A 45,691-nucleotide genomic window follows, 5' to 3' on the forward strand; every position below is an offset into this window, starting at 1 on the left:
ACATCCCGATCCATTTTTCCTCGTTCCAGCATTGCTCTCACCACCTATTCCTATTTTACCGCGCTCAAACGAAAAAGCCCAGCTTTTGCTGGACTTTTTCGACAGACTGAGAGGACGCGAAGTACAATCGCGTCCTCCTTTTCCAATTCACAACATTTCGCTTTGAAAGAATTGTTTGACATTGCACTTTTGTTGCGGTATGGTAAGGGTACAAAGAAGAAAGTGAGTGATCCAAATGAAACGAATCTTTGTATCACTATTTTGTATCGCAGCAATGGCTTGCACAGCAACCGCCGTAGACGGTGTTATTGTTGTTCCGACCCGTGACAAAGGTCAGGCGGTATACGTTAACGACGCCCGCGTCTATCCTACGGGCTACAATATTGCGGACAACAATTATTTCAAACTGCGCGATATTGGTACGCTTGTAGGCTTCGGCGTGGAGTGGAACGGCGAGACGCAGACTGTTGAGATCAGTACGGAGCGCACCACCCCCAGCACCGAGGGTATCTCGGACATGGCGGCAAGTGGCGCGGTGGCTAAGGTCAGTGACCAGCGCATCACGGTGGATGGCGTACAGGTCAACATGACCGCCTACCAGATCGACGGCAACAACTATGTGAAGCTGCGCGATATTGGCAAGCAGGTGAACTTTGGTGTGGGCTATGACAATGCGACGGCAAGCGTCCGCATCGACACGGATGTGCCGTACACGGAAAGCACAACGTCTGCCAGCGGCAGCGCCATCACGAAGTGGAACAAAACCATGGCAGAGTTTAATCAGGCCATGATTAAATGCAACTGGGATAAGAGCAAATACCTCACGACCGCCAAGCAGTATGCGCCAGTCATCACGGGCAAAGCGAACGGCACGGTAGAGGACGTTATCGCTGCACTGGATGCCATGAAAGGCGCGCCGGTGGACGCGGTTTCGTTCGACGATAACCCGGTAAACATGTTCTGGGCGAACGAGCTGCGCAAGGCGCTGGGTGAAGATATATCCGATACCGGAAATGCTGAGAACAATGGCTCTGGTGAAACGGTAGACACCAATACGCTGGAAGCGTATGCGCAGGAAGTCATTCGCTTAACAAATGAGGAGCGTGCAAAGGCTGGACTGCCTGCATTGAAAGTAAATGATAAGCTTATGCAGGCTGCGGCTATCCGTGCGGAAGAAATAACGGAAAAGTTTTCGCATACCAGACCAAACGGTGATGGAATGTCTACTGTATTTTATGAGGTAGGACTTGATCCGTACAAGCTGAGACCGGGTGAAAATTGTGCAAAAGGATCTAAGACTCCAGACGCAGTGGTAACCGGTTGGATGAATTCTGAGGGACATCGCAATGCTATTCTAAATGCCGAAAATACGGATATTGGTGTAGGAGTCTTTGAATTTAACGGAGTGATGTATTGGGTTCAGAGTTTCGGTGGAAATTGGTAAACTAAATTTGATATAAAGGACTGTCTTATTTCGACAGTCCTTTTCTTTACGTTAATCATGAAACACTGTAATAATTATCAACGTGCGCCGCCTTCTTCCTTGAAGGCGGCTTTTTTATTCCAACATTAAGGAGGAGCAAAGTGATAAAGGACATTTTGAAACGGTCAACCGCAGGCTTGTTGTCCGCTCTCACTCTGCTTACGACCGCGCCGCTTTCCGGCGCGGTGGACGGCGGGATTATGCCGCTGGCAGAGGAAGATAACGAGGCGTCCAGCATAGAGATCAATGTGGGTGAAGTATACAACATTGCGGATAAGGGCGTGCAAAAGGCTTGGTTCCAGCAAAACGACGCGCCGCGTAACGTCTGGCCGATGTACACCACAGGATCAGACGGCACGGAAATTCGCGCCTACTGCGCGGATCACAGTAAGGGCAACCCCGGCACATCGGGAATGCCATACACGGTGACCAGCCGTGTATCGGATATGCATGTGTATGGCGTCGCGGTACGCAGTGACGCCCGCATGACGCTCAATCAGTTTATTTCCTTCGCTGGTTCGCCTATCACAGCAGAGAACTTTACGGCAGATATGTATTTCAGTGCATCGCAGGCCGCGATCTGGTGTGCGCTGGGCGATGCGCAGATTGCTGCAAACAGCAGCTATGGCGTAAGCTATGGCAGCTCCACGTCGCTCGGTTATCGCGCTGCTGGTAAGACATTGAGTGCCAGCTCCACGTCGGAAGCGCTGACGTTGTTTGCCGCTATTAAAATGCTGGAGTATGGTAATGAGTTCTACAACGTATGGGGGCCAAACGGTAAAGGGCATGCTCCGTGGATTGGCGCAACCATCAACTACACGCCCGGTAATACGGAATATACCCCCGCTGCACAAAAAACCGGCACGATTGACGTAGGCGGCAGTATCGTGTCCGGCGGTACGTTTGCGGAAAAGGAGATAGACGGCCAGCAGTACATGGTACTGCCCATGGCGGCAGCAAGCGCGACCTTTGTGCGCGGCGATGGGGAGTATGGGCAGATTTTTGTCCGTGCGGACAATGTGCCGTCCGGCGCGTTCCTCATGGACAGCGAGGGCAACAAGAGCTATGATGACGGCGGCTCGCAGCGGCTTACGCTGGCCCATGTGGATAAGAACAATGACCTGTACAAAAACGGAAATGATATGGCCTATGGCGAAACATTCCTGTTCTGCATCCCCAAGGCCACAGCGGAGCAAATGGATGAAGCCAGAACGCCGGTGGAGACCCAATTCTTCGCCAGCATGAATGTAGACCGTTATAACGTGTACGCAGCCAGCACAACCAGTTCGGGTGTACAGCCGGTTATCATGGTGGAGCCTGCTGTTCAGAAGGTGAGTGCAAGTGTTGGTTTCAATACGGAAATATTTATAGAGTACACGCTGCTGAAAGTTATGAAAACTGATGAAAATGGCGCACCGTTGGCAGGCTGCACATTCCAGATCAGTTATCAGCAAGACGGTACTCCTAAAACACAGGAGCAGACAACAGATGGCAACGGTGAAGCAAAATTTATGGATTTGCCTCTCAACACCGATGTCACCATCAAGGAAACCGCAGCACCGGAGGGCTACACCCTGCTGCCGGACAAGGTTGTGAACACCGGCTCCACAGGCGGCAAAACGGTTGAAGTGAAATTGTCCAACAGCGATGACCACGTTTTCAAGGTGCATAAAGTCAGTTCGGCGGACGGCCGCAACCTGATGGGGGCAAAATTCGAGGTTAAGGGCATTGACAACGATTTTGTCAACACCTACACCACGGACGCGCTGGGCGAGTTCACGATCCAAGGCCGCGACCTGCCTATCGGCTCTTTTGAAGTGTATGAAATCGCAGCGCCGGAGGGCTACGCCACGGATGGTGCCGACATTCAGACTTTTAGCTGGGATAATACCCGTGACGTGACGCTCACTTTCAAGAATGCGCCGCTGCCCGGTATTCAGATCTACAAGTACGACAAGGACAGCAAGGAGCCGCTGGCGGGCGCGACCTTTGAGATCCGCCGCGACGGTCAGGTGCTGCAGACGATCAAAACCGACGTCAACGGCTATGCCAAGGTCTACAATCTTCCCAAGGGCTTCTATCAGGTGGTTGAGGTAGAACCGCCGCAGGGCTACTTAAAGGACGAAGTAGAGCATGAGGTTTACATTGACCCGTCCGCAGACCCCACGCAGATCATCCGCGAAGTCAACGTCCCGAACACGAAGAAACTGTCCATCCGCATCATCAAGCAGGACAAGGATACCAAAGTCCCCCTGCAGGGCTGGAAGTTCGATGTGTACTACAATGACGCCAAGCTCACTTCTGTTACCACAGACGAGAACGGCGAAGCCATGATCGAAAACCTGCAGCCCGGTACATACCGCGTTGTTGAGGTAGACGGTGATAAAGAACACTACAATCTGGATGCCCCGGAGCAGACTGTAGAGCTGATTAAGGATCAGGCTGAAATCCCAACCCTGATTTTCCAGAATACTGTCAAAAAACATTTTGGCATTTTCAAGATCGACGAAGAAACGCATGAGCCGATCCAAGGCGTCACCTTCGAGATCTGGAAAGATGGTAAGCTGCTGGGCAACTACACCACGGATGAAAATGGCCGCATCTGGCTTCCGTATGCAGAGCCGGGTACTTATCAGGCCAAGGAGGTCGTAACTGATCCGCGGTACATCATCAATGAAACGACGTTTACGATTGAGAATAACAGTGAATACCCGACGTTCTTCACGATTCCCAATACCCGCAAAAAGGACATTATCGTAAAGAAGATTGACCTTGATACCGGCAAACCGATGCAGGGTGTTGTATTTGAGGGCTTCAAGGACGGCAAGAGCATCGGCATGTTCACGACCGGCCCGGACGGCACGTTCACCATCGACTACGCGGAACCCGGCACATACAAATTTGTGGAACGGCATACGTTGGCTGGATATGAACTGAGTACAGTCGTGCTGGAGGGCGAACACACGACAGACCGCGATCTGGTGCTGACGCTGGACAACGTCGAGCAGAAATCTTTCATTGTAAAAAAGATCGACAGCGAGACGAAAGAGCCGATGGCAGGCGTACAGTTCAAAATCTGGCGGGATGGCGTACTGCTGGGCGATTACACCACGGATGAAAATGGCCGCATTGAGATTAAAAATGCGCCCGCAGGCACTTACAAGGTGCAGGAAGTCAATACTTTGAAAGAATACATCCTGAACGATGAAGTGCTGGAGATCGAGCATACGACGGTCAAGGACACCGAGCTTACCGTGGAGAACACCAAAAAGCCCGGTCTGCTCATTCAGAAGATTGACGCAGAGACACGCAAGCCGCTGAAAGATGCGGTATTCAAGCTGACCAAGGCAAATGGTGATGTGGTCAAGGAGGATATTATCACCGGCGAGGACGGTGCTGCGTTCGTTGAAGGGCTGGAAGCTGGAGACTACATTGTAACGGAAATCACCGCTCCGGGCGGCTACCTGATCGACGATACACCGCACCCTGTTTCGCTGGAGGAGGGTGAAACCTATACCCTGACGCTGGAGAACACCAAAAAGCCCGGTCTGCTGATCAAAAAGATCGACAGCCAGACAAAGAAGCCGCTGCAGGGTGCTGTATTCAAGATCACGCGCGGAGACGGCTCGGTTGTACGCGAGAGCGTCACGACTGATGCAGACGGTATAATCCATCTGCCGGAGTTGGATACTGGCACATTTATAATCACGGAGGTATCAGCCCCGGATGGGTACGCAATCGACGAGACACCCAAGACCGTGGAAATCCGTGCAGGACAGACCTATGAAGTCACGTTCACCAATACGAAAAAGGGCGGCTTCACCATTAAGAAGATTGACGAAGATACCCGTCAGCCGCTGAAAAATGCGGTATTCAAGATCACTAAGTCTAATGGTGAGTTCGTTAAGGAAGCCGAAACTGATGCGAATGGTGTTATCACGCTGGACGGTTTACCGGAAGGCAGCTATATCGTGACCGAGATCAAAGCACCGGACGGCTACATTTTGCAGGACATGCCCAAGACCATTGAGGTCAAAGCGGGCGGCAACTACGAAATGACGTTCACCAATAAGCGTGCTTACGGCCTGCAGATCCGCAAGGTAATCAAGGGCACAAACCAGCCGCTGGACGGCTGCACGTTCATAGTGGAAAAGGCAAACGGTGAGATGGTCGGCTCCTACACCACGGATTTCTCCGGCCTTGCCACCGTGACCGGTCTGGAGGACGGCGTCTATGTTGTGACCGAGGTCTCCTGCCCGGAAGGATACCGCCTTGACCCGGAACCGCAGAATGTGATTGTCAAGGCCGGCGAGCTCGCGACTGTGACCTTTGAGAACGAAAAACTTGCCGGCGTGCGTATCAAGAAAATCGACGCGGTAACCGGTGAGGGCATTTACGGCGTGCGTTTTCTCATCAAGGACGAGCACAACAATCTGCTTGGCGAGTATAGTACCGATCAGGACGGCTACATCGAACTGGACGATCTGCTGACCGACGGCAAGAGTGAGATCAAGATTAAAGTCGAGGAGATCGCTGCTGCCGAGGGTTATGTGCTGGACGATACCGTGCGGACGCTGCGAATCCGACGCGGTGAGACGACCGAGCTTGTCGTGGAAAACACCCCGATCCTTGGTCAGATTCAGGTGGTCAAAAAGTCCGCACAGGATAACCCGGTGACAAACCAACCGAAGGACAGCCTGCTCGAGGGCGCGGTGTTTGAGATCACCAATGCCGATACCGGCCGTGTGGTGGACACCATGACGTCGGATTCCCGCGGCATTGCCGCATCGAACCCGATCCCGCTGGGCCGCTACTATGTGCAGGAGGTACAGGCGCCGCGGTTCTATCAGATCAACAGCGAGAAGGTCGAGGTCAAGCTCAAAGTAGAGGGCGACGTGGTACAGATCGAAATGTACAACGACCCGGCAAACATCAATACCAGCATTGAAAAGACCGGCAACTACACGGTAGATGCCGGTTCGAATATGCGGTATGATTTCACGAACATCGCAAACAACTCGAATGTGCCGCTGGACAACTTCTTCTGGCATGACCGCATTCCCACCGACGCCGTCCGTGCAGGCACGCTCACAACCGGCACCTACAATGCCCGTGTCTGGTACAAGATCACCTATAAAACCAACGTGAATGATTACCGGACGCTAGCAGACAACCTGCTTTCGACCAACCGATATTCCTTCAAGATCGACAGCGGCTCACTCAAACTGGCGTCCGGCGAATATGTGACCGACATTCGCTTTGAGTTCGGCACCGTGCCGGCTGGCTTCAAGATGACCGAGAAGGCAACGCTGCTGGTCTATGTGCCGGCATATATGTCGGGCGGCTACAACATCATCAACCGCGCGGATTGCGGCGGCTCGTATCAGGGCGAGTGGGACAACTCCACCAGCACATGGGTGACCAAGATTTACCGTGCGCCCACCTACACCAAGCCGACGCTGCCGCAGACTGGATTCTAATAGAAAGGATTCTTGAGATATGCTGAACAGGAAAAAGATCCGGTGGATCATTACCCCTGTGCTCGCCGCGCTGCTTTTCAGTGCGGCGGGCGCTACACAGGAAAGCGAACAAGTACTGCTCGAAGGCGACCAAATCCGTTTTGAACCAATCAGCACCGAGATGGTTGAGATCAATGGCGTGCCGACACTCACCAAGACGTTCGAGCTGTCGCCGGAGGTCGATCCCGCCTTGCTGCGCGAGGAACCGTTTTCACATGACGGCTACTGGTACCGCTATCAGCGTATGGATAAATCCGATCAGGAGACAACGGACACACTGCCGGTGGAGGAAACGGTCACGGTAGACGCACCATCCAGTGAGCTTGCGGATGTGATCGATCAGTTCCCGGCGACACGGGCGTATAGCAAAGACGGTTACACCGGCGAGCTTCTGCTTGATGTGCAGAGCATCAAGGTGGAAGCAACCGGGTACAGCACGGTCACGGACAGCCACCCGCATACGGTTACCAAAACCTATCAGCTGGCCTACAATGACCGCAGTCTTGTGCCGAAAAGTGTGCAATCGGACGGACTGACCTTGCCGCTGACGGGTCTGAGCTGGTCTGAGACCGCCAACGTGGAGGATTCGGACGTTCCTGCTTCGTGGACAGCCACGGCGACGTACAGCAAGACGACATATACAAATCGACAGGTGGCAGACGGCTATCAGGCAACAGCGGTATATAAGGGCGAGGCCGCTAAAACCGGTATTGGCAGTGTGATCTATACTGTGACGTATACGGGCAGTAAGATTCCGGTGCTGCCGGGGCTGAACCCGGACATTACGGTATCCCAGCTCGCAATCGCGATGGGCCTTGCCGTTTTGCTTATTCTGCTAATGATTTGGCGGTATATCCGCTGGCACATTGCCCGTGTTTACGTCTATAACGAAGAGCGCCGCATCCACGACGTGGTGAGCCGACAGTATGTGCGGGTACGAACGCCCAAGCTGCGGCTGTCCGCGCTGCAGGGGCATGAGGAAACCGAATACACGGTTATCCTGCGTCGGCGTCTCGCCAAACGGCTGGTTGGCCGGGACATCGCCATCGAGACCGGCGGCGAAGGCCAGCACCATGTGGTGGAGTCGTTTGTGGGCAGTGATTACGCATTTCAGGTGCAGATATGACAAAAGCCGCCCAAAGGCGGCTTAAATTGACGGAAAACATCTTGTATGATATAATTTGTGTGGACAATTTTATTGTCCGGGCGCTGCAAAACAGCGGTTGGCCACTCCTTGCGAAAGGAGTGATGCTTTATGAAGAAGTTCGTAAGAATTTTGATATGGGCAATTTTGTTGCTACATATTTTCCTCATAAAAGTGCGCTAACCGCTCGGCTGGCACCAAGCGGTTAGCTTATCCATTAAGTTAGCCTAAAGGTCAACCGCTATGCAGCGCCCTTCTTTATCATTATTATAACATACCCCCCGTCTTTGTCAAGAGAACCGCTTCGTGTGGTTTATCCCCCAAAGACGGGGGATTCTTTTACAAAAAGGAGATGAACACGATGAAAAACACCTATAAACGCGCCATCAGCGGCGCATTGGCCTGCTGTCTGCTGGCACTCAGCCCGCCGCTGGCCTCGGCGCTCGAGTATCACTATGATGCAAACCTCTATGACAACTACTTTTACACCCCGACGTCCAGTAACCACGCGCTCGATCTGGACAGTAAGGACGATTCGGGCGGCAGCACGATCGTCGTGCCGTCGGACAGCATGGACACTGATGCAGACCAGACCACACCGCGCACCGGCTCGCCCATCATTCCGGTCGGGTCGTACATCGACCCATGGGGCAGCGCGGTGGAAAAGCAAATCGCAACGGATGAAGCTCTGAACGGTCTGGAAGGGTTGTCATTCAATCGGCTGGAGGGCATGAGCGGTGGCTACACCGAGCAGCGCCAGCTTGTCACCACAAACGGACATTTCGGTGCGGTGTCCATCGGCAATCGCGGTATCTTTGCATATGTCTATCCCGGCGCAACCTATGAAAGCATGCAGAAAGGCGCCGGCCATGTGGACGGGACAAGCGTCTGGAACGGCAATGTTGCATTGTGTGGCCATAACCGCGGTTCGTGGCCGTATTTTGCAAACCTCAAGTATGTGCAGGTCGGCGATGTGGTCACCTACAAGACCTCGCTTGGCACGCGCACTTACCGGGTGACATTTGCCGGCCGCATCCTTGCGACAGATACCGATGTGCTGAACCCCACTGCCGGCAACCAGATCACCATGCTCACCTGTATTGCGAACGAACCGGCCTATCGGTTCTGCGTGATCGGACAGGAAATGCGTTAGGAGGTATGCTAGAATGAAAATCCGCGACTTGATCGCCGTCTGTCTTGCAGGGGCGCTGCTTCTGCCGGCAGGCTGCGCGGACGATAATCCTAAAATGGAGGTGCCCGACACGGACACGACAGCATTTGTACAGATGAAACAGACAAATTTGGAGGAATGGAACGATGCCCAGACAGAAGAGGTACTGGAAGTGCCGCTGGTACGGCGTGACGTGGAACTCGCGTCAGGTGGTTCGGCCGCCTTGTATGCACTTGATACGGGCGAGGAGCCGACTGCCGGCACGGATCAGCTCACATCGGTCAGCACGGAGCTGGTGCTGAACAGCTCGGCAGTGCAGCTGGGCGAATACGGCACGGTACGAGAACTGGCAGAAAGTGAGTTATACCACTGGGCGGATGCGAGTGAATTTGACCGCATCCAGTACACCCAACCGATGCAGCTGAGCGAAAAACGATTCGTCGTGCATCTGCTGCTGGATAATGATGCGGTCGGTATGGAGCAGCTCGTCTGCTACACCGATCTGGGCAATGGCGTTGCCCGGGTTGACCGCCTGTGGCGCGCGCTGGTGGATGTGCGGACGGACGAGGGCTCGGAAGTCTTCGATCAGACTGCTGCGGCCCTGATTGCAAGCGAAACCGAATAAACGGCAAAGGCCGGTATGATTTCCTGTCATACCGGCCTATTTTTGTGAACAGAGAGGAGAGAAGACATGACGACAAAGAAATTGCGCTTTCCCATTTTGTTGCTGGTTTTATGGCTGATGGCGGCCGCGCTGTTGCCGCAGTCATACGCGGCGGGTGGCACGCACCGCGTTGAAGTACAGAGCGGAACGGGTTATACGTCCAGTGAAGTAGGTATCAACGTGTGGGAAACCGGCGTGGCAAAAGACGTGTCCTTTGAACCGCTGGACGGCTACCGCATCACGGCCCTGAACGCCTCTTATAGCGATGCATCAGCCAGTGCAGCAATCAAGGCAGAGGAACTGCCGACGCAGCTTACCGTGGGCGGCATTGTGCTGCCGCTGAAATATGTGGGACGCACTGCTACAGTGACTGTGCCGGGCAACTGCACCGGTGATCTTACGCTGTCCGCAACTGCCGAAGCAGCTTCCTGCAAGGTTGCCGTGACCGCGGACAGCGGCATTGACGTCAGCGGCGGCGGGACATACGGCATCGGCAAGGCAGTTACGATTACCGCAGCGCCATCCGGGGACGCTGCAATCACCCGCGTGCAGGTAACGCGCACCGATGCCGGTCTGGCAAACACGGCTGATCTGGCGGAGGGGGCTGTTTCGGTCGGGGATAAAACTTACCCATTTGCTGTGACGGACGGTAAGGTCACGATGACGCTGACCGTGGAAGAAAGCCTCGGCATCCACTTTTTCAGCAACGGCAAGCCGGGCGAGCAGCCGCTGGTCGTCCGCGTCAGCGGCGATAAGGGCGTCGATCCGGCCGGCAGCCGTGTCGAGGTCCGGCATGGGAACGATGTGAACATCATCGCAGATGCCGAGCGCGGCTATGAGATCACCGAGATCCGGCTGGAGAACGGCGCCCAGTCCGCAACCGGCTATGTTTCCGAAGAACGCATCTGGCTCGCCGGAAAGGTTTACCGCATCAGCCGGCAGGATGACCGCGTGACGCTGCGTCTGACTGATATGCAAACCGATATGCAGGTGTACTTTGTTTCCGAGCTGGACGAGGATCATATCCCAATGACCACCTCGGAAGGTACGGGCGTGGACATTGACAAGGATTGCGGCAGCACGGTTGCCAAAGGCACGGATGTGCGCTTTACCATTTCGGCAGAGACAAGCTACCGCCTTAGCCGCATCACGCTCTCCGTGGACGGCATCAGCCGCACGGTGGATGCGGACGAGGACGAGATCACTGTGGATGGCATAGACTACAAGCTGCAGCAAAGCGGTGCCGATGTCATCCTGTATGTGGATGATGTTTATGCCCCGGTCAAGGTATCCGCCACTGCCTCCAAGCTGACGACCTACGATCATTCTGTCACCATCGGTAAGACACAGAACTGTACCGTATCGGCCTCCCGTACGGGTGTGGACAATGGCGGCTCAGCAACGTATACCGTCACGCCGCAGGACGGCTACCAGCTCAGCACGGTGACGCTGCGCGTGGGCAGCCAGCAGGCGACCGCCGCTGTGGATTCCAAAACAATCAAGGTAGGAAGTAAGACTTATTCCATGTCGCTATCCGATAGCGGTATCCTCAAGGTTACGGTGAGCGGCATTCGGGATGATGTAGAGCTGAGTGCCTATGCTGCATGGGCGGGCAGCGATAAGCTGTATCTGCTGAGCGGCATTACCGCGCCGTATTTCGAGGGCATGGGTAACAATCGCTTTTGCCCGGAAAACACCCTGACCCGCGCGGAAGCGGCTGTGATGCTGTCCCGTTTGACCAACTATTCCGACCTTACGGTGTATCCCAGCTGCGGCGCGGCGGATGTGCCAACCGGCAGCTGGTACACCAATGCGGTCAACGCGTTTTACGATGCAGGAATTGAAACGGCTTCGTACTTCCGGCCGAATGCGGCGATTTCCCGCGCGGAACTGTCCGTCTGGCTGTACCGCCTGAGCGGTTCGCCGTATGTTGCGGCCGGCACGATTGCTTTCCCCGATGTGGGCACTGCCGGGCAAACGCATGATGCGGTGGCATACGGTCAACTGCATGGTTGGATCAAAGGTTATCCGGACGGCACATTTCGCCCGAACTACTCCATCACCCGTGCAGAGGCGGCAAAACTCATCAACCGCGTGACCGGCCGCTCGCTGCGTGTGCAGGCCATCGTTACCCAATTTACAGATGTGCCTACTTCGCATTGGGCGTATCAAGAGATTGTCAGCGCGGCAAACCAAGTGATGTAAATGAAAAAGACGGGGAGCGCAAGCTCCCCGCCGCCTTATTGACAGACGTTTATCAGTTTTTGTGCGCGTTCTATAATTTCACGGCACCAATTGGATTGCGCAGAATCGTTGTGTCTAGCAGCACGGTTGTAAATACGCTGCGCGGCTTGCTTAAGCGATTCGGAACGCTCACCGGCAGAAAACCGTTGTTCCACATTTTCCAAATCAATGATGATCCCGGCCAGATTCTTGCCGTTATCCCATTCCATTTTCTCACATCCTATAACTCATTTAACTCATTGTACGGCAACAGTATAGCAGGATAGATATCAAAAGTCAAAACGCAAGGAGTGATTATTCTTGAACGAAAGTAAACTGCAAACGGCGCGCGCCTATCAGGACTGGATGTCACGCGCCTTTCTTTTTTACCGGATCGCACTGGTGCTGCTGATCCTTGGGGCGGTCATTATCCCGCAGGCATTCGCCGTAGAGGATATGTGGACAGCCGCAAACCGTATTATCAAAGACGTTTATTCTAAGCTGGCCGCAATTTCTACTGTCCTTGCCGGCCTGATGAGTGCGATTGCGGTCATTGGTGCCAAAATGAGCGGTGCGCAGCCAAAGGCCGACCAGGCATGGGATTGGCTCAAACGCATTTGGCTCGCATGGGTCATTATCAACGGCATCGGCGCGTTTATCGCTTATGTTCGTCCGCTGTTCGACGGTCTGGCAACGCTGGAATAAGGGTCAGCGCAGCAACTTCGGGTAGTCGGTCCGTCCGTCTACGACACGATAAACATATACGGTTGTTCCGATCACCTTATAAACGCATATATAATTGCCACAAATGATTTTACGATATTCCCGTTGCGCCAGAAACGTATCCGGATGCAACGCACCCATATAGGGCTGCGAGGCAAGCAGAGCAATGGTATCCAATAGCTTATCCGTGATTTTCTCTGCGGATTGCGGGCCGACAAGGAGAAGATGCAGATCGGAGATCCGGTCAATGTCCTGCCATGCCGGCGTCAGAATTTCTAAACGATAGGCATCAGGCATTGTCGTACTTCTCCTTCAGCTTGCGGCGGATTTCGTCTACAGAATAGGTGGGATCGCCATTGATGCGGGAGAACTCTGCCTCCAGTATCGCCGCACGGTGCTGCAATATCTGTTCCCGGTTTTCAAAAGCGTCTACGCTCATCAGGACGATGTCGCCTTCTCCATTTTTGGTGATATAAATCGGCTCTTGGCTCTCATGCGCAAGTGTGGAGATCGTATTGTAATCGTTGCGAAGGACGGTAGATGATTTGATTTTCATGTCACTCACCTCCATGAATTCTACTATTATTCTAACATTATATTGCTATAAATACAATGACAAAGTATTTTAGCCAGCATCGTATTTTTCACAATACGGTGCTTTTATTATGCCATTTTTCGAAAGGAGCTGCCTAAAATTCTTGAAAAACTGATAAAAGCCCTGTTTGAGTGGCTGGCGTCACTCTGGTATGAGATGGTGGAATACCTGCTGGAGCATCTAATGGACTTGTTCCACACAGACCTTACCTATTTCGCAGAACGTGTACCGGTGGTTAAAGACATCGGCACTATCTTTTTCGCGGTAGGCTGGGCGCTGCTGATCGGCAATCTGGTCTTTCAGGCAATGCGTTCCATGGCGTCTGGCGTCGGCATTGAGGCTGAGGAACCGGGACGCCTGTTTCTGCGCACCGCGATGTTCTCCTTTTTGCTTGTGGTCAGCCGGCAGATCTGTGAGATCGGCTTGGGGTTCTCCTCAACCATTATGGATATGCTCCAAATCCCCAATGCCATCACCTTTGACCCGTTTGGCGAAGATACCTTTGATATGCTGCCCAATGCGGGCTGGATCGTGGTTATTTTGGTCAATGTGATCATTCAATGGCAGACAATCAAATTGTTTTTTGAGGTTGCAGAGCGTTATGTCATCCTCTGTGTGCTGACCTACTGTGCGCCGCTGGCATTTGCCATGGGCGGCTCAAAATCCACCGGAGAGATTTTTCGCGGTTGGCTGCGGATGTTTGGGTCCATGTGTGCACTGATAGTCTTCAATCTGATGTTTGTCAAGCTGCTCATCAGCGCAATGTCCAATGCACCGAACGGCACGGCCATTATTCCGTGGATGATGTTAATCGTCGGCATTGTCCGCACGGCAAAAAAGATGGACGGCATTATTTTACGCATTGGCTTGAACCCGGCGCTGACCGGCGATCCGCTGGGTACGCGTTTCCCAGGAATGCTTACCGCAATGACGCTGCGCAGTATTGCGCAAATGGTCACACGCACCGCAGCGCAAGGTATGCCGTCCGCCGGGCATGGCAGCCCTGCGCCACCGACATCGGGGTCTTTCATGCAGCACAGTGGCAAGCAGGGCAGTCAATCCACCAGCACAGTTGGAGCATCTGCACAGGGCGGCGCTGCCGCAGGCGCAGCAGGCGTTGCCGGAGCGGCCATTCATGTTGCCGGTTCGGGTGCAAGGGCGATGAACGACTTGGCTTCGTTCCGAAACCGGCACGGGGCGGGTGATCCGGCTTCGATCCGGCAGGTCAGTCAGGCCATTTCAGTTGACGCAGACGATTGGGAGGACGGCAGCTCAGTCAGCAGCATCCGCAGTCAGAACCAGAGTGTATCCGAAGCAAATGCAGTAAGCCGGATGATGGTTTCACCTGTGTCTCCAGCGCTTCCGCCGCTGCCCGCGGATTTCGGACGGATGAGTACACCGCAGACGGAAATCGGCACCCATGCGCCGGTCATGCCGATGCATCGAGCGGATACCGCACCCGGACTGTCCGTCACACCGGTACAGCCTGCCGCTGCCATGCCACACATACCCGAACAGGTATTCCCAAGCAACACGGAAACCTCTGGCGCACCGCAGCAACCTGTTTCAGGGACGCCCAGCGCGCACCCGCCCGTACAGCCGACCACGTCGCGCCCAGCGCGCGTGACACCAGTAAGTCCCGTATCCCCGCCGCATGTACAGACACTTTTGCACAGCGAAAGCAATTTGTCCGAGATGCGCACAGGATATACGGAGCAGAATGCGCCGGAACGCCCGCCGGTGTCTCCGACAGAATCGGCAGGACATTCGTCCAGCGTTGTTCCAACAGCCGCCGTAGCAGCTGCCACCGCCGTGCAGGGACATACTGCGTCCGCCGTCCAGCCCAACCGGACTACGCCGGCTGCTTCATCTGGTTTGACCGTATCGCCGCCGAGCCGCGCCATGCCTCCTATGCCGCATGTACAACAGGCAACGCAGCAAGCAGGGCAAATACCAAGTGCAGATGTTGGTTCTCTCCGTGTGACGCCGGTTGCGCCGGCGGCATCGACATCTGGACAATCGATACCGCGCACAGCGGTACGGCCAGCGCCGCAAACAACGGTGCAGCCGCCGTCGCCCGCAATGAGGACGCAAGCACCAACCGCTCCGGCGGTATCACCTGCATCATCCGATGGAGGCAGCCGGCCAGCGGGTTCCCCGGTTGCGCCCGCGCCGGATCGTCGTCCCGCCGTATCTCCGTCGCGGCGTGAGCATAGCGAAATACAGCAGACTACCACGGTACAAAGCAATGTGCCGCCCAGTATCCGTACGCCGGATATGGTCGGACGGCCGCAGATTGCGGACAAGACGCGCAGGCTGCGCCGCAGCGCACAGCCGCTGAATAACAAGGTGACCCCGCAGGAAGGAGGAAAACATCATAAACGAAGAAAAAAGAAGTAACGCTGGCCGTGTTGCCGCCGCCGCGGCGAATATCGCAAAAGGCGCGCTGTCCGGCGGTCCGTATGGCGCCGCCGCAGCCGCTGTGGCAGAGGCCGCGCCCAGCCTGCTGAAAGGGGCAGGCATCGCGCTGCTTATCTGTCTCGGCCTGCCGCTGCTCATGCTGCTGTCCATACCGTGCAATCTGTTCGGTTCCCCCAGCGCGTCCTCTGCGGATATTCAGGAGATGACGGCGCAGGCGGAGCAGCTCACAGTCACATGTAAAGACCAGCGGACGCTCGAAGACAAGGCAATCAACCTGTTTATTAATCTGTTGCCGGAAAACCTTGGTTTTATCTCGATCGAGAAAAACCTCGGCAATACCAATGACTATTGGATGGTCGCTATCACCTCGGTTTACAGCGAGCAGGATGTCATGCTGATTGATGAGGACAAGATCGTGCAAACCATGCAGGCTAAGCTGAAATATGAATTAAAGGCTAAATATGACAGCGAGGGAAATTTTGAAGGATATGTTCTGGTGATTTCGGACATGACCCCGACTGAGCTGATGGATAAGCTCGGCTTTGACGAAATGCAGCGCATGTGGGCGGAAGTGATCCAAAGCACCATCGCAGATGCGGAGTACAGTGCGCCGAGCGGTTCGTCGGACAATACCGCAGGCATGGACTTTTCGGACATTGTGTTCACCGGCCGTGGCAACTCCAAGGACGTTGTGTATTTCAGCCAGTACGATTCTCGCTGGGGCAGCCTGATGTACGGCAAAACCAATACAATTGCAGGCGCAGGATGCGGCCCGACCTCGCTTGCAATCTGCGTGTCCACGCTGACGAGCAAAACTGTTCTACCACCGGAGATCTGCGACTGGTCCGTCAAAACCGGCCACCGCTGCGAGGGCAGCGGCAGCTACCATAGTCTGATTCCGGACGGCGCGGCGCATTACGGCGTACCGTGCCGCGGCATCGGCCAAAACAAAACCGAGCTGGTCAAGGCGCTGCAGGAGGGCAAGCTGGTCATCGCAATCATGTCTGCCGGACACTTCACCCGCGGCGGGCATTTTATTGTGCTGCGCGGCATCACGGACAGCGGCAAGATTCTGGTCGCAGACTGTGCAAGTTATGAACGCAGTCAGAAAGAGTGGGATCTGAGCATCTTTCTGGCCGAGTGCAACAAAGGCGCGGCGGCCGGCGGCCCGTTCTGGGTGCTGGGATAAGAGAATAGGAGGGATATGTCATGGAAGTGTACACAGACGGATATGTCTGTCAGTTCCGTATCTTACGCCGCAAATACGGCATTACATTGCGGGAGTTAGCGCAATATGCCGGGATCAGCTCGCAGTACATCAGTTCGGTTGAGTTGTGCCAGACAACAGGTTCTGCTACGTCGCACAAGCGGATTGAGAAAGCAATGAAAGCCATCTTAGAAAGCAGACAGACTGATGCAGAGAAGAATCTCAGCGAATTTTGCAGTCAGCGCAAACATCTATTCGACAAAGTGCAGGAAAGTGAGGTAACGATTCGTGGGCAATGAAGACATCTATTTTATCCCGGTCAATTTTACTGACGCAGGTCGTGTGCTTGGTCTGTTTGAGCTGCGCAACTGCCTTGAAGCTGCCGTTTTGGCATTACCGACATTCGGGCTGTGCAGCCTGATTGCACACTACACGCCGTTTTCCGTCACGATAAAGCTGATTCTGTCGCTGTGTCTGCTTGTGCCGGTCTGCGGCTTCGGCCTGATCGGCATCCGGGACGAATCCTTATCCCGTTTTTTATGTACCTATGTGCGTTGGCGCAGATGCCGGCGCATCGCCATCAATAAAGGAGGCTCGATCAAACGTGGACATCAAAAAAATCATCTTCGGGGATCAAGTGGGCGCGACCGAGGCCATCGCGCCCGCAAATGACGACCTACAGGGCAGCCTGCCCATTGCGGATATCAAATACGGCGTTGTGCGAACGCGGGACGGCGGGTATGCGGCGTTGTTTGAAGTGCTGCCGACAAACTATTTTCTGCAAAGCACCGCAGAGCGAATCCGCATCATCAGCAACCTTGCCGCATGGTTGCGCATCGCGCCGGACAACTTGCAGATCCTCTGCCTTTCCCAGCCGGTAGACGTCGAACAGTACACAAGACGCATGGAGGGATTCCTGCAATCGGAGGGGGATGCTTTGTGCCGTACCTGCATTGAAGACAACATCAACGAGGTCAACCAGCTGGTGCGGTACGGGGCATTCACAACACGGTTTTATATCGCCTATCGGTATGAACCCTCTATGGTGTCTGGTGATGTAAGCTATGCCAAAATCGCCGCTGCGCTGCGGCAGGTCATGGATTCGTCTGTAGGTTACTTTGCCCGCTGCGGATTAAACGTGGTAAACCCGGGCTATATCGACAATCATCTGGTCGAGACCGTGTTTCGCATGCTGTGCAAGCGCACCTCGGAGCATATCCGTTTGCCTTTGTACTTCCGGGATATGCTGCAGGAATGCTATGGCGTGCCACAGCAGCCGGAACCGGACCCCGAAGGAGGGGAAGAACTCACGACACAAGCCACAAAGCAGGATGCACTACCCGAAGCAAAGGAACGGCAAAATATCGGCAGGCGCAGAAAACAGCAGAAAACCACCGAACAATTCGAGGCGACCGGCGTGATGGACCTGATCTGTCCAGCTGCGGTGGATTTTACTCACAAAGATTACATCGAGATGGACGGCGTCTGCCACGCCTACCTGTACATCGCGGGATATGGCTATAAAAGTCTGGTACGGGGCGGCTGGATGGCGGCGCTGGTCGGCATGGGGGACGGCATTTCAGTCTCAATGACGCTGCAGCGCCGCTCACGTGAAAAAATACTGCCCAAGGTTGCAAACTCCACCATTTGGAGCCGCAGCCGCATCCGCGATGTGGACAACACCCGTGCGGACTTTGAACAGATAGACAGCGCAATCACCGCAGGCATATATATCAAGGATCAGATGAACCGCGCGGGCGAGGATTACTACGATATGTACACTCTGATCGAGGTTACAGCGGATGATCCGGAACTGCTCGAAACCCGCATTTCCGATGTGGAGCGGCATTGCACCTCGCTGGAGCTGATCGTCAAACGGTGCGATTATCTGGAGGAACAGGCGCTTCACTCGTTCTTGCCCGTGGTATCCATGGCTCCCGAGATCGAACGCAAGGCACGGCGCAATGCGCTGTTGTCCGGTGTAGCCAGTGCATTTCCGTTCTATTCCATGGAATTGTGTGAGCAACGCGGTATTTTGATCGGGCAGGATATGCAACGGAAATCTATTTGTATGCTGGATATCTTTGATAGCGACCGTTACAACAACGCCAACATGATCGTGCTTGGCACGTCCGGCGCGGGCAAAACATTCCTGCTGCAGCTGATTGCCATGCGGTATCGGCAGCAAGGTAAGCAGGTCTGCCTGATCGCGCCCTATAAAGGCTATGAATACCGCGCGGCCTGCGAGGCGATCGGTGGGCTGTACATCAAGCTTGCACCGTCCTCGACGGATTGCATCAACTTTATGGAGAGCCGTGAGGAGAGCCTGCGTGCCCGGCAGCAAGAGGAAAGCGAACAGGAGCGCAACCGCTCGCTGCTCGCGGACAAAATCAGCCAGCTGCACATCTATTTTTCGCTGCTGCGCCGCAATCTGACCGAGGAGGATATGGAGCGGTTGGATGTGGCGCTCACCCAGCTTTACCGTCGCTTCGGCATTAACCGGAACAACAACAGCTTGCTGGACAAGGATGGCAGCTTCAAGCCGCAGCCCACGCCCACAGACTTCTATAACCTGCTTCTGGAAAAAGAGGAGACTAAGCCACTGGCCTCGGTACTGAGCCGTTTTGTCAAAGGCTCCGCGTCCAATTTGGGTAAAGCGACCAATATCGATCTGCGCAATAAATACATTGTGCTGGATATCTCGGAGATCGGCAAAGACCTGCTGGCGTTCGGCACACTGCTGGCGACAGACATCTGCATGGAATACTGCAAGCAGGATCGCGCGGAGAACAAGATCATCATTCTCGATGAGATTTGGTCGCTGATCGGCGCGGGGTCGAATAGCGAAGCTGCAACTTTCATTCAGGAGATGTTCAAAACCGTGCGCGGCTACGGCACCGCAGCGATCGGCGCATCGCAGGATCTGGAGGACTTCTTCGCGCTGGAAAACGGCAAGTTCGGTAAGGCGCTGCTCAACAACAGCCGCATCAAATTTGCACTGATGACCGAGCCTGAGGAAGCGCGGCTGATCCAGCAGCATTACCATCTGACAGACGAGGAAATGCAGATGCACGCGCGGTTCAGCCGCGGACAGGCGCTGCTCTGCGCGGGTCTGGGTCGCTTAGGCGTGGACATTATCGCTTCCAAACGGGAGCATGACCTGATTACGACAGACCATAGCGATTTGGCCCGTATGCGTGATAGACGAAATTATGAAAAGATGCGGCAGCAGTCCGCTGCCGCATGGGAGCAAGAGGAGGATTACGATGAATCAGCGCAATGAACACCCCGCCAGCTTTTATTTTCAGGAAGCCTACCACCTTTCGCGGGAATTAGAGCAAATGTCGAAGGACTCCAAAAGACGCAGTCAGGTCGCGGACGAAACGCTCAGTGCCGCAGAGATTGCCGTGCTGGCGGCGCGGCGTACCTTTGGAAGTATGCTCGATAAGCCCAAGCAGGGCGGCAAAGCGCAGCGTCTGGCGCTGCGTTCCAATGGGATCACCGGCACGGTAACTGTTTCGAAACAAGGCTGGACGGTGATCCGACTGGATACGCTGCTGCAAAACGCGCGCCGCCGGACGACCGGGTACATCGAAAACAGCATTCTGGAACTGCTGAAACAATGGCGCGGCAGAGGCGGCGTGCTGCCGTGGTACAAGCACTGCTTTGTCGCTATCACTGAGCATTCCGACCTGCATCGCAGTAATGTCTACGACCCGGATAATAAGGAGTGGAAAAGCGTGACCAACGCGCTCAAAGGCGTGTTGTTTGCGGATGATGACCAGTTGACGGTCAGCCTGATTTTGGACACGGTACCGGACGGCAAGGGTTATACCGAGATCGTTGTGCTGCCGCATCGCGACGCTGGAAGGTACTTATCCGAGCGTACACTGGGCGGTTGAAAGTGCGGTTTGTATGGGCGGTATTACCGCCCATACTTTGTACAATTTTACCGCCCAGCAACGGTTTTGAATACAAAACCAAATTGCAAATATAGGACAAATCAGAAAGTGAAAAGTTTGAAATTCAGTAAAAAACGAAAACCGATTACCGCGACCTGTTATGAGTATGAGCGGTAATCCGAGGAGGTGTTATTTGTGATTGCGCAAGATATGCTGCCGGCCATGCGCCTAATCGGCTGGTGCAAAAACATAGACCAAAGCTGCACAGGCCGCTTCCCGGAATTCTTCCGTCTCTCGCTGATGCGCAGTCTGGTCCGTAACGGTTTCGTGCGGCCATATTCCGCGACCTATGGCTGGCGGCTGACAGCAGACGGCTACCGCTGGCTTGCAATGCATGACTGTCCAATGCAGCCAGACCAGCATACCCAGCGTTCCAAACGCAGGTTCGAAAACGCTGCCGTGGCTGTGACCATGTTCGCTGCCGGCATAAGCCCGTTTATGAGCAGTATCGAGGAATTCAGCCAGCAGGACGGATATTTGCCGGCATTTGTCCTGCGTGCAGGGGCAAACCAGAATGTGCTGGGCAGTAATCTGGTGACTGGTTTTATCCGACTGGGTGATACCTTGCTCGCGGCGCATTATCCGCACGCCGAACGGCGCGTACTACTGCAGCGGGAACACGATTGTGTGCAGGGTATTGCGCTGCGCTGCCGCTGCACGGATACCGGCTATCTGTTCTGCGGCGAAAGCTATACATCGGCTTACCGTGCCTTGCTGCACGGTCAGATCAAAAGCGTCGGTAAGAAATCAGGGACATACGGGCAGTTGTCTAACGAGACGGCGCACGCCTGCCTGCTGTCCTGTGATCTTCAAGGCGCATTCCAGATGAAACTGATGCGTATCCCAGATTACCGTCTGCCGCTCTCCATGATGCTGGGAGAACAATCTGGCCAAATGATAGAGATGGGGCTGCCGGCCTGTGACTTCATTGACCCGCGTTTGCATCAGCCCGCCATCATATCGCTTGACATGGATCTGTGTCATATCAAGCGAGCTGCCGTACAGGCGAGGGAGGCGGGATACACCAATCTGATTCTGGTAGCGCTGGATTTTCAAAAGCCGTTTCTGGAACAGATATTCCCGCCGCCTTTTTTCCGTATTGTCATTATTCCGGACGAACCCATTGGGGAGCTGGAAGAAGGTGCCGCTCGTGCGCCTGTCTGAGCAGATCGCCAAGCTGGAGGATCGGCTGCTTTCCAAAACGCAACGATGGCGCGCCCGGCATCTGGGCGACTGGCGGCTGTATGCGGTGCTGGGAGGAGTTGCCTGGTATTTCTATGGCATGTTGATCAATTCCGTCCGGCTCGGCACACGCCAATCCTTCCAGCCGGACAGCGGCGTTGCGGATATCTGGGTCGTCAATCCCGTCCTCAATTTGATCGCGCCGTTCACACCGACCGGCCTTGGTGTTACGGCCGCGCTGCTGACGCTGGTTTTACTGTGCAGCAAAAAGGCGCGGAACTGGCTGCTTGGGTATCACGCCGTGCGGGATAAGCGCGGCTTTGATATCCTTCCGGATGGTACGCACGGCTCGTCCCGGTTTATGAACCTCCGTGAAATGGAGCGCATTTTGGAAGTCGGCAAGCTGGACACGCTGACCGGCACGGTTTACGGCAAGTACAAAGACGATCCGCTGGACGCAGATCAATATGCGGATTACATCGCAGCCAGCGCAAAAAGCGGACTTGCCGGCAATCTGTTGGTTGTGGGCGCGCCCGGCACCGGCAAAAGCCGCGGCTTTGTCCGGCCGTATGTGTTCCAGTGCGTCAAGCGGCGGGAGAGCATCGTCCTGACCGATCCCAAGGCCGAATTGTTTGAGAGCATGGCGGGGTATTTGACCGATCAGGGGTACGAGGTGCGGGTATTCAATCTGTTGGATATGGAGCACTCGGACCATTGGAACCCGATCGGTGAAGCAGACCACGACCCGCGGCTGATCCCGATCATTGCGTCCACCATCATCACCAACACCTCAAGCGAAAAAGAGGCAGGGGACTTCTGGAGCAAGGCCGAGCTCAATCTGTTGACCGCGCTGCTGTACTATGTGCAGCGCGAAACAGACAGCATTGATCGACTGCTGCCGCTGTGTGACCGGCGGCTGGGGCGGGTGCTGCATCTGCTCACCGAGGACGGCCTGCGCCGCATTGATGCCGAGTTCCGCCATCTGCCGGCCGGACATCCGGCCAAAGGTCCGTATGGCCTGTTCCTGAACGCCAAAGAAAACCTGCGCGGCAACATCGTGATCGGCCTCGGCAATCGCCTGAACGTCTTTCAGGACAAGCTGGTGGACGCGCTGACATCGGACAGCACGATCGACCTGACGCTGCCCGGGCAAAAGCCGTGCGCATATTTCTGCATCCTCTCCGCGCAGGACAGCACCTATGCGTTCCTGTCCTCGCTGTTTTTCGCGATGCTGTTTTCGCGTTTGGAGGCATACGCCCGGCGCGAGAAGGGCGGCAAGCTGCCGGTGCCGGTCAACTTCCTGCTCGACGAATTTCCGTCGATCGGCAAGCTGGGCGACTTCAAGCGTTCGATCGCGTTCACGCGCTCTTTCGGCATGCAATGTCAAGTGCTGATTCAGTCCGTGGCACAGCTTGCCGACATGTACCCGCGCCACGAATGGGAGGAGATCGCAGCGTGCTGTGATGCGACGATCTGTCTGGGCGTCAATGACCCGACCAGCGCGAAATTTATTTCGGAAAAGTGCGGCATGACGACCATTCAAGTGACGAACAACCAGTCCCCGCAGACGCCGTTGCTTTCCCCGCTGCAAAACAATATCCGGCCGTATTCCATGACGCGCAGCAATACGCAGCGCGCGCTCATGCAGCCGGATGAGGTGCTGCGGCTGGATAACGCCCAGTGCATCGTCCTGCTGCGCGGGCAGTATCCCATGCTGCTTTACAAGATCACCCCGGAGGAATTTGCGGCATTTGCGCAGCTGCGTTCGGTGTCTATCACCGATTACCCGGCGGTGCAGCCGGAGGATGATGCGGAAGATACGCCAGAGGAACCCGCTCCGCCGCAGCCGCCGGAACCATCACCCGAACAGCCGCCGGATCCGCCTGATCCGAAGCCGAAAACCGGTTGGGGGGATCTTTCCTCGCTGCCGCGCTATCCGCTGATCTATCCGGACGAGAATGGGTATGATACGACAGGGATACGGGGTATCCGCCTGTCCGATGCACAGGTGGATGCAATACAGGGTACACTCGATACCATGCGTAATGACGAAAAAACAAATTATAACAACAAAGGAGACGCTGCCTTATGAAACCGAACAACGAAGTACGCCCGGCATTCACGCTGATGAAGCTGAATGATGCTATTTCCCATTTTCACATGCAGATGCCGCGCTGGCTTTTTTCCGACCCGCAGTACAGCGGCTTGTCACTGGAGAGCAAGGTAGCCTACACGTTCCTGCTCAACCGCTTCCAGCTGTCCCGCCGCAACGGCTGGGTCAATCGGCACAGTGAGGTTTACGTCATCTATACGCGGGAAGATCTGGCACGGGAAATGCAAGTTTCCTACCGCAAGGCGATCAACTGCTTTAAGGAGCTCGCGCAGAAGCATCTGCTGTGGGAACAGCGGCAGGGTCGCGGTATGCCGAACCGCATCTTTCTGGCCGAGGTGCAGCTGAATGAAAAAGCCGCTTACGCCTATGACTGTGCGCCGTTTTGCCCCGCGCCAAGACCTGCAGAAATGGCAGGTCTGGACGAGAATGACGAGACGCCTGATGCAGCGGAGTCGGCAGCCGAACAGCCCGCCATACTGGAAGGACAGCCGGACGCGGACACGGTTACGTCTGCAAGACCTGCAAAAATGGCATGTCTTGATATGCCGAAACCGCAGGTCTTGACCTGCCAAAACGGCAGTTCAAGAAGTGCCGAAACCGCAGTTCTAGACCTGCCAAAACCGCACACAAGTAAGAAAGAGAAGAGAAAGAAAGAGAAGAGTGATACGGAGAGGAGTACGATGGTCGAACGCGCGCGCGAACGGGCGGAGCTGGATCACCTGATTCGGCGCTGTGAGTTTGGCCTGTTCGAGCCGGAGGAACAGACCGCACTACGCGACGCGATCACATGGCTGTACTACTGCGGCGAACTGACGATTGGTGCGTGTACTTATCCGCAGCTGCAGGTGCGGGAGACGCTTTGGCGCCTGAATTGGGAGGTGCTGGACTGCGCCTTGGTTAAGCTGCGCGAAAATGAGAAAGCCGCGATTCGCAACACACTGGTTTACACAGCGAAGGTGGTTTACAGCACGATTCTGGAACGGGGTTGTGATACGATGCTGGATCCGTTGGTCAATCAATACAGGAGAGGGGTGGAATTATGTTCTTCCTAAGCGATCAGCAGAAATATCTGCTTGCCGTATTACATGAAATTGGCTGCATACGCAGGGCGCAGGCTGCTGTGCTGTTGCACCGTAAGTTTGGCAGTTCCCCTGCCGCTGTCACAGCCATCTTGAAACAGCTTAAGATGCTGGGGAAAATCAGGGAGCATGACAATGTACTGAGTACCATAGGGGAATCCGCCGATGCACCGATGCTGCAAGCTGTGGATTTAGCGTTGGCTGTGTTTGCAAACGATGCGCCAAGGCTTATTTCCGGTGTCGATCCGTTTGTGTTATCTGCTTGGAATGAATCTCAGGATATGCTTTTGCAAATCATGCACGTTCCTATCGGTTTAGAAAAAAGCCGGAGCATGGAACTACAAAAGCTTTCATCTTGCAGTTCCCGACAGATTGTTGTTCTGTTGCTGGAAGAAGCGCAGCAGTGCAATGCACTTCTTCCCCTACCCAGCGTTTTGATGGCGTATCCGGATGAAACTGGAAGATTAACGATCACGCAACGGAAGGAGGGGTAAATCATGGATAAATTACAACTACGCCGTGCCTTTTCCACTTCTGTCGAAGACTTTAACGCGACCCAACTGCAGAAAATGGACGAAGCGCTTTCTCCACAGCAACAGCAAGAATGGAATGCCATTTACGCTTCTTTTGACGGTCACTCCCAGCTGCGCGGCAAAGTGATTGGGTTGGAAGTCATACCAATACCGGAAGGCGCTCTTGAAAACGGAAAAACGGAATTGACCTGTTTCGTTGTCATGCAGTATCTGGTCAAGGTGCTTATCCCCGTGCCGCTTTTCTGGATGCAGGATTATCAGCCAGTTCATCCCAGCAGTGTAGTCGGCGCTGAAGTGGACTATGTTATAATCGGAATTGAGCGCAGCGGGGAATGTGCAGCGGCCTCGCGCGTGATGGCTTTAGATCAGCAGCGTTGGTATCAACGCGAGGTGAAGGGGTTGACAGAGGGCGATATATTGCCCGCGGATATCCTTGCCGTTGGGCCTACCAGACTGCTCGTCACAGCCGGCGGATATGACGTGAGCATGGGACAAACCAGTTTGAGTTATAACTACTTAGGCGATTTGCGGGAAATATACCATGTTGGTCAAACCATGAACACCATTGTCACACAAATTGATGAAGATTCCATTGCTTTGTCTACAAAAGACATTGGTCCTGATCCCTATACAAACGCGGCTATCCGACATCCGGTGGGCAGCACCAGGATCGGCATAATCACAAACAAAGCTCGAGGAGCTGTATTCTGCCGTCTTCCGGATGGTTGCACAATTATCTGCAAATATGCCCACCATTTCAGTGACGATCAGTTTCATATCAACGATCGGGTGCTGATCCAAATCCGCGGTTTTGACGATAAGCATCATTGGCTCCGCGGGAGAATCGCATCTCGAATCAGCTGAGACAGTATAATGACCTGCAGAAAAAATGGGATCATATCACCCAAGATATATTTCCAGTGCTTTATAAAAACGCCTTCCGAATAGGCACGGAAACCGTTGATTTTGCTGCTATCGGTTTCACGCAGAAGGGCTACAATCGCCTTGGTAAAGTCGGTTCAATTATTCACCATCTTCAGCAGGATACTGTCGATTTAGAGTTTGGAATCGTTCTGCCGTTTCACCTTATTTACTGCTTTGAACAGCTATTACAGGCCTTTGGGGTGCAGACACTCTGCCTGGACAAGGATTATGACTGTGTTGGCGGCTGCCAGCGTATTGGCTGTGTAAACATCCATGAGAGGGCTGACAGCCAATCAGGATATGTGAATACTGTTCTCTGAGTGTATCAAGATACTGCTGCAGAACGGTCTCGCAGTTTATGGAGTTCACCATGGAGATCCCCGTGTCGGAGAGCAGGATGTCGGTGGGCATCAGGTTGACGCCATTCGGGTGGTGCAGGGGGATACCCTCGCCGGGTCGCAGCGGCTTGTCCATCAGGGTATGTCCTATCGTGTTGGGCAGAGTAAAGGGCAGTTTGTCCAGCTGAGGGGATCCATGCTGATCGTCATGCTATCTTGCGGATTACCGTCGATCAGAAGTTTTTCGGTCTGCGCCAGTCTGATTCCTAGATTGGCGTAGGTCGTTGTCTGTCTAACGCTACATTTCTGGTTGGCGATAGCGATATTTTGAGTGATCATTGTTTTCACCTCGTTTCCAATTAGATCGTATTTAAAAAGCAAAGAATCTTGACGAATATAGTAAATCGTTCTTAGTGATAAAAATGGAAAATAGACGATATGTGCTCGCAGACGAACAGTTGGAACGAGTCAAGAATATGATTCAGCATTTTAAAGCGGGGTGGTCTCCAAAGGATGACTGCCTAATGCTCAATGCTATGTTATAGTTTGGCAGAAGTGGAAACAGATGAGAAGATTTTCCGGTGCGGTATAGCTTCTGAAAAACGGTCTGCAGACGTTTGGTAAATGGAGTAATGATACTCAGCTACGGATATTTCAGCCCTCATATCTTGTTTTTGTGGTATAATATATATCATCGTTCTACATTATTTGACAGCTATATACAGGAGTGAGATTTCTATGGCACTGTCAACGAGCCAAATTCAATTGGTAAGAAATGCATTTCAGTCGATTTTACGAGCCGATTATATTTCTGTTTCAGAAATTGCACAGCTTGAATCACTCGATAAATACTATGTTGATTATTTTAAAAATCTCCCTAAGATTCTTAATGACCAAGATAGCTATATAAACGGTCGCCGCGGAGCAGGTAAAACAGTGTTGTTGATGCGGGCATACTATGAGTGCTTAAAAACAGTATCACCCAAGGTGAAGATAGAAAGTCCAATACTCCAAAAGAAAAAAGTCCTGCCTATTTATATTGATTTAAGTCAATGTAAAGATATTTTTTCGGATGATGATGCTTGTCTAGAAGAAAGCTTCATTTCTAAATTGGTTGCCGAATTTCAGCGACAGCTCAAAACTATTTTTGAGGAACATTTTTTAAAATGCTTTAGCAAAGATTTCTCCCAGATGGATGAATTCGCACAGATTCAAGCCATGCTAATGGAGGGAATCCTATTCAAATCTACCGCAGAAGATATTATTATTACCAGTAGTTGTGAGAGCAAGGATTCGACAGACCTAAACATAGGTTCAAAAGACATGAACTTGTCTGCTGGTATGGTGGATTCTGCATCCTATCAACAAACTGCAAAAATCAAGGAAAAGCGTGGTATTAGCGTACAGGATTTTCTTACATTTTTAGGAACGATTCGAAAACAAAGCAGATTAGATGCTATTTATATTTTCATCGATGAATTTTCTGATTTATCTGAAAATGAACAGAGCAAGTTTTCACTACTCCTGAAAAAACTCTTGGGTTCAAAAAATAACATTTTCTTTAAGGTTGGCACCATTACTGACCGTTTTTATTTTGGCGAAAGCATTATTGTTGGTCGTGATATTTATCCCATTTCTTTGGATTTAAATGATTTTGTTGAACGATATGGTGGTATTACGCTAGCAACAAAAGAACTTCTGCGCTTTACTCATGAGTTAATTGAAAAGCGGTTACAAATCTATGCAAATGGCATTTCCATGGATGAAATATTTAAAGAGAACAAGCAAGAAATGGTTTCTCGTATTAGTAGAGAGGCCATGGGTGTTCCTAGAACTATCGGCTTGATTTTACAAAATGCATTAATGCAAGCAGAAACGAGGCAAAATGTCGCTTTACAGCTCAGCGATATAAACATTGGCATTCGAGAAACACGGAAAATCTATTTCAAGCAATTCCAAGGAGCCATACAGAAGCGGATTATCCCTGGGTATTATATGGATATGTGGAATAGCCTGCTCAAGAAAGCACTTGATGAAAAAAAACGCAATCCCGGGCGCCCAGCCAGCCATTTTATGATTGATGCCGTTAGAAAAAAATATTTGAATGTTTTTTGCGAGAATTTCATGGTACACTGCCTTGAGGATAGTCGGGCATCAAAGTATGGTGGAAATTATGTGCTGTTTGCTTTCGACTATGATATATGTAACGATAATAACATCTCCTATGCAGATGAGAAAGATGAATTTACCGCTGTGCGGTTTATTTATGATAGTATTTTACAAAACTTTGATGGTTACTTTTCGAAAGACCGCATAAAAAGCTATCGATGCCCTGAATGCAATAAGATTTATGAAGAAGCCGAAGTTGCCATGATGAAAAAGAAGAAGCGCTGCTTCGAGTGTGATTGCGAGCTAGAGGAAATTGTTCATTGCGAAATTCCTATTTCTGAGGGAAACTATACTGAGGTTGAAATAAAAATACTGGGTATTATAGCTACTTTAAAAAATGAACAAGAGGCAATGTCTGCAGCTCAAATAAGCGATGCTGTTGGATGTAGCTACCAAAAAGTATCGAATTGGTGTAGCAAGGTATTACAAAAAAAGAATTTGATATCAGTCACACACAAAGGCGGGAAAAATTATTATTATGACTGCGTCGAAGGAGATGGTGCGTGTATTGAGGGTTAATTTGATTACTTCGTATAGGACCTCAGAAAATTCTATGTAATCGACGTAAGACGATAGTATAAATCTCCTCGGCAAAGCCAAGAAGATCGTCAGGATATTTCTGCACACTGAATAGATGAATTCCAGAAGACATTGGAATCTGTTTGATTGTTGACAATGTTGCATCGACTTGACCAGCGTTGGTTTTCATCTCCTTCACCGTATCTGATGCTTGCAATTCAGTTGTCACCTGATTGAACTTCTGGTTTTGGGTAAGAAAGGTATTCAAATAGCTTTTATCGGCATTCTTTTGTACAGGCGTAATGGGCGTTCTGATATAAATACATTCTTTGTCCCGTTTTGCATACTTCCACTAAGTGCTTGCAATATTGAACAGTTTACCGATATTGCGCAACGGCAGGTATATAACATCGTTGTAAGAAAGATGATAAATGGTTGTTTCCTGCGCTTCTATGAACACTTTTTGTGAGTCCGTCATGATTTATAAATCGGATCTTATAACAGCATTTACTGCAAAGCCAGCCTTGGAGATTACGGATGGTGTAGCGTAATAGTCCTCTTCATCTCGGAAAATCTGGTTCACGGTTTCTGATAGGATGACCGTTTCGCTGATGCCATCCCAAACTACATTTTTACTTATTCGTTCGCCGACAGTATGCATGGGGATATGGGTTGTGCTGTTATACCGAAGATACAGCACATTTCGGCCAAAAGGCAATTAGCATACCCGACAAAATGTCAACTATACAAGCAGCATCAGAATCTCTATAATAAAAATAAACTCAGGTTTTCGTATTTTTTGTTGTCATCGTATCACCGCCCGGGAGGTAGTCTGCCTATCCGAGTTGTAAACAAGAATCGGTAGCCTGAACAATACGCACGTAGACCATACAGATCACCCATTTATGGGACTGTATGGTCTTTTTTTGTGCAGAAATTCGAAAATGATCGGAGGAAGCAAAAATGAGTGAACAGAAAAACGGATTTGGAAGCATCGAGTTTGGTACGGAAAACAGTCTGGAAGCATTGTTCGGCAGCTTCAGCGCGCCGCCGGTGGATCTTGGTGATGCAGGATCGCAGACGGTAGTGCATGAAGACGCCCAAACAGTCGGCAACACAAGTGAGAAAGTCGAGTCCGAGACGCCGCAGGCAGAGGAACCCACGCCGCAAGCACCGATCCAGATGACGCAGGCACAGCCCCAAGCGACTGCCACGCCGGAAGTACAGGAAGATCCAGCACCGCAGTCCACACAGACAACCGGTCAGGTAATAGACCTGTTCGGCGCCGTCGCGGAGGACAGCGCAGACGCCTTGCTCGCAAAGCTCGCCGGCAAGCCGCCGGTATTCGAGTACGGTTCCATCAAGGATGAGATCAACGATCCCACCCTTACCTTTGAGCAGCTGCGCGTCAAGATGGCGGCAGACTGTCCGGAACTCGAAGCGCGTGCACAGGTCTCGTGGACGGTTATCTATGCAGGCATCACAGAACGGGTCACAGACGCAGAAAACAGTATCTTTGAAGTGAAAGCAAAGATCGAGAAAGGTAAAAAGTTCAAGGAAACAATCAAGAAGTTGAAGCCGAAGGATAAAGAGCCGGTTTGTGCGGTGAAACCGACGGTTACGGCGCAAAAAAAAGGCGTGCTGCCATTCCCAGCCTACAAGGGGATATTTGTCAGCACAGAGCAGGCCACGCAGTCGGATAAGGCGATCGCTTATATCCCGGCGCGGGATGGCAAAATGTACGAGATGCGGCGCAACGAGATCGGTACGTTTATCGCACCGTCGCAGTGCATCGCAGAACTCGAGGACATCCGGGCAGACTTTCAAATGAGCCTGCCCCGGCTCCCAGCATCGCTGCTTGCACAGATCATCGCTTTTTTTCGTCGTGTGTGCGTAGAATACGGCCGTGATCTGGAGGCGCTGGTCAACGTACTGTGGGACCGGCAGGAGAACGAGTACATTTTGCACGTCCCGCCGCAGAAGATCGACGCCATGAGTGTCAAGACTGATCTCTCGCAGCAGCCAGACCCAGCGCGCTTCCTGCATGTGATGGACGTGCATTCGCATAACACCATGTCTGCGCGGTTCTCCAAGGTAGATGACCGGGACGAGCAGGCCACGCGCCTGTACATGGTCATCGGCCGTCTGGACCGGTATTATCCGGAGATCTGCTGCCGCTTTGCGTGCGGCGGCCGCCATGTGGAGATCCCGGCGGAGCAGGTCTGCGAGCGTACGGATGTCCCTTTCGCCCCGGAATGGCTGAAAGCCGTCTATGAAGGCGGTATAAAGGAGGCGGCATAAATGCGGTTTCCCGTATCCTGCCCCATCCATATCGTGATGATCGGCTGCGGCGGTACCGGCGGGCATATCGCCCCGCACCTGTACCGCCTGCTGTACTCGGTTTTCCGGCCGTCTACCGTGATCCTCTGCGATGGCGACATTGTAGAGAAGCGCAACCTTGTCCGGCAGAACTTCGTTGCCTGTGACCTTGGCCGGAACAAAGCCATCGTGCTCGCAGAGCGGTATTCGGCGGCGTTTGGGATGGAATGCAGCTATGTTCCGGACTATATCGAAAGCGCAGAGGAACTGCAAAAGCTCCTCCGCTCTTCGCAAAAAGATGCGCTGGTGATCCTGATTGGCGCGGTGGACAACAACCGCAGCCGTCAGCTGTGCAATGAGGTGTTTTACCGATCGCGGGATCTGGTCTACATTGATTCCGGCAACGGCATGGCGAACGGCCAGGTTGTCTGTGGCATTCGCAAAGGTGGCCGCACCGTGCGCAAACCTGTTGCGGGGTTTTATCCGGATATCCTCGATCCCACGGACAAATTTCCATCGGAATTGTCCTGTGCAGAGGCCTCCGTCTCCTCGCCGCAGGCCATGACCGCCAATATCATGGCGGCAACACTGGTACTCTGTATGCTGTACAACATCATCGCAGGCGGTGAGCTGGATACGCGCATGACGACTTTCTCCAGCAAAACGGTCAATGTCCGGCCGCTGCTCTCGAAACGGAGGGCGGCTTGATGGCACAGATCCCTTATGTCTGCGGTCGTCTGGGTGAACTCGCGCAGGATATTCGGTGGCGCACAGACCAGCTTCCCGCTTTGCGGGAGGCCGGCGGCGCCGCAGAACTGCGTCAGATCGCGCAGCACCTGCAAAAGCTGGTATCAGCACTGCGAGAGTCTGCGCTGCTGCTCGAAGAAGCCGGCCTACATGAAGCTGCGGCATATACTGCCCAGCTTAGCGCGGCCGCCAGTGCGTTTCATATCCGCACCGAGGATTACAGCCGGCTCACTGCCGCTTTTGCCGATTGGCTGCAGCGCATGTCGCCGCTGCTGCCGGACACCGAAACCAAAATAGTGGATGCCGCCGTGATCGGCCGACTGATGAACAACGTCCGCCTCGGGTACTATCCCACTGAGGTAGCGCATGTCAGTTGGCTCAAAGCCGCGCTCCGGTTTCCGGAAGGTAAAGCGGTTAATCTACTGGACCCCTGCTGCGGTGAGGGCGATGCCCTCCATCAGCTCGCAGACAGCGAGAACGCCGTGACATATGGCGCAGAACTGGACGAAAGCCGCGCGGAAGCCGCACAGACTGTGCTGGATCATGTGGCGATCGGCAGTTACTATTTCGCCCGCATTTCACGCAGTGCATTCCATCTGCTGTTCCTGAACCCACCGTATCTGCAAATGTACGGCGGCGCGCGGAGCGAAAAGCGGTTCCTTGGCGAGAGCTACGACCACCTGATGATGGGCGGCGTACTGATCTACATCATCCCGTATTACCGGCTCACTGATGATGTGTGCAGCTTTCTGGCAGCGCACTTTGACCGGCTGATGGCATACCGCTTCTGCGGGGAGGAATTCAAAAAGTTCCGCCAGATCGCTATCCTCGGCGTGCGCAAACCGCGCGCAGAAAACCCGCGCATGGCTGGACTGCTGGAAATGGTGTCGCTTCATCCGGACAAGCTGCCTACGCTCGATCATATCCCGCCGGAGAGTTATCCACTGCCGGACGCAGAAAAGGCGGTCTCCCTGTTTCAGGGCGCGCAGTTCAACGTGCGCGAGCTTGCCGAGCAGATGCGCCGCATGGGCAGTATGCTGCCGAAACGGTCTGCACTGGACGGGCATGAAAAGCGCCCGCCGCTGCCGCTCACGATCGGTCAGATCGGTCTGGTGGGCGGTTCGGGACTGATCAATGGGCTGATCGAGTGCGAAACACCTCATGTCATCAAAGGTCAGGTCATCAAATCCACCCGTAGGCGGACCGGCGACCAGTACGACGAATGTGACGGCGCGATGACAACCGAGATCATCGAGACAACCAGCAACAAGATGGTGTTTAACCTGCTCACGCCGGATGGTGTGAAGCTGCTGGCATGAAAGAAGGAACAAAAATGAACGCAGTAAATGAGAATGTAGTCCACGAAATACCGTTCCCGCCCGGTCAGGTCGTTGTGACACGACGCATTGCGGAGGAACTGAACAGTCTGGTCATCGGCCATCTGCTCAGCCGCCATCTACATTGCGACTGGGGCGACCTGTGCGAGGAGGACTGGAAACTCAACGATGCCGCGGTGCGGCATGGAGAACGGCTGCTCTCCGCCTACAAAGCAGCAGGTCAGAAGGTGTTTATCATCACCGAATGGGACCGTTCCGTGACCACGGTGCTGTTTGCAGACGAATATTGAGGTGAAGCAGTATGTTGAGATTGGATTTAAAAGGGTTTGTCCGCGCGCTGGAAACGGTGCCGGAGCAGGAAAACCGTGGTGAACCGCTGTTTGGCGAAGGGTACCTGACAGAATGTATCGCACTGCCGTTCCTGATGGGCAAGTATATCTCGCTGCAGGACATCGACTTTGAAGCGTTTGACCCGGAAGATGCCCGCGCGATGTACTACCGCTGCGAGGAAGCAGATCACCTTGGCGGTTTAGCGCTTCAGATGTATCAGCCTGCAGTACATGCCAAACCGGTGCCGCAGCCGCAGATCGCTTTTGTCTGAGGGGGTGACGTTCGTGCGAAGCTATGAAAACCTCCAATATGCGTTTCAGCAGCTCGAACTGGCGGCCGCATATTACGCAGCGGGCAAGCTGGACGATTTCATCCGGAACACCGGCAGTCTGCTCACAGGCGACGAGGATTTCCTCTATGCCAGCTGGTATGAATTGCTCTATGCACTGGCAGATTTCGTGGATATCCGCGACGACGAGGACACCATGACGAACCGGATGTACTTTTCGGACGAAACCATGCGCGTGTACTTTGCCCATGCGCAGGCATGCGCCGCGCGGGATGGCATTCCGCTGAAGCAGGAGGCGTACTATCAGAACGCCTGCTCCTATGTCTACGAAACCCTGCTGGATGCCTGCCCGTACAGTGGTTACTTCCGCGTTGTCACGCAACCCCACCACGAATACGGCTATGGGCTGTCTGTCTGGATTGCGGTAGAAGCTTTTACGGACTGGGAGCCGCTGCTCTTCGCCTTGCTGGACATCATGGGATTTTTCCGCTCCAGCGTAGAGGTGTTGATCGCGTCCGGTGAAATCGGCAAGGTCGTAACGTTCCCTGCAGAGACGCAGCAGGCAAAGGAGGCAGCATAATGGAGACCAATGTGCGTGAAGCGGTGCTCTATCTCAATCCGCTGAAAACCGTGGTCAAGACAGAACTAATCCGTGAAGATGGAACCCGTCTGGTCAAGCACATCCCCGGTGACGCACTGGCAAGCGAGCTGCAAGCGCACGTCCATTTGGCACCTATGCGCAGTGGCCTGCTCCCTCCCGGCTGCATTGCACTGACCGCCTTTCAGGACGGCTGGGACATCACGCTAGACTGCGGTTTAGACCGCTGTACCGTCTGGTACCATAACACCGAGTTTCCGGGCTTCCCACTGCCACGCATCCTGTTGCGTTGCCGGGTGAAAAGTGACCAAATCTCCGGTTTTGCGCTCGGTATTGCGGATACCGGCATCATCACGCCGGACACCCAGATGTACCGCTGTCCCTTCCCGAACGTCAACGGATTTCACCTGTGCAGCGGCAGCAACCAGTTTACCGGCTATGATACGCTCTGGAAACTGCGTTCCTTGCCGGGACGGGTGATCTCCCTTCCGTTCGGGGACGACTACTACAAGCCGGACTGCACAAAGCTTGATTTGTCTGCCCGCGATCTGTTCGAGCATCTGAAGGACAAACCGCCGGCGTACTATTACAGCGATGTGCTGATTCCCATGGGCAAAACCGTTACGGACTTTATCGGAGGTGCGCTATGACAGGGCAGGAACTAAGACGGCAGCTTTGTGAGCCTTTTGCCGCTGCGGACGTCGAGTGGCGCGTGACCAAAATGCGAAACTCAAACAGCGAAGGGCTGGTCGTGGCATTTGTCGACAGCCGTGCGATCCAAAACCGTCTGGACGATGTGGTAGGGCCGTTTTGCTGGCGCACACGGTTTATTCCGTGGCACCAGTACGTCCCGAAGCCGGGCAAATACGAAAACCCGTCTGAAACGCCCAAAACACCGATATCCTCCCAGCTCTGTGGGCTCTCGATCTATTTGGAGGAGCGCAAAGAGTGGGTGGAAAAGGTAGACGGTGCGGAAAACACCGACATTGAAGCCATCAAAGGCGGTATTTCGGACAGTTTCAAGCGTGCGGCAGTGCTTTGGGGCGTTGGTCGCTATTTGTACGAGATCCCGGCAAAATGGGTATCGCTGGACAAGTACAAGCAGATCGCCCGCCCGGCGGAGCTCACTGCGTACTACGCAGAGCAGCTGCAAAAGCTGGGACTCACCTCGGCGCAGTCGCCCAACACCGGCAATGCGCCGGCGGATATTTACGCCGTACGCGGCCTGCAGCCGGTGCCTATGCAGGGCTATCCGGCCGCTGCGTGGGTCGATCTCGTTACTCCGGCTGGCCGAGCACTCAAAGTGTTCAGTCTGGGCGTAAAGCCCGGTCTGGCCAGCGGCGTGCGTATCCAAGGCGCAAAGATCGTACAGCGAAACAGCGCCGGCGGCATGTACTACGAACTACAGGACTACCGGACGGCAGCGTGAGAGGAGGAATCATGATGGCACAGTTTTCGGCTTTGCAGATCGAAACGCTGAAGGTCACCGGCTTTGGTCGGTTCGCTGCCGAGCAGGAATGGTCTTTCGGCCCGATGACCACAGTCACCGGGCACAATGCGCAGGGCAAAAGTACGATTGCAGACGCGATCGCCTATGCCCTGACCGGCGCGCCGTTCTTCGGCGGACGTGATCTTGACCATCTGCACCATGCAGACGCTCCCTTCCTCCGGGTGGAGATGCTTGTCCGCACGGACGACGGTCAGACGCATGAGATCCGCCGGGTGCGGCAGAACAGCAAAAGCATTCTTTCCGTGGACGGCACTACGACCACGCAGGAGCGCTTTGCCGAGCGTTTCGGCAGCCGTGACCTGATTCTGTCTTTGCTCAACCCCCTGTATTTCACCGAGGTGCTGGGCGGCAGCGGACGCAAGCTGATCGAGCAATACCTCCAGTCGGTACCGCACGAGGCGGTCATGGCAAATCTCAGCGAGCACATGCGCGGCATTTTGGGAAACGACCGGCTGGAAATGCCGGAAGTGTATCTGAAAGACAAGCGTGATGCACTCAAAGAGCTGGAAAAAGACCGATTAGTGTTGGACGGCCAGATGCAGCAGACCGAAAACCAACGGGCAAAGCTGCAAAAAGAGCTTAGTGAAAAGCAGGCGCTGCTCGCCCACACGACGGCGGCGCTCGAACCGCTGGCACGCAAGCAGCAAGCCTGCGACACTTCGGAGATCGAATCGCAGATCGCAGGATTGAACGCCCAGTATGACGCGGTTACGGAGGGGTATGCTGAACAAGAACGCGCCCGGCTGCAGGCAGAACTGGATGCCGCGCGGGAGCGGCAGTATAAATCTCCCGGCGCGGCACAGCTGCAGCAGATGCAAAACCAGCTTCAGCTTCTGTACGGTAAGTACAACGATGAGGCTGGCCGTTTGCAGTATTTGCAGCGGCAAGGTGTCTGTCCGACCTGCCTGCGCCGCTTGGACGGCGCCGCATTTCCCGAAGTGCAGGCGGCCTTTGCCCAGCGGCTGCAGAAAATGCAGGCGGACGGTATTGCCATCCGGCAGCAGGGCGAAGCGCTCGCCGTGCAGGAAGCGCAGAGCCGGCAGCAGTTTGAAGCACAAAAAGCTGCCGAGCTCTCCCGTCTTTCCGCGGCACTCCAAGCGCTGCCAGCAGGCACCGCCGCGCAGCAGCGTGACAGTATCAAGGCGAAGATCAAGGAGCTGTCCGCAGTCCTTGTGCTGGGTGGCCTGACAGCCGAAGAAGCGCAGCAGTACCAAACACTGTCCCATGAGCAGGGCAAGTTGGAAAGCGAGATCGAGCAGATCCAGAAGCTGATGGACAGTCTTCCCAAGGGACAGAAAGAGGCACTCGCGCAGCTGGATGAAGAAATCCGGATCGTAAACGACCAGATTACAGCAGCAAAGGCGTATCAGTCCGAACGGGCGGCGCTGCTGTTCGCGCCGGTGCGTATGCACAAGGCCGGGCTCAAGCTGTATGAGCCGGTAAAGGAAAGCGGGGAAATGCGGGACGTGTTCAAGCTGACGTATGACGGCCGGGATTATATCCAGTTGTCATTGTCCGAACGCGTCCGCTGCGGACTGGAGGTGGTGGAACTGTTATCGCGACTTTCCGGCAAGTGCTATCCGCTGTTCGTGGACAACACGGAGTCCTACTGCGACCTCGGCGCCGCGCAGCACATCGGCCAGACCATCCTCTCGCGTGTTGTGCCGCGCCAGACGCTGCAGGTGAGTGCCGTACAAGCACCGCAGAAAAAGGCAGGGTGACGAAGCATGGCATACAAAACCTTTTCCGTCCTGATGGCAGCCCGCAAAAGCGGACTGCCGGTAGAGGATTGTGGTCTGCGGCAGCTACATATCAATTGTCCGTTTTGCGGCGACCGCAAACGGCGACTGTACCTGTACACAGACACGAACCAGTACCATTGCTTCAACTGCCGGGCGCATGGCAACGCAGTAGATCTGTACGCGCGGCGCACCGGGTTATCCTATGCAGCCGCGTATCACGAGCTGCTGGAGGACAGCCTGATCCATTTCCCCAAGCCGGCGGCAAAACTGCCGCCTGAACGCGAACCGGCGCCGCTGTTACAGCGCGATATGGTTTACCGAGCGATGCTGGGGCTGCTGCCTCTGTCCGCGGTACACCAGGACAACCTGCTGGCACGCGGCCTGACCGATTCTGCCATCCGGCAGAATGGCTACCGCACATTGGCATTTGGCAAGGAGCTGCGCGACTATGTTTCTGCGCAGCTCTCCGCCCGGTTTGATCTGAACGGGATTCCCGGCTTTTTCTACTCACAGGGCGCGTGGCGGCTGTGCGCATACAGCGGCCTTTTATTGCCGGTGCGCGCGGCGGACGGCCGTGTGCAGGGCATCCAGATCCGCCGCGATGAAGCTGTGCACATGAAGTACGCATGGATGTCCAGCACCGGCAAGCCGTATGGCACCGGCGCACGGAGCTGGGTGCACGTTGCTGGTGACCGCAGCCGCAAAGAGGCGGTGATCACCGAAGGGCCGATCAAGGGCGATGTGTCCAGCGCACTGACCGGCGGCGGACTGTTTGTCTGCCTGCCCGGCGTCAACGCGATTTCCTTTCTTCCCGACACGCTGCGCGCGCTTGGCGTGCGGCGTGTATGGGAGGCGTTCGATATGGACAAGCGGAACAACGCACAGGTGGCAGACGCGGCCGCGAGACTGCAGGCAGAACTGAAAAAAACCGGCATCCCTTGCCGCACGATGGCATGGGACCCGGCCTGTAAGGGCATTGACGATTATCTGGCGATGAAGCGAAGTGCATGAGGAGGAATTGCATTATGACAACCAATCCGAACGGCTTTATGGTAGTACAGAACAGCACCGACGAAAGCCAGCTGCTTGGCAAATTTCTGTATTACTCGCTGGCCGATGTACTGGTACAGAAGGAGGACTTCGAGCGCATTTGCACGGCGCTGGATTTTCCTTATTCCGGACGGCGCATCTCGGTTGTGGACGCGTTCAAAAACGCGACCGGCAAGGTCACGCGCCGCACGGTAGCAGGTGCCAGCGGTTCACAGGAGATCTTCCGAATCTACTGCCGCGACAATATGCGGGACGGAAACCTGTATTCGCGCGAACTGGTGCGTGAAACCGTTGGCCTGCGTACCAACCGGTATGACAAGCTGGCGAACATCTGTTATGACCGCGACACAGACCGGATGTACCACGATGTCGTAGAAAACGACCCGTCCCTTGATGTGGAGCAGCTTTGCTGGAGCATGGAGGAAAAGTTTCAGGTGTTCCGCAACTGCCTTGGCCGCAGCCAGATCGATACGATCCTGCTGCACTACCTTGGCACGCTGGACGCCCTGCCAATCTCGGTTTACGGCAAGCTGTACTTTGTCCCGCGGGATAAGATGCACAAGGTGGGCCTGTTCGAAGATTTCCTCGAGGAGCTCAATCGCGCCAACCAGAACGAGAAAGCGCTGGTAGTCAACAGCTTCTATGTAGCGGACGACGAAAAACAACGGGAAAAGATGGCTTCTGAATTTTATACGCTTGTGCGCAAGGAGGCACAGGAATATCAGGAGCGCGCTATGTATCTGATCGACAGCGGGTGCCAGAGTCCGTCCATCATGGAGCGCTGGATTGGCCGCATCGACGATCTGACACAGAAAAAACAGCGCTATGAGGCGCTGTTCAGAAAGGAATTGAGTGAAACCGACGCGGAATTCGACTCCCTCCAGCTGTATTCGCAGGAATTGCAGATTCGGGCTGACGGGATTCGGATGCAGCGTGCGGCGTAAAAACAAAAAAGGTGGCTGTTATAGCCACCTTTTTCTTGTACATCGTTCCACATTACGTCATTTGAGAATACCCTAAAAAACAAAACGATAACTTTTTATTACACGATATACTTGTTGCTGCAGGGCAGTGTTTCTGCGAAGCGAATCTTTCCTTGCGGTGGAGACATTTTCTGCTAAAAAGAAGTTCATATGTCTGATCTTCTTCGCCTTGCAATGTAGCAGAAGATTCCGCTGGAGTCGCCGTTTCAGCACACCGACGTAATGCGGATACAATATTTGGATTACCCATGCAAAATCACTCCTTCTGCCACCATAGCGTAGTATTTCTCTGCCGGACAGTCTGGTGCATAGTCCAGCAAGATTCACCATAGACCGAATGCTCTGCCACGCGGATGGAGTAGTCGATCGGTTGGGCAAAAACATGTATGGGTGAACCATAATTCTGCTCGATCTGCTCCTTTACCGCCTTGGCTAATAGTGTACGCCCTTTGTATATAGTTAACAGCAGACCGCATAAGGAAAGGTTTGGCTGATAAGCTGCTCGTATTGGCTGCACCAGTTCCAGTGTATCCAGTAGGGTATCCGCATCCAGATAATGGCCTGCACTGGAATGATGATCTCATCTGATGCTGCAGGTGCATTGATCATTTATAAATCCGGATGCGGACTTTAATCGATTGAAATAAAATCGCAATGCAGGCTAATAAGATGTATGATATTAATTTAATACCTGTACCGGTTCGCACTATCTGCGTCACCGAATATGGTGACAGCCGTATTGCAATGCCGCTCCGTTTCTGGTGTGCCGGCAGCAGGTTGAGATTGTCCCGATGCTGGATTGCTTGTGCAATACTTTCTTCGAGCAGTTCGGGGGTGTCGATTGCGTGGCACCTCAGTGTCGTAAGCGTCATTTTACAGTTGGCGGTGGAGATACCTATCACCTTAGTGAGCGACGCTTGGCTGTCGTTGTCAATCAGCAGGACGGATTTACTTTGCTTAGCCAGAAAATCTCCAAGATTGAATGTCGTTGCTGTCTTTCCTATTCCGTCCTAAATATTCAAAATTTAAACTGTTGTCATCATTGAAGACATCTTTTCTAATGTTGTGAATACATGATGTTTGCTAAGTAAATTAATAAGAAGTGACGCTGCAATAATTAGGGTTGCCAACAATTTGTCATCAGATTAGCGATATTTTTCAAAAAATTGCAAAAAGTGTTAAAAATAAATGATATGATACCGAATAAGCATTAGGGGAATATCATAAAGTGCAGTAACGAATATTAGATAAAACTTAAAATCCTCGGGTAGCGATACTGTGCTGGTTCGATTTCGTATGGCGGTACCCAAAAGTCCCGTATCCGATTGGATACGAGACTTTTTGCTGTGGACAGGGCGAGCATAACCTGCCCAAAAGCTATTTCCGGGATGTAGCATTAATGTGCTCCATCTGTGCCTCAAGCAGTTGGTTGAAAGTGTGCAAGTCGCTGTTGTACTTGGTGCGGATCGCGATATCTGTGTAAATAAGCGGCTGCGCGGGTTTTTTTTGGTGCATCAGGTATTCGTAGAGCAAATAGGGGGAGCGATAGCCCTGTTCAAACGCCTCCTGATCAAGCACACAACTCAAGCTATCGCTTTGTAGCAGACATAGGTTCGGTGCATTCAGGTCAAATGCAATCACCTTGACCCTTCGTTTGAGTCCAAGTTCTTCCACTGCCTGACAGATGCCCTGCTGACCATTTGACACAACATAAATTCCTGCAACATCCGGTTCCGCCTGTAGCACATGCTGCGTGATCTCATAAGCATAATCGTCACGGTCAAAGCAGGGTTGGAATGGTAATAGCGTCAGATGGTAGGCAGTCTCCTGACGCAGCACGTCAAAAAAACCGTTGAGTCGGTTGTTATGCGCGGTGTTGTTTAAATGTCCGGCCAATGGAAACACCTTGCTGCCTTCCGGAAGTAGCTGGCACATCAAACCGGCTGCAGTCTGTCCACCGCGGTAGTTGTCCATGCCGATAAAGCACAGGCGTTTGCTACCCGGTACATCTGAATTGAGCGTAACGACCGGGATGCCCTGTTCGTACAGATCGTCGATGCAGTGGCGGATTTCGGTTTCCGTGCTTGGCGCAATCGCCATGCCCTGAATGCCCAGTCCAACAAGTTCCTCGATCGCTTCGAGCACGAGTTCGGTATCCAGTCCTGTGACTTCACGCAGCACTAGTTCCACACCTGAGCTGGACAGTTCTGCTGCGGCACGGTGCACACCGGCAGACACGATTTGCATGGTCGGCGTCTCTGCTGACTGTAAAATGACGCCGATGCGGAAATCACGCGGCGTTTTGACCAGCGCCTGCCCGATCGGATTGGGACGGTAGCCCAGTTCTTCCGCGACCTTTCGAATGCGCGTGGCAACTTCGGGTCGGACGCGGCCGCGGTTATGTAGCGCACGGTCAACTGTGCCCCGCGATACGCCGACCAAATCAGCAATCTGCTGTGCGGTGACTGCCATGTGAACCCCTCCCGTTTTTGCTGTGTTAATTATATCACAATGCACGCACAATGCAAGCATACATATTTAGCACTCTTTTGCCATTTTTAATACAAAGAGCAGAATGCTACGGTTTGTTGCTTGTATTTTGTGCAGACCATACAATAAAATGCACGCAAATGCACGCAAAAAAGTGTGAGGATTAGTTACTTTCACGAACTGCTACCTGTGTTTTTTGTTCGTATCCGACGAAAAAAATGATTTTAGGATTTTTTCTCTTGAAAACACAATTTTGCAGTGCTATTCTGAATGCAACAAAGAGATTCCGCCACGATACAAAGCCAAGCAAGGTTCGATTTATTCCCATTTTACTGTATTTCGTTCGTGCGGTTTTTTCTTTTCTCAATTGCGTTCACGTGAACATACGACAACAACGAATTTACTGGAAACGGGGGATATCGAATGACATTCTTTGATTCACTTACCTGGACAGCGATTTCCTTTCTGCTGTTTACTGCACTGGTCGCAATCATTTCCGCATGGAAAACACGCGACGACAAGCTTGACACCGCCGAGGGTTACTTTCTTGCCGGACGCGGGCTGCCGGGCGTAGTCATCGCTGGCTCGCTACTGCTGACCAACCTGTCGGCCGAGCAGCTGGTTGGCCTGAACGGCCAGAGTTGGAAAACCAATATGGGCCCGATTGCGTGGGAAGTCGGCTCGATGTTTACGCTGCTCGTGTTGGCCTACTATTTCCTGCCGCGTTACCTTAAGATGGGCGCAATGACCATCCCGTCCTTGATGGAACAGCGCTACGGCCGCAGCACCAAGACCATGTTCTCACTGGTCATCGTTGTGATGTACTCCATCCTCAATCTGCCGGTCATCCTGTATTCCGGCGCAGTTGTATTCGAACAGATCTTTGACATTTCTGGCATGCTTGGCACAAGCAAATTCGTTGCTGTTGCCATTATCTGTGTGATCATTGGCATCATCGGCGGTTGCTACGCGATCTTCGGTGGTCTGAAGGCGGTCGCAGTATCCGACACAATTAACGGCATCGGCCTGCTGATCGGTGGTTTAATGATCCCTTTCCTCGGTTTTGCAGCACTGTCTGCCGCGACCGGTGGCGATGGCATTTTGGACGGCGTGCGCTACATCATCGAAGCCGACCCGTCCAAGCTCAACGCGATCAACGCATGGAATGCACCAGAACCCGAGGTTCCATGGGTGCTGATCATCACCGGTATGTTCTTTAACAATCTTTATTGGTGGTGTACCAACCAGTCCTTTGTCCAGCGTGCACTGGCTGCTAAGAGCCTGAAGGAAGGCCAGAAGGGCGCGATCTTCTGTGGCTTCCTCAAGTGCCTCGGCCCGCTGTATCTGGTTATCCCGGGCATCATCGCATTTTATTTACCCACTATTCAGGATCAGCTCGCTGCCGCCGGAGATAAGGCGATTGACTTTGCCTACCCTGCACTGATTGCGGAAATCGTTCCTGCACCGGTTATGGGCTTCTTTGCCGCCGTCATGTTCGGCGCGATTCTGTCGTCCTTCAACTCCGTACTTAACTCGGCATCTACCATGTTCACGCTTGATCTCTACCGATCGTCGATCAACCCGGAAGCGTCTGATGTCAAGTGCGTACGAGTCGGCAAGATTTATGGCACGATCGCAGGCTGCGTCGCTATTGTCATATCGCCGTTCATTATGAACGCGGGCGGTATCACGACCTTCCTCAACTCGATGAGCCAGTTCGTCTCTCTCCCTGTGCTGTGCACCATCCTCGGCATCTTCATGTTCAAGCGCAGCCCCAAGTCCATGCCTAAGATCATCACGATCTTCCATGTGGTTTGCTACGGCGTGTTCCTGCTGCTCAAGCCCTGTTATCCGGGTAGCGACAACCCGATTCACTATCTGTACGCGATGGCAGTGTTGTTCCCAATCGAACTGGGCATCATGTGGTGGCTCAATAAGTATCATCCTGGCGATGTGTACGAAGTGGAGGACTGCGGCGCAGTAGATATGACTCCTTGGAAATACCGCCACATCGTTTCGATCATCGGCATTCTGGTCGCTATCGGCGTGTACGTGCTGTTCTCGCCCCTCGGTCTGGCCGCGTAATCCATCCCTTTCGCCTGTCCCGCTGCGTCATGCTTCACAAGGCGCAGCAGCAGATATACTTACACAAAAATCTTCATTATTTTTAGGAGGTACATCAAATGGAACTCAAGATTGCAGTCATCGGTTGCGGTATGATCGGCCGCGAGCATATCGAGCGCATTCAGAACCGCATCCGCGGCGCGGAAGTGGTCGCCGTATGCGATGTATTTGAAGAAGGCGCAAAGAAGGGCGCCGAGATCGCA

At 53.5% G+C, this 45,691-nt stretch carries 40 protein-coding genes and 1 pseudogene; 33 read left to right on the plus strand and 8 right to left on the minus strand.

What is annotated here, in order from left to right; translation table 11 throughout:
- Positions 1 to 235: 235 nt before the first annotated feature.
- From ACTQ34_RS09260 to ACTQ34_RS09290, 7 genes are all read left to right on the plus strand, one after another.
- Entirely contained in the window at positions 236 to 1,444 is a 1,209-nt protein-coding gene (locus ACTQ34_RS09260; protein ID WP_441363555.1) for a CAP domain-containing protein, read from the plus strand.
- Between the two features lie 140 nt (positions 1,445 to 1,584).
- Complete coding sequence (locus ACTQ34_RS09265) at positions 1,585 to 6,963, plus strand: SpaA isopeptide-forming pilin-related protein (RefSeq protein WP_441363556.1); 5,379 nt, start codon at positions 1,585 to 1,587, stop codon at positions 6,961 to 6,963.
- A gap of 19 nt (positions 6,964 to 6,982) precedes the next feature.
- Positions 6,983 to 8,128: a hypothetical protein gene (locus tag ACTQ34_RS09270; RefSeq protein WP_441363557.1), complete on the plus strand. Its 1,146-nt coding sequence runs from the start codon at positions 6,983 to 6,985 to the stop codon at positions 8,126 to 8,128.
- Complete coding sequence (locus ACTQ34_RS09275) at positions 8,125 to 8,355, plus strand: hypothetical protein (RefSeq protein WP_441363558.1); 231 nt, start codon at positions 8,125 to 8,127, stop codon at positions 8,353 to 8,355. Before ACTQ34_RS09270 ends, ACTQ34_RS09275 begins: the two co-directional genes overlap by 4 nt.
- Before the next feature lie 152 nt (positions 8,356 to 8,507).
- On the plus strand, positions 8,508 to 9,299 hold the full coding sequence (locus ACTQ34_RS09280) for a class D sortase (RefSeq protein WP_441363559.1): 792 nt from the start codon (positions 8,508 to 8,510) through the stop codon (positions 9,297 to 9,299).
- Positions 9,300 to 9,312: 13 nt separating this feature from the next.
- On the plus strand, positions 9,313 to 9,942 hold the full coding sequence (locus ACTQ34_RS09285; RefSeq protein WP_441363560.1) for a hypothetical protein: 630 nt from the start codon (positions 9,313 to 9,315) through the stop codon (positions 9,940 to 9,942).
- A 66-nt stretch (positions 9,943 to 10,008) separates the two neighbouring features.
- Positions 10,009 to 12,186, plus strand: coding sequence for an S-layer homology domain-containing protein (locus ACTQ34_RS09290; RefSeq protein ID WP_441363561.1), 2,178 nt, complete (start codon positions 10,009 to 10,011; stop codon positions 12,184 to 12,186).
- Between the two features lie 35 nt (positions 12,187 to 12,221).
- Here ACTQ34_RS09290 and ACTQ34_RS09295 read toward each other — a convergent pair whose 3' ends face one another.
- Positions 12,222 to 12,434: a hypothetical protein gene (locus tag ACTQ34_RS09295; RefSeq protein ID WP_441363562.1), complete on the minus strand. Its 213-nt coding sequence runs from the start codon at positions 12,432 to 12,434 to the stop codon at positions 12,222 to 12,224.
- A 91-nt stretch (positions 12,435 to 12,525) separates the two neighbouring features.
- On the opposite strand from ACTQ34_RS09295, the gene ACTQ34_RS09300 reads away from it, so the two are divergent.
- On the plus strand, positions 12,526 to 12,909 hold the full coding sequence (locus ACTQ34_RS09300; RefSeq protein ID WP_441363563.1) for a hypothetical protein: 384 nt from the start codon (positions 12,526 to 12,528) through the stop codon (positions 12,907 to 12,909).
- A 3-nt stretch (positions 12,910 to 12,912) separates the two neighbouring features.
- Here ACTQ34_RS09300 and ACTQ34_RS09305 read toward each other — a convergent pair whose 3' ends face one another.
- Complete coding sequence (locus ACTQ34_RS09305) at positions 12,913 to 13,224, minus strand: type II toxin-antitoxin system RelE/ParE family toxin (protein ID WP_441363564.1); 312 nt, start codon at positions 13,222 to 13,224, stop codon at positions 12,913 to 12,915.
- Complete coding sequence (locus ACTQ34_RS09310) at positions 13,217 to 13,483, minus strand: type II toxin-antitoxin system Phd/YefM family antitoxin (protein WP_441363565.1); 267 nt, start codon at positions 13,481 to 13,483, stop codon at positions 13,217 to 13,219. The genes ACTQ34_RS09305 and ACTQ34_RS09310 overlap by 8 nt, the downstream gene beginning before the upstream one ends.
- 222 nt (positions 13,484 to 13,705) lie before the next feature.
- Here ACTQ34_RS09310 and ACTQ34_RS09315 point away from each other — a divergent pair, with 222 nt between their 5' ends.
- The 11 genes from ACTQ34_RS09315 to ACTQ34_RS09365 all read left to right on the plus strand — a co-directional run bounded on the left by ACTQ34_RS09315 (position 13,706) and on the right by ACTQ34_RS09365 (position 26,883).
- The gene (locus ACTQ34_RS09315) at positions 13,706 to 15,922 is read left to right on the plus strand and encodes a hypothetical protein (RefSeq protein WP_441363566.1); all 2,217 of its coding nucleotides are present in this window, start codon (positions 13,706 to 13,708) and stop codon (positions 15,920 to 15,922) included.
- A gap of 82 nt (positions 15,923 to 16,004) precedes the next feature.
- Entirely contained in the window at positions 16,005 to 17,132 is a 1,128-nt protein-coding gene (locus tag ACTQ34_RS09320) for a C39 family peptidase (RefSeq protein WP_441363567.1), read from the plus strand.
- Between the two features lie 20 nt (positions 17,133 to 17,152).
- The gene (locus ACTQ34_RS09325; protein WP_441363568.1) at positions 17,153 to 17,449 is read left to right on the plus strand and encodes a helix-turn-helix domain-containing protein; all 297 of its coding nucleotides are present in this window, start codon (positions 17,153 to 17,155) and stop codon (positions 17,447 to 17,449) included.
- The gene (locus ACTQ34_RS09330) at positions 17,439 to 17,822 is read left to right on the plus strand and encodes a hypothetical protein (RefSeq protein WP_441363569.1); all 384 of its coding nucleotides are present in this window, start codon (positions 17,439 to 17,441) and stop codon (positions 17,820 to 17,822) included. Before ACTQ34_RS09325 ends, ACTQ34_RS09330 begins: the two co-directional genes overlap by 11 nt.
- Positions 17,755 to 20,433, plus strand: coding sequence for a VirB4 family type IV secretion system protein (locus ACTQ34_RS09335; protein ID WP_441363570.1), 2,679 nt, complete (start codon positions 17,755 to 17,757; stop codon positions 20,431 to 20,433). The genes ACTQ34_RS09330 and ACTQ34_RS09335 overlap by 68 nt, the downstream gene beginning before the upstream one ends.
- Positions 20,417 to 21,052 carry a hypothetical protein gene (locus ACTQ34_RS09340; RefSeq protein ID WP_441363571.1) on the plus strand — a complete coding sequence of 212 codons (636 nt, stop codon included), beginning with the start codon at positions 20,417 to 20,419 and terminating at the stop codon, positions 21,050 to 21,052. Before ACTQ34_RS09335 ends, ACTQ34_RS09340 begins: the two co-directional genes overlap by 17 nt.
- Positions 21,053 to 21,247: 195 nt before the next feature.
- The gene (locus ACTQ34_RS09345; protein WP_441363572.1) at positions 21,248 to 22,276 is read left to right on the plus strand and encodes a hypothetical protein; all 1,029 of its coding nucleotides are present in this window, start codon (positions 21,248 to 21,250) and stop codon (positions 22,274 to 22,276) included.
- A complete protein-coding gene (locus ACTQ34_RS09350) occupies positions 22,236 to 24,386 on the plus strand; it encodes a VirD4-like conjugal transfer protein, CD1115 family (protein WP_441363573.1) in 2,151 nt (716 codons plus the stop codon). Before ACTQ34_RS09345 ends, ACTQ34_RS09350 begins: the two co-directional genes overlap by 41 nt.
- Positions 24,383 to 25,459: a replication initiator protein A gene (locus ACTQ34_RS09355; RefSeq protein WP_441363574.1), complete on the plus strand. Its 1,077-nt coding sequence runs from the start codon at positions 24,383 to 24,385 to the stop codon at positions 25,457 to 25,459. Before ACTQ34_RS09350 ends, ACTQ34_RS09355 begins: the two co-directional genes overlap by 4 nt.
- Positions 25,447 to 25,980 (plus strand): hypothetical protein, encoded by a 534-nt coding sequence (locus ACTQ34_RS09360; protein WP_441363575.1) that lies wholly within the window; start codon positions 25,447 to 25,449, stop codon positions 25,978 to 25,980. Before ACTQ34_RS09355 ends, ACTQ34_RS09360 begins: the two co-directional genes overlap by 13 nt.
- 3 nt (positions 25,981 to 25,983) lie before the next feature.
- Positions 25,984 to 26,883: a hypothetical protein gene (locus tag ACTQ34_RS09365; protein WP_441363576.1), complete on the plus strand. Its 900-nt coding sequence runs from the start codon at positions 25,984 to 25,986 to the stop codon at positions 26,881 to 26,883.
- An 89-nt stretch (positions 26,884 to 26,972) separates the two neighbouring features.
- Here the strand turns inward: ACTQ34_RS09365 and ACTQ34_RS09370 are convergent.
- Positions 26,973 to 27,620: pseudogene (locus tag ACTQ34_RS09370) on the minus strand (ParA family protein); the annotation flags it as partial.
- Between the two features lie 399 nt (positions 27,621 to 28,019).
- Between ACTQ34_RS09370 and ACTQ34_RS09375 the strand changes: the two are divergent.
- On the plus strand, positions 28,020 to 29,969 hold the full coding sequence (locus ACTQ34_RS09375; protein WP_441363577.1) for an ORC-CDC6 family AAA ATPase: 1,950 nt from the start codon (positions 28,020 to 28,022) through the stop codon (positions 29,967 to 29,969).
- 22 nt (positions 29,970 to 29,991) lie between these two features.
- Here ACTQ34_RS09375 and ACTQ34_RS09380 read toward each other — a convergent pair whose 3' ends face one another.
- The gene (locus ACTQ34_RS09380; protein WP_441363578.1) at positions 29,992 to 30,198 is read right to left on the minus strand and encodes a hypothetical protein; all 207 of its coding nucleotides are present in this window, start codon (positions 30,196 to 30,198) and stop codon (positions 29,992 to 29,994) included.
- A 734-nt stretch (positions 30,199 to 30,932) separates the two neighbouring features.
- On the opposite strand from ACTQ34_RS09380, the gene ACTQ34_RS09385 reads away from it, so the two are divergent.
- From ACTQ34_RS09385 to ACTQ34_RS09435, 11 genes are read left to right on the plus strand one after another with little or no spacing between them, the layout of a single operon-like run.
- Positions 30,933 to 32,270 carry a hypothetical protein gene (locus tag ACTQ34_RS09385; protein WP_441363579.1) on the plus strand — a complete coding sequence of 446 codons (1,338 nt, stop codon included), beginning with the start codon at positions 30,933 to 30,935 and terminating at the stop codon, positions 32,268 to 32,270.
- Positions 32,271 to 32,996 carry a ThiF family adenylyltransferase gene (locus ACTQ34_RS09390; protein WP_441363580.1) on the plus strand — a complete coding sequence of 242 codons (726 nt, stop codon included), beginning with the start codon at positions 32,271 to 32,273 and terminating at the stop codon, positions 32,994 to 32,996.
- Positions 32,996 to 34,354 carry a DUF6094 domain-containing protein gene (locus ACTQ34_RS09395; protein ID WP_441363581.1) on the plus strand — a complete coding sequence of 453 codons (1,359 nt, stop codon included), beginning with the start codon at positions 32,996 to 32,998 and terminating at the stop codon, positions 34,352 to 34,354. The genes ACTQ34_RS09390 and ACTQ34_RS09395 overlap by 1 nt, the downstream gene beginning before the upstream one ends.
- Before the next feature lie 14 nt (positions 34,355 to 34,368).
- The gene (locus tag ACTQ34_RS09400; protein ID WP_441363582.1) at positions 34,369 to 34,662 is read left to right on the plus strand and encodes a hypothetical protein; all 294 of its coding nucleotides are present in this window, start codon (positions 34,369 to 34,371) and stop codon (positions 34,660 to 34,662) included.
- Between the two features lie 11 nt (positions 34,663 to 34,673).
- Positions 34,674 to 34,973: a hypothetical protein gene (locus ACTQ34_RS09405; RefSeq protein WP_441363583.1), complete on the plus strand. Its 300-nt coding sequence runs from the start codon at positions 34,674 to 34,676 to the stop codon at positions 34,971 to 34,973.
- Positions 34,974 to 34,986: 13 nt separating this feature from the next.
- Entirely contained in the window at positions 34,987 to 35,571 is a 585-nt protein-coding gene (locus tag ACTQ34_RS09410; protein ID WP_441363584.1) for a hypothetical protein, read from the plus strand.
- Positions 35,571 to 36,239 carry a hypothetical protein gene (locus ACTQ34_RS09415; protein ID WP_441363585.1) on the plus strand — a complete coding sequence of 223 codons (669 nt, stop codon included), beginning with the start codon at positions 35,571 to 35,573 and terminating at the stop codon, positions 36,237 to 36,239. Before ACTQ34_RS09410 ends, ACTQ34_RS09415 begins: the two co-directional genes overlap by 1 nt.
- Complete coding sequence (locus tag ACTQ34_RS09420) at positions 36,236 to 37,018, plus strand: Rad52/Rad22 family DNA repair protein (protein ID WP_441363586.1); 783 nt, start codon at positions 36,236 to 36,238, stop codon at positions 37,016 to 37,018. The genes ACTQ34_RS09415 and ACTQ34_RS09420 overlap by 4 nt, the downstream gene beginning before the upstream one ends.
- A gap of 14 nt (positions 37,019 to 37,032) precedes the next feature.
- Entirely contained in the window at positions 37,033 to 38,820 is a 1,788-nt protein-coding gene (locus tag ACTQ34_RS09425) for an AAA family ATPase (protein WP_441363587.1), read from the plus strand.
- A 6-nt stretch (positions 38,821 to 38,826) separates the two neighbouring features.
- Entirely contained in the window at positions 38,827 to 39,852 is a 1,026-nt protein-coding gene (locus tag ACTQ34_RS09430; protein WP_441363588.1) for a DUF3854 domain-containing protein, read from the plus strand.
- Positions 39,853 to 39,866: 14 nt separating this feature from the next.
- Positions 39,867 to 40,835: a DUF6744 family protein gene (locus ACTQ34_RS09435; RefSeq protein ID WP_441363589.1), complete on the plus strand. Its 969-nt coding sequence runs from the start codon at positions 39,867 to 39,869 to the stop codon at positions 40,833 to 40,835.
- Between the two features lie 498 nt (positions 40,836 to 41,333).
- Here ACTQ34_RS09435 and ACTQ34_RS09440 read toward each other — a convergent pair whose 3' ends face one another.
- The 3 genes from ACTQ34_RS09440 to ACTQ34_RS09450 form a co-directional block, all read right to left on the minus strand.
- A complete protein-coding gene (locus tag ACTQ34_RS09440) occupies positions 41,334 to 41,483 on the minus strand; it encodes a hypothetical protein (protein ID WP_441363590.1) in 150 nt (49 codons plus the stop codon).
- Positions 41,480 to 41,878: a ParA family protein gene (locus tag ACTQ34_RS09445; protein ID WP_441363593.1), complete on the minus strand. Its 399-nt coding sequence runs from the start codon at positions 41,876 to 41,878 to the stop codon at positions 41,480 to 41,482. Before ACTQ34_RS09445 ends, ACTQ34_RS09440 begins: the two co-directional genes overlap by 4 nt.
- Positions 41,879 to 42,251: 373 nt before the next feature.
- Complete coding sequence (locus ACTQ34_RS09450; protein ID WP_441363591.1) at positions 42,252 to 43,346, minus strand: LacI family DNA-binding transcriptional regulator; 1,095 nt, start codon at positions 43,344 to 43,346, stop codon at positions 42,252 to 42,254.
- Positions 43,347 to 43,787: 441 nt separating this feature from the next.
- On the opposite strand from ACTQ34_RS09450, the gene ACTQ34_RS09455 reads away from it, so the two are divergent.
- Both ACTQ34_RS09455 and ACTQ34_RS09460 read left to right on the plus strand, forming a co-directional pair.
- Positions 43,788 to 45,449 (plus strand): solute:sodium symporter family transporter, encoded by a 1,662-nt coding sequence (locus ACTQ34_RS09455; RefSeq protein WP_441363592.1) that lies wholly within the window; start codon positions 43,788 to 43,790, stop codon positions 45,447 to 45,449.
- Positions 45,450 to 45,547: 98 nt separating this feature from the next.
- The coding region (locus tag ACTQ34_RS09460) for a Gfo/Idh/MocA family oxidoreductase (RefSeq protein WP_441363594.1) at positions 45,548 to 45,691 on the plus strand (144 nt) is incomplete at its 3' end.

The sequence above is a fragment of the Agathobaculum sp. LCP25S3_E8 genome, assembly GCF_052117165.1.
Taxonomy (GTDB): domain Bacteria; phylum Bacillota; class Clostridia; order Oscillospirales; family Butyricicoccaceae; genus Agathobaculum.

Coding starts and splice junctions, on each gene's coding strand:
- ACTQ34_RS09390 (WP_441363580.1), top strand. CDS start 32,271: ATGCGGTTTCCCGTATCCTGCCCCATCCATATCGTGATGATCGGCTGC.
- ACTQ34_RS09425 (WP_441363587.1), top strand. CDS start 37,033: ATGGCACAGTTTTCGGCTTTGCAGATCGAAACGCTGAAGGTCACCGGC.
- ACTQ34_RS09430 (WP_441363588.1), top strand. CDS start 38,827: ATGGCATACAAAACCTTTTCCGTCCTGATGGCAGCCCGCAAAAGCGGA.
- ACTQ34_RS09275 (WP_441363558.1), top strand. CDS start 8,125: ATGACAAAAGCCGCCCAAAGGCGGCTTAAATTGACGGAAAACATCTTG.
- ACTQ34_RS09435 (WP_441363589.1), top strand. CDS start 39,867: ATGACAACCAATCCGAACGGCTTTATGGTAGTACAGAACAGCACCGAC.
- ACTQ34_RS09375 (WP_441363577.1), top strand. CDS start 28,020: ATGGCACTGTCAACGAGCCAAATTCAATTGGTAAGAAATGCATTTCAG.
- ACTQ34_RS09280 (WP_441363559.1), top strand. CDS start 8,508: ATGAAAAACACCTATAAACGCGCCATCAGCGGCGCATTGGCCTGCTGT.
- ACTQ34_RS09310 (WP_441363565.1), bottom strand. CDS start 13,483: ATGAAAATCAAATCATCTACCGTCCTTCGCAACGATTACAATACGATC.
- ACTQ34_RS09400 (WP_441363582.1), top strand. CDS start 34,369: ATGAACGCAGTAAATGAGAATGTAGTCCACGAAATACCGTTCCCGCCC.
- ACTQ34_RS09270 (WP_441363557.1), top strand. CDS start 6,983: ATGCTGAACAGGAAAAAGATCCGGTGGATCATTACCCCTGTGCTCGCC.
- ACTQ34_RS09260 (WP_441363555.1), top strand. CDS start 236: ATGAAACGAATCTTTGTATCACTATTTTGTATCGCAGCAATGGCTTGC.
- ACTQ34_RS09285 (WP_441363560.1), top strand. CDS start 9,313: ATGAAAATCCGCGACTTGATCGCCGTCTGTCTTGCAGGGGCGCTGCTT.
- ACTQ34_RS09440 (WP_441363590.1), bottom strand. CDS start 41,483: ATGATCAATGCACCTGCAGCATCAGATGAGATCATCATTCCAGTGCAG.
- ACTQ34_RS09325 (WP_441363568.1), top strand. CDS start 17,153: ATGGAAGTGTACACAGACGGATATGTCTGTCAGTTCCGTATCTTACGC.
- ACTQ34_RS09455 (WP_441363592.1), top strand. CDS start 43,788: ATGACATTCTTTGATTCACTTACCTGGACAGCGATTTCCTTTCTGCTG.
- ACTQ34_RS09365 (WP_441363576.1), top strand. CDS start 25,984: ATGGATAAATTACAACTACGCCGTGCCTTTTCCACTTCTGTCGAAGAC.
- ACTQ34_RS09420 (WP_441363586.1), top strand. CDS start 36,236: ATGACAGGGCAGGAACTAAGACGGCAGCTTTGTGAGCCTTTTGCCGCT.
- ACTQ34_RS09290 (WP_441363561.1), top strand. CDS start 10,009: ATGACGACAAAGAAATTGCGCTTTCCCATTTTGTTGCTGGTTTTATGG.
- ACTQ34_RS09385 (WP_441363579.1), top strand. CDS start 30,933: ATGAGTGAACAGAAAAACGGATTTGGAAGCATCGAGTTTGGTACGGAA.
- ACTQ34_RS09355 (WP_441363574.1), top strand. CDS start 24,383: ATGAAACCGAACAACGAAGTACGCCCGGCATTCACGCTGATGAAGCTG.
- ACTQ34_RS09315 (WP_441363566.1), top strand. CDS start 13,706: ATGGACTTGTTCCACACAGACCTTACCTATTTCGCAGAACGTGTACCG.
- ACTQ34_RS09295 (WP_441363562.1), bottom strand. CDS start 12,434: ATGGAATGGGATAACGGCAAGAATCTGGCCGGGATCATCATTGATTTG.
- ACTQ34_RS09415 (WP_441363585.1), top strand. CDS start 35,571: ATGGAGACCAATGTGCGTGAAGCGGTGCTCTATCTCAATCCGCTGAAA.
- ACTQ34_RS09450 (WP_441363591.1), bottom strand. CDS start 43,346: ATGGCAGTCACCGCACAGCAGATTGCTGATTTGGTCGGCGTATCGCGG.
- ACTQ34_RS09360 (WP_441363575.1), top strand. CDS start 25,447: ATGTTCTTCCTAAGCGATCAGCAGAAATATCTGCTTGCCGTATTACAT.
- ACTQ34_RS09395 (WP_441363581.1), top strand. CDS start 32,996: ATGGCACAGATCCCTTATGTCTGCGGTCGTCTGGGTGAACTCGCGCAG.
- ACTQ34_RS09340 (WP_441363571.1), top strand. CDS start 20,417: ATGAATCAGCGCAATGAACACCCCGCCAGCTTTTATTTTCAGGAAGCC.
- ACTQ34_RS09305 (WP_441363564.1), bottom strand. CDS start 13,224: ATGCCTGATGCCTATCGTTTAGAAATTCTGACGCCGGCATGGCAGGAC.
- ACTQ34_RS09405 (WP_441363583.1), top strand. CDS start 34,674: ATGTTGAGATTGGATTTAAAAGGGTTTGTCCGCGCGCTGGAAACGGTG.